The organism is Cellulomonas sp. P1_C4 (genome assembly GCF_056406355.1).
On the sequence record NZ_JBFUAI010000017.1, the window covers coordinates 1 to 57,671 of the forward strand.

General features: G+C 72.2%; 43 protein-coding genes (2 of these 43 only partly in view). 27 read left to right on the forward strand and 16 right to left on the reverse strand.

The genetic code is table 11. The features are described from left to right. Positions 1–259 precede the first annotated feature (259 nt). The 3 genes from AC1DYZ_RS14295 to AC1DYZ_RS14305 all read left to right on the forward strand — a co-directional run bounded on the left by AC1DYZ_RS14295 (position 260) and on the right by AC1DYZ_RS14305 (position 4,128). Positions 260–1,669, forward strand: a complete 1,410-nt coding sequence (locus tag AC1DYZ_RS14295; RefSeq protein ID WP_477065850.1) for an HNH endonuclease signature motif containing protein — start codon at positions 260–262, stop codon at positions 1,667–1,669. A gap of 233 nt (positions 1,670–1,902) precedes the next feature. Further along, positions 1,903–2,865 carry an RNA polymerase sigma factor SigJ gene (gene sigJ / locus AC1DYZ_RS14300; protein ID WP_477065851.1) on the forward strand — a complete coding sequence of 321 codons (963 nt, stop codon included), beginning with the start codon at positions 1,903–1,905 and terminating at the stop codon, positions 2,863–2,865. 87 nt (positions 2,866–2,952) lie between these two features. Beyond that, positions 2,953–4,128, forward strand: a complete 1,176-nt coding sequence (locus AC1DYZ_RS14305) for an NAD(P)/FAD-dependent oxidoreductase (RefSeq protein WP_477065852.1) — start codon at positions 2,953–2,955, stop codon at positions 4,126–4,128. A gap of 4 nt (positions 4,129–4,132) precedes the next feature. On the opposite strand, the gene AC1DYZ_RS14310 is transcribed toward AC1DYZ_RS14305, so the two are convergent. From AC1DYZ_RS14310 to pdhA, 3 genes are read right to left on the reverse strand one after another with little or no spacing between them, the layout of a single operon-like run. Next, positions 4,133–5,530: a dihydrolipoamide acetyltransferase family protein gene (locus AC1DYZ_RS14310; RefSeq protein ID WP_477065853.1), complete on the reverse strand. Its 1,398-nt coding sequence runs from the start codon at positions 5,528–5,530 to the stop codon at positions 4,133–4,135. After that, a complete protein-coding gene (locus tag AC1DYZ_RS14315; protein WP_477065854.1) occupies positions 5,527–6,534 on the reverse strand; it encodes an alpha-ketoacid dehydrogenase subunit beta in 1,008 nt (335 codons plus the stop codon). The genes AC1DYZ_RS14310 and AC1DYZ_RS14315 overlap by 4 nt, the downstream gene beginning before the upstream one ends. After that, positions 6,534–7,655: a pyruvate dehydrogenase (acetyl-transferring) E1 component subunit alpha gene (pdhA, locus tag AC1DYZ_RS14320; RefSeq protein ID WP_477065855.1), complete on the reverse strand. Its 1,122-nt coding sequence runs from the start codon at positions 7,653–7,655 to the stop codon at positions 6,534–6,536. The genes AC1DYZ_RS14315 and pdhA overlap by 1 nt, the downstream gene beginning before the upstream one ends. A gap of 143 nt (positions 7,656–7,798) precedes the next feature. Here pdhA and AC1DYZ_RS14325 point away from each other — a divergent pair, with 143 nt between their 5' ends. From AC1DYZ_RS14325 to recD, 6 genes are all read left to right on the forward strand, one after another. Further along, a complete protein-coding gene (locus AC1DYZ_RS14325) occupies positions 7,799–8,563 on the forward strand; it encodes a CoA transferase subunit A (RefSeq protein ID WP_477065856.1) in 765 nt (254 codons plus the stop codon). After that, positions 8,560–9,222: a CoA transferase subunit B gene (locus AC1DYZ_RS14330; RefSeq protein WP_477065857.1), complete on the forward strand. Its 663-nt coding sequence runs from the start codon at positions 8,560–8,562 to the stop codon at positions 9,220–9,222. The genes AC1DYZ_RS14325 and AC1DYZ_RS14330 overlap by 4 nt, the downstream gene beginning before the upstream one ends. Further along, positions 9,219–10,406, forward strand: a complete 1,188-nt coding sequence (locus tag AC1DYZ_RS14335) for an acetyl-CoA C-acetyltransferase (RefSeq protein ID WP_477065858.1) — start codon at positions 9,219–9,221, stop codon at positions 10,404–10,406. The genes AC1DYZ_RS14330 and AC1DYZ_RS14335 overlap by 4 nt, the downstream gene beginning before the upstream one ends. Positions 10,407–10,477: 71 nt before the next feature. Further along, a complete protein-coding gene (gene recC, locus AC1DYZ_RS14340) occupies positions 10,478–13,816 on the forward strand; it encodes an exodeoxyribonuclease V subunit gamma (protein WP_477065859.1) in 3,339 nt (1,112 codons plus the stop codon). Beyond that, positions 13,813–17,106 carry a UvrD-helicase domain-containing protein gene (locus tag AC1DYZ_RS14345; protein ID WP_477065860.1) on the forward strand — a complete coding sequence of 1,098 codons (3,294 nt, stop codon included), beginning with the start codon at positions 13,813–13,815 and terminating at the stop codon, positions 17,104–17,106. Before recC ends, AC1DYZ_RS14345 begins: the two co-directional genes overlap by 4 nt. Continuing rightward, complete coding sequence (gene recD, locus AC1DYZ_RS14350) at positions 17,103–18,800, forward strand: exodeoxyribonuclease V subunit alpha (RefSeq protein ID WP_477065861.1); 1,698 nt, start codon at positions 17,103–17,105, stop codon at positions 18,798–18,800. Before AC1DYZ_RS14345 ends, recD begins: the two co-directional genes overlap by 4 nt. Before the next feature lies 1 nt (position 18,801). Here recD and AC1DYZ_RS14355 read toward each other — a convergent pair whose 3' ends face one another. After that, complete coding sequence (locus AC1DYZ_RS14355; protein WP_477065862.1) at positions 18,802–19,719, reverse strand: hypothetical protein; 918 nt, start codon at positions 19,717–19,719, stop codon at positions 18,802–18,804. A 388-nt stretch (positions 19,720–20,107) separates the two neighbouring features. On the opposite strand from AC1DYZ_RS14355, the gene AC1DYZ_RS14360 reads away from it, so the two are divergent. The 6 genes from AC1DYZ_RS14360 to AC1DYZ_RS14385 are packed head-to-tail and all read left to right on the forward strand — an operon-like array spanning position 20,108 to position 25,189. Next, positions 20,108–20,638, forward strand: a complete 531-nt coding sequence (locus tag AC1DYZ_RS14360) for an RNA polymerase sigma factor (protein ID WP_477065863.1) — start codon at positions 20,108–20,110, stop codon at positions 20,636–20,638. Then, complete coding sequence (locus AC1DYZ_RS14365) at positions 20,635–21,483, forward strand: zf-HC2 domain-containing protein (RefSeq protein WP_477065864.1); 849 nt, start codon at positions 20,635–20,637, stop codon at positions 21,481–21,483. The genes AC1DYZ_RS14360 and AC1DYZ_RS14365 overlap by 4 nt, the downstream gene beginning before the upstream one ends. After that, positions 21,480–22,367, forward strand: coding sequence for an ATP-binding cassette domain-containing protein (locus AC1DYZ_RS14370; RefSeq protein WP_477065865.1), 888 nt, complete (start codon positions 21,480–21,482; stop codon positions 22,365–22,367). The genes AC1DYZ_RS14365 and AC1DYZ_RS14370 overlap by 4 nt, the downstream gene beginning before the upstream one ends. Next, the gene (locus AC1DYZ_RS14375) at positions 22,358–23,323 is read left to right on the forward strand and encodes a hypothetical protein (RefSeq protein ID WP_477065866.1); all 966 of its coding nucleotides are present in this window, start codon (positions 22,358–22,360) and stop codon (positions 23,321–23,323) included. Before AC1DYZ_RS14370 ends, AC1DYZ_RS14375 begins: the two co-directional genes overlap by 10 nt. Position 23,324: 1 nt before the next feature. After that, positions 23,325–23,918 carry a hypothetical protein gene (locus AC1DYZ_RS14380; protein ID WP_477065867.1) on the forward strand — a complete coding sequence of 198 codons (594 nt, stop codon included), beginning with the start codon at positions 23,325–23,327 and terminating at the stop codon, positions 23,916–23,918. Between the two features lie 11 nt (positions 23,919–23,929). Then, positions 23,930–25,189 carry a low temperature requirement protein A gene (locus AC1DYZ_RS14385; protein WP_477065868.1) on the forward strand — a complete coding sequence of 420 codons (1,260 nt, stop codon included), beginning with the start codon at positions 23,930–23,932 and terminating at the stop codon, positions 25,187–25,189. On the opposite strand, the gene AC1DYZ_RS14390 is transcribed toward AC1DYZ_RS14385, so the two are convergent. From AC1DYZ_RS14390 to AC1DYZ_RS14400, 3 genes are all read right to left on the reverse strand, one after another. Next, positions 25,182–26,600, reverse strand: a complete 1,419-nt coding sequence (locus AC1DYZ_RS14390) for a GH1 family beta-glucosidase (RefSeq protein WP_477065869.1) — start codon at positions 26,598–26,600, stop codon at positions 25,182–25,184. The genes AC1DYZ_RS14385 and AC1DYZ_RS14390 overlap by 8 nt on opposite strands. A 20-nt stretch (positions 26,601–26,620) precedes the next feature. Continuing rightward, entirely contained in the window at positions 26,621–27,877 is a 1,257-nt protein-coding gene (locus AC1DYZ_RS14395; protein WP_477065870.1) for an MFS transporter, read from the reverse strand. A 107-nt stretch (positions 27,878–27,984) separates the two neighbouring features. Next, positions 27,985–29,454 carry an amino acid permease gene (locus tag AC1DYZ_RS14400; protein WP_477065871.1) on the reverse strand — a complete coding sequence of 490 codons (1,470 nt, stop codon included), beginning with the start codon at positions 29,452–29,454 and terminating at the stop codon, positions 27,985–27,987. An 83-nt stretch (positions 29,455–29,537) separates the two neighbouring features. Between AC1DYZ_RS14400 and AC1DYZ_RS14405 the strand changes: the two genes are divergently transcribed. Next, a complete protein-coding gene (locus AC1DYZ_RS14405) occupies positions 29,538–31,238 on the forward strand; it encodes a phospholipase D family protein (protein ID WP_477065872.1) in 1,701 nt (566 codons plus the stop codon). Positions 31,239–31,245: 7 nt separating this feature from the next. On the opposite strand, the gene AC1DYZ_RS14410 is transcribed toward AC1DYZ_RS14405, so the two are convergent. Continuing rightward, entirely contained in the window at positions 31,246–32,142 is an 897-nt protein-coding gene (locus tag AC1DYZ_RS14410; RefSeq protein WP_477065873.1) for an SDR family oxidoreductase, read from the reverse strand. 96 nt (positions 32,143–32,238) lie between these two features. Here AC1DYZ_RS14410 and AC1DYZ_RS14415 point away from each other — a divergent pair, with 96 nt between their 5' ends. Then, positions 32,239–32,703 carry a phage tail protein gene (locus tag AC1DYZ_RS14415; RefSeq protein WP_477065874.1) on the forward strand — a complete coding sequence of 155 codons (465 nt, stop codon included), beginning with the start codon at positions 32,239–32,241 and terminating at the stop codon, positions 32,701–32,703. A gap of 122 nt (positions 32,704–32,825) precedes the next feature. After that, on the forward strand, positions 32,826–33,923 hold the full coding sequence (locus AC1DYZ_RS14420; protein ID WP_477065875.1) for a ScyD/ScyE family protein: 1,098 nt from the start codon (positions 32,826–32,828) through the stop codon (positions 33,921–33,923). Positions 33,924–33,970: 47 nt separating this feature from the next. Here AC1DYZ_RS14420 and AC1DYZ_RS14425 read toward each other — a convergent pair whose 3' ends face one another. Together AC1DYZ_RS14425 and AC1DYZ_RS14430 are read right to left on the reverse strand one after the other, a co-directional pair. Continuing rightward, positions 33,971–35,800 (reverse strand): family 43 glycosylhydrolase, encoded by a 1,830-nt coding sequence (locus tag AC1DYZ_RS14425; RefSeq protein WP_477065876.1) that lies wholly within the window; start codon positions 35,798–35,800, stop codon positions 33,971–33,973. A gap of 129 nt (positions 35,801–35,929) precedes the next feature. After that, on the reverse strand, positions 35,930–40,027 hold the full coding sequence (locus tag AC1DYZ_RS14430; protein WP_477065877.1) for an OmpL47-type beta-barrel domain-containing protein: 4,098 nt from the start codon (positions 40,025–40,027) through the stop codon (positions 35,930–35,932). 664 nt (positions 40,028–40,691) lie between these two features. Between AC1DYZ_RS14430 and AC1DYZ_RS14435 the strand changes: the two genes are divergently transcribed. Genes AC1DYZ_RS14435 through AC1DYZ_RS14450 form a run of 4 tightly spaced genes read left to right on the forward strand, consistent with a single transcriptional unit; the run spans position 40,692 to position 47,059 of the window. Beyond that, entirely contained in the window at positions 40,692–44,981 is a 4,290-nt protein-coding gene (locus AC1DYZ_RS14435) for an nSTAND1 domain-containing NTPase (protein ID WP_477065878.1), read from the forward strand. A gap of 59 nt (positions 44,982–45,040) precedes the next feature. Continuing rightward, the gene (locus tag AC1DYZ_RS14440) at positions 45,041–45,745 is read left to right on the forward strand and encodes a histidine phosphatase family protein (protein ID WP_477065879.1); all 705 of its coding nucleotides are present in this window, start codon (positions 45,041–45,043) and stop codon (positions 45,743–45,745) included. Positions 45,746–45,755: 10 nt separating this feature from the next. Continuing rightward, positions 45,756–46,301, forward strand: coding sequence for a DUF3090 domain-containing protein (locus AC1DYZ_RS14445; protein WP_477065880.1), 546 nt, complete (start codon positions 45,756–45,758; stop codon positions 46,299–46,301). Then, positions 46,298–47,059, forward strand: a complete 762-nt coding sequence (locus tag AC1DYZ_RS14450; RefSeq protein WP_477065881.1) for an SCO1664 family protein — start codon at positions 46,298–46,300, stop codon at positions 47,057–47,059. Before AC1DYZ_RS14445 ends, AC1DYZ_RS14450 begins: the two co-directional genes overlap by 4 nt. A gap of 3 nt (positions 47,060–47,062) precedes the next feature. On the opposite strand, the gene AC1DYZ_RS14455 is transcribed toward AC1DYZ_RS14450, so the two are convergent. The 5 genes from AC1DYZ_RS14455 to AC1DYZ_RS14475 all read right to left on the reverse strand — a co-directional run bounded on the left by AC1DYZ_RS14455 (position 47,063) and on the right by AC1DYZ_RS14475 (position 53,199). Continuing rightward, positions 47,063–49,072: a vWA domain-containing protein gene (locus tag AC1DYZ_RS14455; protein WP_477065882.1), complete on the reverse strand. Its 2,010-nt coding sequence runs from the start codon at positions 49,070–49,072 to the stop codon at positions 47,063–47,065. After that, positions 49,065–50,450, reverse strand: coding sequence for a MoxR family ATPase (locus AC1DYZ_RS14460; protein WP_477065883.1), 1,386 nt, complete (start codon positions 50,448–50,450; stop codon positions 49,065–49,067). Before AC1DYZ_RS14460 ends, AC1DYZ_RS14455 begins: the two co-directional genes overlap by 8 nt. Before the next feature lie 31 nt (positions 50,451–50,481). Further along, positions 50,482–51,642, reverse strand: coding sequence for a class I SAM-dependent methyltransferase (locus AC1DYZ_RS14465; RefSeq protein ID WP_477065884.1), 1,161 nt, complete (start codon positions 51,640–51,642; stop codon positions 50,482–50,484). Positions 51,643–52,021: 379 nt separating this feature from the next. Continuing rightward, positions 52,022–52,585, reverse strand: coding sequence for a hypothetical protein (locus AC1DYZ_RS14470; protein ID WP_477065885.1), 564 nt, complete (start codon positions 52,583–52,585; stop codon positions 52,022–52,024). A 161-nt stretch (positions 52,586–52,746) separates the two neighbouring features. Beyond that, a complete protein-coding gene (locus AC1DYZ_RS14475) occupies positions 52,747–53,199 on the reverse strand; it encodes a MarR family winged helix-turn-helix transcriptional regulator (protein WP_477065886.1) in 453 nt (150 codons plus the stop codon). 62 nt (positions 53,200–53,261) lie between these two features. On the opposite strand from AC1DYZ_RS14475, the gene AC1DYZ_RS14480 reads away from it, so the two are divergent. Next, positions 53,262–53,630: a VOC family protein gene (locus tag AC1DYZ_RS14480; RefSeq protein ID WP_477065887.1), complete on the forward strand. Its 369-nt coding sequence runs from the start codon at positions 53,262–53,264 to the stop codon at positions 53,628–53,630. Between the two features lie 131 nt (positions 53,631–53,761). On the opposite strand, the gene AC1DYZ_RS14485 is transcribed toward AC1DYZ_RS14480, so the two are convergent. Then, the gene (locus AC1DYZ_RS14485) at positions 53,762–54,634 is read right to left on the reverse strand and encodes an alpha/beta hydrolase (protein WP_477065888.1); all 873 of its coding nucleotides are present in this window, start codon (positions 54,632–54,634) and stop codon (positions 53,762–53,764) included. 321 nt (positions 54,635–54,955) lie between these two features. Between AC1DYZ_RS14485 and AC1DYZ_RS14490 the strand changes: the two genes are divergently transcribed. Next, on the forward strand, positions 54,956–55,933 hold the full coding sequence (locus AC1DYZ_RS14490; RefSeq protein ID WP_477065889.1) for a helix-turn-helix domain-containing protein: 978 nt from the start codon (positions 54,956–54,958) through the stop codon (positions 55,931–55,933). Between the two features lie 191 nt (positions 55,934–56,124). After that, positions 56,125–56,319 (forward strand): hypothetical protein, encoded by a 195-nt coding sequence (locus AC1DYZ_RS14495; RefSeq protein ID WP_477065890.1) that lies wholly within the window; start codon positions 56,125–56,127, stop codon positions 56,317–56,319. Positions 56,320–56,636: 317 nt separating this feature from the next. Beyond that, positions 56,637–57,671, forward strand: partial view of a diacylglycerol/lipid kinase family protein gene (locus AC1DYZ_RS14500; RefSeq protein WP_477065891.1) — the 5' portion only. 3 nt of this gene lie beyond the right edge of the window; only the first 1,035 of its 1,038 coding nucleotides appear in the window; it begins with the start codon at positions 56,637–56,639; its stop codon lies beyond the right edge, outside the window. Further along, position 57,671 carries a 1-nt sliver of a phosphatase PAP2 family protein gene (locus AC1DYZ_RS14505; RefSeq protein WP_477065892.1) on the forward strand. The gene runs 683 nt beyond the window's last position, so a 1-nt sliver of its 684-nt coding sequence is all that appears in the window; the start codon is cut by the window's right edge — 1 of its three bases falls inside, at position 57,671; its stop codon lies beyond the right edge, outside the window. The genes AC1DYZ_RS14500 and AC1DYZ_RS14505 overlap by 4 nt, the downstream gene beginning before the upstream one ends.

Sequence of the window (57,671 nt, forward strand, 5' to 3'; positions counted from 1 at the left end):
GGCCCCGGCTGTGGCCGCGGCCCCGGCTGTGGCCGCGGCCCCGGCCTCGGCCTCGGCCTCGGCCTCGGCCTGCATGTCCGCTGCGTTGCCCATCACCGCCGCCGACGTGCCCACCCTGTTGTCAGTCACCGCACCCGATGTGCACGCCCCAATGCCCGGCGCGCCATCCGCGACTTCTCCGACGGCTCCCACCCCCTCCGCGTTGGTGTGGACGGACTCGGGGCACGGCGGGCGCCCCGGTGCGGCACCAGAGGCCACGATGGGTGCGCGTGTGGTCGATCTGGCCGCGGTGGAGGACTTCCCACTACTCGGTGTCGACGTCGCGGACCTGGTGGCGATGCTGGCCGCGGTGCCGGTCGCTGACGTGTCCGGGGCGGCCCTGGTGAACGCGGTGGCTGCCACCCAGCAGGCGATGAACATGCTGCAAGCCCTGCAGGGGTCGTTCGCCCGGGAGCTGGGTGCGCGCACGCCGGATGCGTTGCGGCACGTCCCCGATGAGCTGGCGTGCGCGTTGGTGTGCACGAAGCGGTCGGCGGAGTTTGTGTTCCTGCGCGCCTGGGGTGCCGCCCAGCACCCCGCCCTGGGGGACGCGTGGGCGGCCGGGGCGGTGGAGGCCCGCAAGGTCGACGTGATCCTGGACGAGCTGAGCAAGGCCGGCGCGGACGTACCCACCATCGACCGCGAGCGGGTGGTCGCCGACGCGGTGGATCGCGCGGGTGAGATGACCGCCCCGCAGCTGACCCGACACCWGCGCGCCGCGCTGATCGCGTTGAACCCCGGAGTCGCCGAGAAACGGCGAGTTGCAGAACGCGACCGGCGCGGCGTCGAGCTCGTCCTGGCCCCGGACGCGATGGCCCGCCTGATCGCCTACCTACCCGCCGCCGACGCGACCGCGGCGTTCACCGCGATCGACGCCCTGGCCGGGCACGCCGGGATCGACGGGGACACCCGGAGCGTGGACCAACGCCGTGCGGACGCGTTCAGCGACGTGTTCACCGGCATCCTGGACCGGCAGACCACCCCCGACGGCACCCCGCTGCCGACCCGGCACGGACAACGCGTGGCGCTGCAACTCTCCGTCGCCGCGTCCACCTTGCTCGGCCTGGACGACGCCCCGGGGTTCCTCGGGTCCTACGGTCCGATCCCCGCGCAGGTCGCCCGCGAGCTCGCCCAAGACGCCACCTGGCGACGGGTGTTGACCGACCCGGGCACCGGGCAGGTGTGCTCGGTGGGCACAACCGCGTACCGACCCGGGGCGGATCTGACCCGCACCGTGCAAGCCCGGGACGTAACCTGCACCTTCCCCGGCTGCCGCCAACCCGCCACCAGGTGCGAGATCGACCACCGCATCCCCTACGACCACCACCGACCACCCACCCCGGGCGCGGGCGCACGACCCACCGGGCTCGACGGGCACAACCAGCAGACCGGTCTCGACGGGCACGACCTCCAGACCTGCGAGGCGAACCTGCACGCCTTGTGCAAGCACCACCACCAGGCCAAGACCGAAGGCTGGTGGAACGTCACCTATAACCCGGCCACCGGGGTCTCCACCTGGACCGACCGGCACGGGCTGACCTACGCCCGCCACCCGGTCCCCGTCTACGTCACCCCGCGCGCGCTCGAACACCGACCACCACCACGGCCACTCGGCGACCCACCCTTCTGACGCCGATCCATCCCACCGGGCAATCGCTGCGGCATGACACCGCCCGGATCGGTGGCCGCCGCCGGCGGCCACCGACAAGCCCGAGACAAGGCGACGCGGTGCCCTGCGCTCGATGGACTTCGTCCCCTCGCCGCGCTGACGTCGCCCGCCCGAAACAACACACCAGGAGGCGCCCGGCGCGGTCTTCGGGCCCGTTGTCGGCGCGGGCGTCGTCGTAGTGTCGAGGAGTGAGTGTGCGAGACGTGGACAAGCGGCCGCTGCGGGCCGACGAGCTCGAGGTCTTCGAGAACCTGCGGCCGAGGTTGGAGGCCATCGCCTACCGACTCCTCGGCTCCGCTGCGGAGGCCGAGGACGCCGCTCAGGAGACGTTCCTGCGGTGGGAGGGCGCCGACCGCGAGCAGGTCCGGGTGCCGGCCGCGTGGCTGACCCGGGTGCTGACCAATCTGTGCCTGACGCAGCTGCAGTCCGCGCGGGCGCGGCGCGAGGTCTACGTCGGCGAGTGGCTGCCCGAGCCGCTGCTCGCCGGCGACCCGATGCTCGGCCCGGCGGACACCGTCGAGCAGCGGGACTCCGTCTCGACGGCGGTCCTCGTGCTCATGGAGCGCCTGACTCCGAGCGAGCGTGCGGTCTACGTGCTGCGCGAGGCGTTCTCCTACTCCCACGCCGAGATCGCCGAGCTGTTGGACATCACCGAGGCGAGCAGCCAGCAGATCTACCATCGGGCCAAGCAGCATGTGGCGACGGAGAAGGTCCGCGCCGAGGTCGATGAGGCGGCCGCCCGACAGGTCGTCGAGGAGTTCCTGGCCGCGGCCACGAGCGGGAAGACCGAGCCGCTGCTGCGGGTGCTGACCGCCGACGCGATGGGTGTCGGCGACGGCGGCGGCTACGTCCCGGCGCGCGCGAAGCCGTTCTTCGGCGCCGCGGCGGTCGCGCAGTTCCTGCGCGGGCTGTTCCGGCCCGCCGACGCCAAGCGCGCGCTCATCGGCGGCAGCCCGGACTTCTACGCCTGGACCGCGAATGGCTGCCCGGCGCTGGTGGCGGTGGTCGGCGACCGGCTGATCGGGGTCATGAGCCTGGACGTGACCACCGACGGGATCGCCGCGGTGCTGAGCCAGGTCAACCCGGAGAAGCTCGGCCGCGCCGGGCGGCAGTGGGCGGCGTCGGACCACGGGGAGCCGCTGCTCAGCGGTTGGTGAGTGACCACCGTCACACCGCACACCTGTCAGGGATCGGGTCGTCGTCCAGTTCAGGAGGCGTCACCGATCCACGACAGGGAGCGACTCATGAAGCACCGCATCGTCATCCTCGGCGCCGGGTACGCGGGGGCCTCCGCGGCCGGACGTCTGGCGCGCCGCCTGCACGGCGACGACGTGGAGATCACCCTGGTCAACGCAGAGCCGGACTTCGTCGAGCGGGTCCGCATGCACCAGCTGGCGACCGGGCAGGACCTGCGCCGGCGCCCGCTGGACGACCTGCTGGCCGGCACGGGCGTGGCCTTGAGCGTCGACCGGGTCACCGCCGTCGACGTCGAGAGCAAGACCGTCTTCCTCGCGGGTGCCGACGACCTGCGCTACGACACGCTCGTCTACGCCCTCGGCAGCGCGCGCGACGACCACGGAGTGCCCGGCGTCTTGGAGCACGCCGAAGAGGTCGCCAGCCGGCCGGGGGCGCTCCGCCTGCACGATCGGCTGCGCGCGCTCGCTCCGGGCGACCGCGTGCTCGTGGTCGGGGGCGGACTGACCGGCATCGAGGCGACCAGCGAGATCGCCGGCGCGTTCCCGAGCCTCGACGTGGCGATTGCGGCGCGGGCCGGGTTCGGCGACTGGCTCTCGCCGAAGGGCGAGAAGCACCTGCGCGGCACCTTCGAATGTCTCGGCATCACGGTCCACGAGCACACGGGCGTCGCGAGCGTGGGTCCGACCGCGGTCGTGACCGACGACGGCGCGACGATCCCGGCCGACGTGACCGTCTGGGCAGCCGGCTTCGCGGTCCACCCGATCGCCGCCGCCTCGGCGCTCGCGGTCACGGACCGCGGGCAGATCCTGGTCGACGAGACCATGCGGTCTGTCTCGCACCCGGACGTCTACGCCGTGGGCGACGCCGCACTGGCACACGGTCCGGTGGGCAACTCGTTGCGCATGTCGTGCGCCTCGGGCATCCCGATGTCGTGGCAGGCCGCCGACTCGATCGTCGCGCGCCTGACCGGCGGCAGGCTCCCGCACATGCCGCTGGGCTACGTCCACCAGTGCATCAGCCTGGGCCGGCGCGACGCTGTCATCCAGATGGTCACCTCGGACGACCGCGCCCGGTCCCTCGCCCCCGGCGGCCGCGTCGCCGCCTGGTACAAGGAGCTGGTCTGCGCCGGCGCGGCGCTCATGGTCGCCCACCCCGTGCCGTACCCGGCGCGGCGGCGGCGGACCGCGAAGGAGGGTTCGCTGGTCGCCGCCGCCGCGCAGTAGAGGGTTACACCATCCGCAGGATGGTGCCCGGTCGGGCGAGGATCGCGCCGACGTCTGTGAGGAAGTGGGCCGCCTCGGCGCCGTCGACGAGGCGGTGGTCGAAGGAGACGCTCAGCGTCATCAGGTGGCGCAGCGCGATCTCGTCGTGGAACTCCCAGGGCTGCCGACGGATCGCGCCCATCGCCAGGATGGCGGCCTGACCCGGCACCAGGATCGGTGTGCCGGTGTCGACGCCGAAGACGCCGATGTTGGTGATCGTGATGGTGCCGCCGGCGAGCTCGGCGGGCGTGGTCGTGCCGGCGCGCGCAGCCTCGGTCAACGCACCGATCGCGTCCGCCAGCTCGGGGAGCCGGAGCGCGTCGGCGTCCTTGATGGTCGGCACCAGCAGCCCGCGCGGGGTCGCCGCCGCGATGCCGAGGTTCACGTACGCGGGCTGCACGATCTCGTGGGCGGCCTCGTCCCAGCGCGCGTTGAGCGACGGGTTGCGGCCGACGGCGATCGTCACGGCCTTGGCGACGAGCGTCAGGACGGTGATCCGGTGCCCCTCGAGCGCGCGGTCCGCGCGGAACTGCTCGAGCAGCTCCAGCGTCGGCGTCACGTCGACGGTCAGCGACGTCGACGCGTGCGGGGCGGTGAACGCGCTGGCCACCATCGCCGCGGCGGTCTGCTTGCGCACGCCGGTGATGGGGATCCGGACCTCGCGCGCCCGAGGTTCAGGACTCACCGGCGTCGGTCGGGTKGCGGGGCGGCTCACGGGCCTCGCCTTGGCCTCGGACCTGTCGACGACCGGCGTCAACCCGAGGCCGGAGACCACGTGCAGGACGTCTTCGCGCGTGATCATGCCGTCCTTGCCGGTGCCCTCCATCCGGTTGAGGTCGACGCCGAGGTCGTGCGCGAGCTTGCGGACGGGCGGGAGCACCTTGGGGCCGATGCGACGACCCGCCAGGCCCAGACCCTCGACGTCCGCCGCGGCGTGCGCCGCCATCCACGCCGCCGATCGCGACCGGCGACGCGGCCGAGCCGACGCCTCGACCAGCGGGCCGTAGCCGACCAGCACGGAGGTCCGCTCGGGCGCCGGCACAGCCGACGGCGCCGGGAGCGTCTCCGCGGCCGGCTCGTCGGCCGTCGTCGGCGGCGTACCGGCCGGAGCTGTGTCGGCCGGCTCGTCGACAGTGATCGTCATGAGCGGCGCCCCGACGGGCACGGTCGCCCCGGCCTCGACCAGGAGCTCCGCGACCACCCCGGCGTAGGGCGACGGGAGCTGGACCAGCGCCTTCGCGGTCTCCACCTCGGCGACCACCTGGTTGAGCGCGACGGTGTCCCCGACCGCGACGGTCCACTCGACGAGGTCGGACTCGGTGAGGCCCTCGCCCAGGTCGGGCAGGGTGATCGTCTGGATCATGACGCCCTCCAGCCGGTCAGCGAGTTCTGTCTGCCCATCGCACGGTCGACCGCATCGAGCAGGCGGTCGAGGTCGGGGAGGAAGTGGTCCTCGACCTTCGCGGCGGGGTACGGGGTGTCGAACCCGGTCACACGCACCGGCGCGGACTTCAGGGCGTCGAAGCAGCGGTCGGTGATGCTCGCGACGATCTCCGCGCCCAGGCCGCCGTTGCCCTGGGCCTCGTGCGTGACGACGAGCCGGCCGGTCTTGCGGACCGAGAGCTCGAGCGTGTCGAGGTCGATCGGCGACAGGGAGCGCAGGTCCACCACCTCCACCGACAGGCCGTCGTCCAGCGCGGCGAGCGCGGCGTCGCGCGCGGTCATGACGAGCGGGCCGTAGGTGGCGAGCGTGACGTCGGTGCCCTCGACGACGACGCGGGCGCGGTCGAGCAACGGGACGTCGTCGAACGACTCGTCCACCTCGCCCTTGACCCAGTAGCGCCGCTTCGGCTCGAAGAACACCACGGGGTCGTCGCACGCGATCGCCTGGCGGATCATCGTGTGCGCGTCCTGCGGGTTCGCGCAGGACACCACGCGCAGGCCGGGCGTGTGGGCGAAGTAAGCCTCGGGCGACTCGGAGTGGTGCTCGACCGCGCCGATGCCGCCGCCGTACGGGATGCGGACCGTGATGGGCATGCGGATCGCGCCGCCGGTCCGGTAGTGGATCCGGGCCACCTGCGTGACCAGCTGGTCGACGGCCGGGTAGACGAACCCGTCGAACTGGATCTCCACGACCGGCCGGTACCCCCGGTACGCCAGGCCGACCGCGACGCCCATGATCCCGGCCTCGGCGAGCGGGGTGTCCATGACGCGGTCGGCGCCGAAGTCGCGCTGGAGTCCGTCGGTCACCCGGAACACTCCCCCGAGTGTCCCGATGTCCTCGCCGAGCAGCACCACCGTGGGGTCGTCGTCGAGCGCGTGCCGCAGGCCGGAGTTGAGGGCCGCGGCCAGGGTCATCGTGGTCATCACGTCTCCTCGTCGAACATCGCGAGGTAGGCGGCGTACTGGCTGCGCTGCCGTTCGAGCGCGGGCGTCGGCTCGACGAGGACGTTCTCGAAGACGCTCAGCGGCTCGGGCACCTCGAGCCCGTAGCAGCCCTTGCGCATCTCGGCGGCGAACGTCTCGGCCTTCCGCGTGATGGCGGCGGCGCGCTCGTCGGAAAGCGCCTCTCGCGTGCGCAGCAGCCGCTCGAGCCGCGCGATCGGGTCCTTGGCCGCCCACTCCGCCTTGTCCGACGGGTCGACGTAGCGGGTGGGGTCGTCCGACGTCGTGTGCGGGCCCATCCGGTACGTCACGGCCTCGATGAACGTCGGGCCGTCGCCGCTGCGGGCCCGGTCGAGCGCGACGCGCGTCGCGGCCATGACCGCCAGCACGTCGTTGCCGTCGACGCGGATGGCGGGGATGCCGTAGCCGGCCGCGCGCTCGGCGATCGGGCGCTGCGCCTGCAGGCCGACAGGCTCGGAGATGGCCCACTGGTTGTTCTGGCAGAAGAAGATCACGGGCGCCCGGAACGTCGCCGCGAAGACCATCGCCTCGTGCACGTCGCCCTTGCTGGTGGCACCGTCGCCGAAGTACGCGACGGCGACCGAGTCGACGCCGTCCTTGAGGCACCCGAGCGCGTACCCGGTGGCGTGGAGGGTCTGCGAGCCGATCATCACCTGCGGCGTCGCCATGCCGATGCTGCGCGGGTCCCACCCCGCCAGGGCGGTCCCCCGCCAGACGCGCACGAGGTCGGTCGGCAGGGCGCCGCGGCAGTAGGCGACGCCGTTCTCGCGGTAGCTGCTGAAGACGAAGTCGTCGCTGTGCAACGCGCGGGCCGAGCCGATCTGCGCGGCCTCCTGGCCGAGGAGCGGCGGCCACAGCCCGAGCTGTCCCTGCCGCTGGAGCGCGACTGCCTCGGTGTCGAAGCGGCGCACGACGACCATGTCCTCGTAGAGGTTCAGGAGGTGCTCGTCATCGACGTCGGAGATCCACGGGTCGTAGACCGGGTCTTCACGACGGACGCCGTCCGGCGTCACGAGCTGCACCGCTTCAGCCTGCTGATGAGTGGGCAGGGCACGGCCGGGTGACACATCTGCACGCAACATGTTTCGCTCCGTTTGGTGGCGGAACCGTCGCTCTTGTGAAGCTAGGCCCCATTGCCTGATGTCCTGCCAATGTATGTCCGCGCTTGCCCTAGCGCGAGCCTCGACGCGTCGGCGCACAATGACCTCGTCGACAGGAGGCAGTGATGGACAAGGTCGTCCAGTCCGCCGTCGAGGCGGTAGCCGACATCCCCGACGGGGCGACCCTCGCGGTCGGTGGATTCGGCTTGTGCGGTATCCCGAGCGTGCTGATCCACGCTCTGCTCGACTCCGGCGTCACCGACCTGGAGGTGGTCAGCAACAACTGCGGCGTGGACGACTGGGGGCTCGGCCTGCTGCTGCAGGCGGGTCGCATCCGGCGCATCATCGCCTCGTACGTGGGCGAGAACAAGGAGTTCGCGCGGCAGTACCTGGCCGGCGAGCTCGAGGTGGAGCTCACGCCGCAGGGCACCCTCGCCGAGCGTCTTCGTGCAGGTGGGAGCGGGATCGCCGCGTTCTACACGCGCACCGGGGTGGGGACGCTGGTGGCCTCCGGCGGCTTGCCGTGGCGCTACGACGCGGCCGGGGGTGTGGCCGTCGCCTCCCCTCCCAAGCCGGTCGAGACGTTCACCGTGCGTGGCGTCCCGCACGAGTTCGTCCTGGAGGAAGCGATCACCGCCGACTTCGCCCTGGTGCGCGCGGCTCGCGGCGACCGCCTGGGGAACCTGTCCTTCCACGCCTCCGCCCGCAACTTCAACCCGCTGTGCGCGGCCGCCGGCGCGGTGACGATCGCGGAGGTCGAGCAGCTGGTCCCCGTCGGCGCCCTGGACCCCGATGCGATCCATCTGCCGGGGATCTTCGTCGACCGCGTGGTCGCACTTTCACCCGCCGAGGCGGCCGAGAAGCGGATCGAGCGGAGGACGGTCTCATGACCTTGTCCCGTGAGCAGATGGCCGCGCGGGCCGCGCTGGAGCTGACCGACGGGTCCTACGTGAACCTCGGGATCGGGCTGCCGACGCTGGTGCCGAACTTCGTGCCTCCCGGCGTCGAGCTGGTCCTGCAGTCCGAGAACGGGGTGCTCGGGGTGGGTCCGTACCCGTCCGACTCGGCCGTGGATCCCGATCTCATCAACGCCGGCAAGGAGACGATCACCGTCGCCCCCGGGGCGTCGTACTTCGACTCGGCGACGTCGTTCGCGATGATCCGCGGCGGCAAGGTCGACGTCGCGATCCTCGGGGCCATGCAGGTGTCCGCCAGCGGGGACATCGCCAACTGGATGATCCCCGGGAAGATGGTCAAGGGCATGGGCGGCGCGATGGACCTCGTGCACGGGGCGCGGCGGATCGTGGTGCTCATGGAGCACGTGGCGCGCGACGGGTCGGCGAAGCTCCTGCCGGAGTGCACGCTGCCGCTGACCGGCGTCGGGGTCGTGGATCGGATCATCACGGACCTGGCGGTGCTGGACGTGTCCGCGCAGGGACTGGTGCTGCGGGAGTGCGCCCCGGGGGTGAGCGTCGACGACGTCGTCGCGGCGACTCCCCTGGTGACCTTGGTGATCGGTGACGATGTTCGGGAGATGGTGCTGTCATGAGTACTGATCGTGAGGTCGTGATCCTGTCGTTCGCGCGCACGCCGATGACGCGCCTGAACGGGTCGCTGTCGTCCCTGTCCGCCGCGTCCCTAGGCGCCGTCGCCATCGCCGGCGCCCTCTCGCGGGCCGGGCTCGAGCCGTCCGACGTCGACCAGGTGCTCATGGGCCAGGTCGTCCAGGCGGGCGCCGGCCAGAACCCGGCTCGGCAGGCGGCCGTCAAGGCCGGCATCCCGTGGACGGTGCCGGCGACGACCATCAACAAGGTGTGCCTCAGCGGGCTGACCGCGATCGTCGACGCCGCCCGGATGATCCGGCTGGGCGAGGCGTCGGTGGTGGTCGCCGGCGGCCAGGAGTCGATGAGCCAGGCGCCGCACCTGCTGCCTGGCTCGCGACGCGGGTGGACCTACGGGGACATCCAGGCCGTCGACTCCTTGGCGTTCGACGGCCTCACCGACGCGTTCGACCGCGAGTCGATGGGGTCGTCGACCGAGCGCGGCAACAAGGCGCTGTCGATCCCGCGCGAGGCGCAGGATCTCGTCGCCGTCGAGAGCCACCGGCGTGCCGCCGCTGCCGTCGAGTCGCAGGTCTTTGCCGAGGAGATCGTGCCGGTCGAGGTCCCCCAGCGGCGGGGCGACCCCGTGGTCGTCTCGCTCGACGAGGGGATCCGGCCCGAGACGTCCCTCGAGTCGTTGGCGGCGCTGCGACCGGCGTTCTCCGCCGACGGCACCATCACCGCGGGCAACGCCTCTCCCCTCACCGACGGGGCCGCGGCCGTCGTCGTGGCGAGTCGCGAGCTCGCCGAGGCGCGCGGGCTGACCTGGCTCGCGACGGTCGGCGCCTCGGGACAGGTGGCCGGACCGGACAACTCACTGCACTCGCAGCCGTCGGCGGCGATCTCGGCCGCGCTGTCGCGAGGCGGATGGGACCTGTCGACCGTGGACTTCGTGGAGATCAACGAGGCCTTCGGGTCCGTCGTCGTGCAGTCCCTGGGCGACCTGGCGTACCCGCTCGAGCAGACGAACATCCATGGCGGCGCGATCGCCCTCGGGCACCCGATCGGCGCGTCGGGGGCGCGGCTGGCGGGTCACGCCGCGATGGAGCTGGCGCGGCGGGGGCACGGACGCGCGGCCGTCGCCCTGTGCGGCGGAGGCGGGCAGGGCGAGGCGCTCCTGATCTCACGCTGACGGTTCTGCGGGTTGCGCGGCCGTCCACACCCACGCGGCCGGTCGGCTCGCGCCGTGGCTAGAGTGCCCGTGTGAGCTCGGAGGCTTCGACGACTACGGGCTCCGGCCTGCGTGTGCACGTCGCCGAGCGCACGGACGTCCTCGTCGCCGCCCTCGCTGACGTGCTCGCCAGCACTCCCGCCGACCCCTTCACGCCGGACATCGTCTCGGTGCCGACACGGGGCGTCGAGCGGTGGGTCGCCCAGCGGCTGTCCCACCGGCTCGGCGTCGGCACGGCGCCGGACGGCATCTGCGCGAACGTCCTGTTCCCCTCGCCGCGACGGCTCGTCGGCGAGGTCCTCGCCGGCACCCTCGGCCTCGACGGCGACGACGACCCATGGAGCCGCGACCGGCTCGCGTGGCACGTGCTGGCGACGATCGACGACAACCTCGGCGCGGACTGGCTCGGCACGGTGAGTCGCTACCTCGGCGCGAACGACGACGAGGTCCGCCGCAGCCGCCGTTTCCGGCTGGCGCAGCGCGTGGCGCGACTGTTCGGCACCTACGACGCGCAACGCCCGGCGATGCTGCGGGACTGGGCGGCGGGTCGCGACGAGGACGGCGGCGGGGCCCCGCTGCCGGACGACCTGCGCTGGCAGCCGCACCTCTGGCGCACCGTGCGGGAGTCCGTCGGCGTGCCGGCACCCGCCGAGCGCCTGGGCGAGGCCGTCGCGCAGCTGGTCGCCGACCCGTCGTCGGTGGACCTGCCCGGCCGCCTGTCGCTCTTCGGAGCGACCGCGCTGCCCGACGCGCACCTCCGGGTGCTCGACGCCCTTGCGGCGCACCGCGAGGTCCACCTGTGGCTTCCGCAACCGTCGACGGTGCTCTGGAGTCGCCTGCAGGTCACGCCAGGACCCCGGCGCAGGAGCGCGGCGCCCACCCCGGCGACCCACCCGATGCTCGCCTCGATGGCGAACGACGCCACCGAGCTCGCGACGCGCGTCCTGCAGCTCGCGCCCGAGGTCACCGTCCTCGCGTCCGCGCCGCACCCGCCGACCGCGCTCGGCGCCCTGCAGGCCAGGATCGCCGCCGACCGCGCGGACGGCCCGCGGCACGTCGCCGCGCCCGCCGACAGGTCGGTCCAGGTGCACGCCTGCCACGGCCGCTCACGCCAGGTCGAGGTGCTCCGCGAGGTCGTCGTCGGCCTGCTCGCCGACGACGACACCCTCGAGCCGCGCGACGTCATCGTCATGTGCCCGGACGTCGAGGCGTTCGCGCCGCTGGTCGAGGCCGCGTTCGGTCCGGCGGCGGGCGTCGACGACGGCGCCCCCGAGCACCCGGGCCGCACGCTGCGCGTCCGCATCGCCGACCGTGCACCGCGGAGCGCCAACCCGGTGCTGGCCGTCGTCGCGACCCTGCTGGAGCTCGCCGACTCGCGCGTCGGGGCGTCGGCCGTGGTCGACCTCGCCGGCCAGGCGCCCGTGCGCCGGAGGTTCGGGTTCGACGACGAGGAGCTCGACCGCGTGCGGGCGTGGGCGCTGGAGTCGGGGGTGCGCTGGGGCGAGGACGTGTCCCGGCGCGAGCGCTACCAGCTGGGCGGCCTCGCGCAGGGCACCTGGGCGACCGCGCTCGACCGGCTGCTGCTCGGGGTCGCGATGGCCGAGGAGGACCAGCGCTTCGTCGGCACGGTCCTGCCCGTCGACGACGTCGGCTCGACCGACGTCGACCTGGTCGGGCGGCTGGCGGAGTTCGTCGACCGGCTCACCGCGACGCTCAGCGAGCTCGACGGAGCGCGGCCCGCGACGGACTGGTTCGCCACGCTCGACCGTGCCATCCGCCTGCTCACCGACGTCGCGCCCGCCGACCGCTGGCAGCAGGCCGAGGCCGCCCGGGCGATCGACGCCGTGCGGGCCGCGAGCACCACGCTCCGGCTCGCGGACGTCGTCGCGCTGCTCGAGCCGCACCTGGCGGGCCGCCCGACGCGGTCGGGCTTCCGGACGGGCGCGCTCACCGTGTGCTCGCTCGCGCCGATGCGGGCCGTGCCGCACCGGGTGGTCGCGCTGCTCGGGATGGACGACGCCTCGTTCCCCCGCGGGTCCGGCCGCGACGGCGACGACATCCTGGCGCGCGACCCGCTCGTCGGCGAGCGCGACGCCCGGCAGGAGGACCGGCAGCTCTTCCTCGACGCGGTGACCAGCGCCCGGCAGCACCTCGTCGTCGTGTACTCGGGTGCCGACGAGCGCACCGGCGCGACCCGGCCGCCCGCGGTGCCGGTCGGCGAGCTGCTCGACGCGCTCGACGCGGCGGTCACCTATCCCGAGGGCGCGACCGCGCGGGACCAGGTCGTGCACCACCCGCTGCAGACCGTCGACGAGCGCAACTTCGTGCCGGGGCGGCTCGGGCGGACCGAGCCGTTCTCCTTCGACGTGCTCGACCTGGCCGCGGCGCTGACGAAGCGGACAAGCAGACCGCCGGCGTCCGCACAGAAGCTCGCGCCGCCCGAGAGCGACGTGCTCGACCTCGAGGACCTGGCGTCGACGCTCGAGCATCCCGTCCGCGCGTTCATCCGCCGCCGGCTCGGCGCGACCCTGCCGGGCGACGAGCCTCAGCTCGAGGACCGACTCCCCCTCGAGCTGGACGGCCTGGAGCGGTGGGCCATCGGCGACCGCCTGCTGCAGGCGGCGCTCGACGGCGTCGACCTCGCCGACGCCGCCGCGGCCGAGCGCCGCCGGGGTCACATGCCGCCGGGCACACTCGGCAGCGCGACCCTGCAGTCCGTCCAGACGCAGGTCGAGCCGCTGCTGGCCGCCTCGCACCGGTACCTGACAGAGCCCGCCGTGAGCATCGACGTCACGATCCCGCTGGACGACGGGCGCACGCTCACGGGCACGGTCAACGGGGTGCACGGCGCCGTCCTGGTCCGCACGGTGTTCTCGCGCCTGGGGGCCAAGCACCGCCTGCGCGCCTGGGTCCAGCTGCTGGCGCTCGCGGCCGCGTTCCCCGACCGCGAGTTCTCTGCGGTGACGATCGGCCGCGGCCAGGTCAGCTCGTCGCGCGTCGCCCGGCTCTCGACGCCCGGGCACCCGCGAGCGGCCCTGCAACGCCTGGTCACCATCCATGACGAGGCGATGTGCAGCCCGCTCCCCCTGCCGCTGGCCACGAGCCTCGCGTACGCGCACCCGCGCACCGGCGGTGGCGACGAGGCCGACGCGCTGGCCAGCGCCCGCAAGGAGCTCGGCACCGCGGAGGACGCGACGAACGGCCGCGGCGGCTTCGAGGCCGTCGACGACTACCACCTGCTCGCGTTCGGCGACCCGGTCACGTTCGACCGGCTGCTCGTCGAGAAGGCCACGGGCGCGGAGAGCACGCGGTTCGGCGCGCTGTCCATGGCGCTCTGGGCCGACCTCATCGCGCACGAGGAGGTCGGATGACCGTGCCGTTCGACGTGTGCGGACCGCTGCCCGTGGGCACGGTCGTGCTCGAGGCGAGCGCCGGCACGGGCAAGACCACGACGATCGCGTCGCTGGCTGTCCGGTACGTCGCCGAGGGCGTCGCAAAGCTCCCCGAGCTGATGCTCGTGACGTTCGGCCGGCTCGCCACCTCCGAGCTGCGCGAGCGCGTCCGCGAGCGCCTGGTCGTCGTCGAGCGCGCGCTCCGGAACAACGCCGTCGATCCGACCGATCCGGTGATCGCGCTGCTCGCGAGCACGGACCGCGCCGCACGGGCCCAGCGGCTGACGGAAGCCCTGGCGGAGTTCGACGCGGCGACCATCACCACGACGCACGGCTTCTGCCAGCAGATGCTCGCGTCGCTGGGCACGCTCGGGGACGTCGAGCCCGACGCGCGGCTGGTCCCGGACATCGCCTCGCTCGAGGCCGAGGTGGTCGACGACCTGTACCTGCGCAAGTACGCGTCGAGCCCGAAGCCGACGTTGACGGTGAAGGACGCCCGCACGATCGCGCACGAGGCGATCAGCGACGCCGCCGCGACGCTGGAACCGGCGGACGGTACCGACGCCAGGGCGCGAGACTCCTTCGGCCTCGCGACCGCCGCTCGCCGCGAGCTCGTGCGACGCAAGCGCGCGCTGCGCGTGCTCGACTACGACGACCTGCTGCTCCTGCTGCGCGACGCGCTCACGGACCCGTCCACCGGACCGGCCGCCGCGGAACGCGTCCGCTCCCGCTACCGCATCGTCATGGTCGACGAGTTCCAGGACACCGACCCCGTCCAGTGGGACATCCTGCGCACGGCGTTCCACGGGCACCGGACCCTCGTGCTCATCGGCGACCCGAAGCAGGCGATCTACCGGTTCCGCGGCGCCGACGTCGCGACCTACCTTCGCGCCCGCGCGGTCGCGACGACGCAGACGCTGCACCGCAACTGGCGCGCCGACCCGGCCGTGCTCGACGGCCTCGCCCCGATCCTGTCCGGAACCGCCCTGGGCGACGCCCGCATCGTCGTCCACCCGATCGAGCCCGCCCGGACGGGCCGGCGGCTGCGGGGAGGTCCGGCCGTCCGGCTGCGGCAGGTGACGCGGCCGGCGCTGGGAGCCCCCGGCGACGCGCCGCCGCCCGTCGGCAAGGTCCGCGAGCTCATCTACGCCGACGTCGCCGCCCAGGTGCTGCGCACGCTCGCGGAGGAACAGATCGACGACGACGGCTGGCGCGCCGTCGAGCCCGGCGACATCGCCGTGCTCACGCGCGTCAACCGCGACGCCGTCGCCGTGCAGCGCGCGCTCGCGTCCGCCGGCATCCCGGCCGTCATCTCGATGCTCTCCAGCGTCTTCGCGACGCCGTCCGCCCGCGACTGGCTCGTCCTGCTCTCGGCGCTCGCGCGGCCTGGTGTCGGCGGGTTCGTGTCGGCGGCCGCGCTCACGCCGTTCGTCGGCTGGACGGCGAACGAGCTGGCGGAGGCCTCCGACGAGCGCCGCGACCAGCTCTCGGACCTGCTGCGCACGTGGTCGCGCGTGCTCGACGACCACGGCGTGGCGTCCCTGCTCGAGGCGACCGCCGCCGCCGGCCTGCGAGAACGACTGGTGCGCCTGCCCGACGGCGAGCGTCGGCTCACCGACGTCCGGCACGTCGGCGAGGCCCTGCACGCCGCCGCGACGGACGACGGGCTCGGCGCGGCCGCGCTGCTCGAGTGGCTGCGCGCCCGCGTCGACGAGGCCGGGCAGGACTACGCCGAGGAGCGCAGCCGCCGCCTCGAGACAGACACGGCGGCCGTGCAGGTCATCACCGTGCACGCGAGCAAGGGGCTGCAGTTCCCCGTCGTGCTCGTGCCGTTCCTCTGGGACAAGTTCACGCCGTCGACCCCCGCGACCGTGGGCTACGACCGCGAGGACGTCCGCCTGCTGCACGTCGGCGGCAAGGGCAGCCCGGGGTACGACGAGGCGCGCGCGGCCGGTGCCGCCGCCGACGACGGCGAGGGTCTGCGGCTCGCGTACGTCGCGCTCACGCGCGCCACCAGCCAGGTGGTCGCGTGGTGGGCGCCGTCGGCGAACTCGCCCCGCGGCGCCCTCACCCGGCTCCTGCTCAGCGCGCGCGACGCCGACGGCCACCCGGCCGACCTGGTGAAGACGACGTCCGACGCCCGCACGACGGACGCGCTGCGGGCGCTGACGTCCGACGCGCTCGAGCTGGAGGTGGTGACGTCGGCGGCCGCGATCGTCCCGTGGGCTCCGCCGACGACCCCGGCCGTGGACCTGCGCGCCGCGAGGCTGGGCCGACGACCGGACGTCGCCTGGCGCCGGACCTCGTACTCGGCGCTGACGGCGACGGCCCACGAGACAGGGCGAGTCGGGTCGGAGCCCGAGTCGCCGGGCGTCGAGGACGAGCCGGAGGTCGTCGGCGGCACCACGGACAGCGGCCATGCCGCCGCGCGCGACCTGCCCTCGCCGATGGCCGACCTCCCGTCGGGCACGACCTTCGGCACGTTCGCGCACCGGGTGCTCGAGCTGGTCGACACGAGCGCGCCGGACCTGGCCGCCGAGCTCACCGCACGCTGTGCGGAGGCGAGCACGGGCGTGCTCCTCGCCGCCGACCCCGCCGCGATGGCGTCGGCGCTGCTCCCGTCGCTCCACACCCCGCTCGGTCCCCTGGCCGGCGACCTGACCCTCGCCGCGATCGGCCCGCGGGACCGCCTCGCCGAGCTCGAGTTCGAGCTGCCGCTGGCCGGCGGCGACGCCGGTCCTCGTCGCGGCGCGAAGACGATCCGCGACGTCGCCGGCCTGCTGCGCACCCACCTTCCCGCCGACGACCCGTTCGCCCCCTACGCCGACCGCCTCGACGACGAGTCGCTGGCCACCGCCCGCCTGCGCGGCTACCTCACCGGCTCCATCGACGCCGTCCTGCGGGTGCCCGCGGACGTGCCGGGCGGCCACCGGTACCTCGTCGCCGACTACAAGACCAACCGCCTGGGCACGTTCGACGAGCCCCTGACGCTCTGGCACTACCGCCCCGCGTCGACGCTCGCCGCGATGATGGACGCCCACTACCCGCTGCAGCTCCTGCTGTACTCGGCAGCCCTGCACCGCTACCTGCGCTGGCGCCTGCCGTCCTACGACCCGGCCGAGCACCTCGGCGGGGGCCTCTACCTGTTCCTGCGCGGGATGGCCGGCCCGGCGACGCCGACCGAGACCGGCGTCCCGTTCGGTGTCGTGTCGTGGAGGCCCCCGGCCGCGCTCGTCGTCGCCCTCTCCGACCTGCTGGCGGGCTCATGACCGTCGCCGACGACCCGTACGCCGCGAGCGTCCCGTGGCGCGTGACCGGGCTGCTCGCCGGGTACGGCGAGACCCTCACGGCCGCCGACGTGCACGTCGCGCGACGCCTCGGCGCGATCGGCGGCGAGGACGACGAGCGCGTCCTGCTCGCCGCCGCCCTGGCCGTGGAGGCGCTGCGCAGCGGCTCGGTGTGCGTGACGCTCGACGAGCTTCCGGATGCGCCCGACGGCTGGCACGAGGCGGTCCGCCGCAGCCCGCTCGTCGCCGACGGACCGGACGGCCCCGCCGACCGCCCGCTGCGCTGGGTGGACGGCCGCATCTACCTCGACCGCTACTGGCGCGACGAGCAGGTCGTCCGCAGAGCGATGCACGAGCGCCTCGCCCGACCGGCCGTCGCCGACGCCGTCGCTCTGGACGCGGCCGTCGACCGCCTCTACCCGTCGCCCACCGACGACGCGCAGCGCGAGGCCCTCCGCACGGCCGCGACCTCGCACCTCACGGTCCTCACCGGCGGCCCGGGTACGGGCAAGACCACGACGGTCGCGCGCCTGGTCGCCGCCCTGCAGGCCGCCGCCGGCCCCGGCCTGCGCGTGGCACTCGCGGCCCCGACAGGCAAGGCCGCCGCCCGCCTGCAGGAGTCGGTCAACGCGGAGGTCGCCCAGCTCGGCGCAGAAGACGCCGTCGGCCCGCTGCGGGCGACGACCGTCCACCGCCTGCTCGGCTGGCGCCCGGGCACGACCACCCGCTTCCGGCACGACCGCCTGCGGAGGCTCCCGCACGACGTCGTCGTGATCGACGAGTCCTCGATGGTGTCCCTGTCGCTGATGGCCCGCCTGGTCGAGGCGCTGCGCCCGACGGCCCGCCTCGTGCTCGTCGGCGACCCGGACCAGCTGGCCAGCGTCGAGGCCGGCGCGGTGCTCGGCGACCTCGTCGCGGCGCTCCCCCGCGGCGTCGTCCGGCTCACCCACGCGCACCGCTACGGCCCGGCCCTCGCGGCGCTGGCCGAGGCGGTCCGGCTCGGCGACGCCGACAGCACGCTCGCGCTGCTGCGCTCCGGCGACGAGCACCGCTCCCTGGTCGAGCCGGCCGACGACCGGCTCTCCGCGCACGACGTCGCCGGCCTGCGGGACGACGTCGAGACCAGCGGCCACGCCCTTGTCGAGGCGGCCCGCTCGGGCGACGCCGCCGCGGCACTCCGGGCGCTCGGCACCCACCGGCTCCTGCTCGCCCACCGCGAGGGCCCGTTCGGCGTCGCCCACTGGGCCGCGACGGCAGAGTCGTGGATCGGCGCACACCAGGGCCAGTGGCCGCTCGGCCGCCCACTCCTGGTCACCGAGAACGACCGCGCCAGCGGCCTCTACAACGGCGACACCGGCGTGGTGATCTCCGACGGGCTCGGCGGCGTCGTGGTCGCGTTCGGTGAGCCCGACGACCCCCGCCTGGTCCGCCCCTACCGGCTGCCCGCCGTCCAACCCGTGCACGCGATGACCGTGCATCGCGGCCAGGGCAGCCAGTTCGCGCGCGTGACGCTCCTGCTGCCGCCTGTCGACTCCCCGCTGCTCACCCGCGAGCTGCTCTACACGGCCGTCACCCGCGCCCGCGAGCACGTGCGCGTCATCGGCACCGAGGCCGCCATCCGCGCGGCCGTCGACCGACCCGTCCGACGAGCGAGCGGCCTGCGCGAGCCGCGCTGACCTACGTCGCGTCCTTCGTCGCCAACAGGTCCCCCGCGCTCTTGTCGGCGAACGCTGTGAGCGCCTGCTGGGCGGAGCCGAACAGGACCGCGAGCGCGAGCAGCTGGGGCACACCGTCCGCCTTCGTGGCCGCGACAAGACCTCCGGCCACAAACATCACCCCGACGACCGAGAGCAGCGGACCGATCGCGAGCTTCAGGAGCCCCTGCTGGATCGGCAGCCGGTACGGCAGCCCACCCGAGCGTGCGCGGATCGTCGTCGGGATCGCCGTGATGAACGCACCGAGCGAGCCCGCGAGCATGACGAAGGCAAGGAGCATCCACGGCGTGCCGGTGAAGTCCGCCGGTGCCGGGACCAACCAGATGGCTGGCACGCGCCACTGCACGACGAGCAGTGCCGCGGTGGACGCCATGGTCAGGATCGTGATCCCGAGCATCCCGTTGCGCAGGCGGCGTGCGGCCTCGTGGAACTCGTTGGACGCCTCGTGCGACCTCTCGAGCAGGTCACGCACCCCGCTGCGGAACTCGCCGAGGTCCTTGGGTGCGACGCGCGACCATCGCACCGCCTGGCCGATCGACTGGTCGTCCTTCGGCAGGTACCGCTTCGCGTCCGCGACCATCCCGTCGATGCTGCCCTTGAGGTCCTTCCCCGACCGGTACCTGACGAGGGCTCGCTCCACCCCGTGCAGGGTCTGCCAGACGGCCTCGATCCGGGCGCCCGTCACCCACTCACGAAGCCCCTGCGCGTGCCTGCGGCTCTCCTGGTTGCCACGTCCGATCAGCATCCGGTCGACGTCCAGGAGATCGCTGCGGAGCATGTCGGCGACCTCCTGCGGGATGTCGCCCTTGAGCTCCTCGATCTGCCGCAGCAGCTCGCGACGGCGCGCCTCAGGCTGTGCCTGCCAGGAGGCGAGTCCCATGAACGTGGGCGGCGGCGCTGCCGGCGCACCCCTGGCTCGCCCCGGGCCTGACGCTGTCCTCGGGCCGGGCGGGTAGGTCTGCAGGTCCGCCGAGGTGTGCGTGACCGAGAGCCCGTTCCTGAAGTGGTGCCGGGTATCCGTCGCATTCGACATCGTGAAGTCCCCCACGTCCCGCGTGCCCAGCCGCATGCTCCTGATGTGGTCAGGACCCGCCGGGCGGGCTGTCGGATACATGTCCCGCCGCAGAGCAGGACAAGACGCCTGAGCGAGCGGCCTGCGCGAGCACCGTTGAGCCGACCTGGGCCGCCGGTCTAGCGTGATCGGTGCTGCTCAGCGCACATCTCGATCCCGAGCGAACAGTCCGGGGGGCCGGCGGATACAAGTGGCTGTGGACGACAACCTCGAGCGCACCGACCGTGACCTGCTGGTCGCGATCGTCGAACGCGACCGGGCGGCGCTGCGGGACCTCTACGACCGGCACGCACCATGGCTCCGGCTGCGCCTCGGCCGGCGCTGCGCGGACGGCGGGCTCGTCGAGGAGGTCGTCCAGGACGTCTTCGTCGCCGTCTGGAGAAAGCCCGCCGCGTACACCGGCAGCGGCGTCGTCGAGGCCTGGCTGTGGGGCATCGCCATCCGCCGGCTGCTCGCGTCGCTGCGCCCCCGACGCCCCTTCCCCACCGCCGTCCTGCCCGACGTCAGCCAACCGTCCGCCGAGGACGTGCTGCTGCTGGGCGTGCAGCACGGCGACGTCGGGACTGCGCTGAACAAGCTCTCCCCCGATCTGCGCGCGGTCATGACCGCCGTCGTCCTGGACGGCCTGTCGAGCAGCGAGGCCGCGCGCCTGCTCGGCATCCCGGCGGGAACCGTCCGCACCCGCATGCTCCGCGCCCGCACCCAGCTCCGGGAGGCCCTCTCATGACCTGGCACATCGACCCCGGCCTGCTCACCGCCTACATCGACGACGAGCTCGACTACGCGCGCAACGCCTCGGTCGAGGCGCACCTCACCGGGTGCGGGACGTGCCAGTCCGACCTGCGCCTCGCCGTCTCCGAGGTGCCCGCGCTCGCCGACCGGCACGCGGACTCGTGGGAGCGGCTGACCGACCAGGTCGACCAACCCCGGCTCGCCTGGCTCGAGCGCGCCCTCGTGCGCTGCGGCGTCAGCGAGGCCACGGCCCGGGTCATCGCGGCGTCGGAGCTGACGGCACGAGCGTGGGTCGCGGGCTTCGCGGTCCTGGTCGTCGCGATCCTGTTCTCGATGATCGCCTCCGAGGCGATCGGCGTCGCGACGTTCCTCCTGCTCGTTCCCGTGCTGCCCGTTCCCGCGGTGGCGCTCGCCTACGGCGCCCGGGGCGAACCCGCGTACGAGCTGGCCGTCGTCGCGCCGTACTCGTCGTCCCGGCGGCTCCTGCTCCGCACGCTGACCGCGCTGGCCGTCTCGCTCCCCGTCGCCGCCGTCCTGTCCCTGGCCGTCCCGGAGGTCCAGCCCGTGCTCTGGCTTCTCCCTGCCGTGGCACTGACCTTGCTCACCCTGGCCGCCATCACTTTTGTCCGCCCGCTGTATGCGGCGGCCGGTGTGGCCGCGGCCTGGCTGCTGGTGAACCTGGCGGCCCTGCCGGGTGCGCGAGGAAGCATCGATCGTCTGCTCGACCTGCTCCCCCAGGCCCGGGGTGGTGGCCAGGTGCTCCTGGTGGCCCTCTGTGCCGTGGCCGCAGCCCTGACCGTCGCCCGTCGTGCTCGCTTCGAGAGGATCACCCCCGCATGACTCCGACCATCGCCGTCACCGGCGTCTCCAAGTCCTTCCGCCGTACCCCCGTCCTCGACTCCGTCTCGTTCGAGGCCGGCCCCGGGATCACCGGTGTGCTCGGGCCCAACGGTGCCGGCAAGACGACCCTGCTGAGGATCCTGGCCACCGCGCTCGCGCCGGACTCGGGCTCCATCCGCCTGCTGGGGCACGACGCCTCGACCGCGGAGGGGCGACTGGCCATCCGACGCGGGCTCGGGTACCTGCCCCAGGAGCCGGGTCACTACCGGACGTTCACCGCGTACGACTTCGTCGACTACATCGCGGTGCTCAAGGAGATCACCTCCACCTCGGAGCGACGCCGCGAGGTCCGTCGCGTGCTCGCCGCCGTCGGGCTGGAGGACCAGATGCACAAGCGGATGGGCGCCCTCTCCGGTGGGATGCGCCGCCGGGTGGCGTTCGCCCAGGCACTGCTGGGCAGCCCGGAGCTGCTGGTGCTCGACGAGCCGACGGTCGGTCTGGACCCGGTCCAGCGCTTGCGGTTCCGCGAGGTGGTCAGCGACGCGGCGCGGAACCGGTGCGTCGTCCTGTCGACCCACCTCACCGAGGACATCCAGGCCGTCTGCTCGCGCGTGGTCGTCGTCGACCGCGGCCGGGTCCGCTTCGAGGGCGAACCGTCGGCCCTGGCCGCGCACGCCGCCGGCCGGGTGTGGAGGTCGGACTCTCCCGAGCCACGCGCGGTGCTCTCCTGGGTCACCGCCGACGGGTCGTACCGACACATCGGCGAACCACCCACCGGCGCGACCTTGAGCGCCCCGACGCTCGAGGACGGCTACCTGGTGCTCACCGGACAGGTCCCGGGCGAGGGCCCGATCGAGGAGATCGAGGTGCTGACATGGCACTGACCGCGCAGACCGACGCACCGGTCGACCGGCTGGTCGGCCGGGCCACCGTGACCGCGCTGGCGCGCCTCGAGGCGGGGCGGCTGGTGCGGCACCCCGTGCTGATCCTGGGCGTCCTGCTCCTGCTCGTCCAGGAGACCACCCTGCTGTGGGACGTTCCCGCCAACAGGTGGGCGAACGACGCGTACTCCACGATCGCCACCTGGGGCTTCCTGCTCGGCGCGACGTTCATCGTCGCCAACCTCGCGGCGCTGCGCGACCGTGAGGAGACGACGGCCGAGACGTTCCGGGCAGTCGCACCCACGGAGCGCGACCGGACCGTGGCCCTGATGCTCGCCGGGCTCGTCCCGGTCGTGCTCGCCGCCGTCGTCTCCGTCTACATCGCGGTGCTCGTCGTCCGGGTCGGCGGCCTCCCCGTCGGGGAGGCGCGCGGGACAGGCTTCTTCCGACTGAGCTTCGCCGAGATCGCGGACCCCGTCGCGCGGACGGCGGCGGCCTTCGCCGCGGGCGTCGCGACCGCGAAGATCGCCCGGTCCCGCACGCTCGGCGTGGTGATCGGCGTCCTCGGCTCGTTCTTCCTCGTCGAGGGGTTCTGGCTCTGGGCATGGTTCCCAGCGGTGTTCCTCACGCCCGTCGCTCTCGCACCCCGGATGACCGAGGACCTCGGGACGTTCCCGTCGCGCGAGGTGCTGCAGCAGACGCCTCTTCTCGACCTGCCGGACTCGTACGACCCGAACTTCCACGCCGTCGCGATGGAGGTGGGACGCGTCGGCTGGCACGCGGTCTTCCTGGTCGGGATGACGATGCTCTTCGCCGGCGTGGCCCTCGCGCGCTCGTCGGGGACGCGGTGGCACCCGCTGCGCCTCATCATCGGCGGCGCCGTCGTCGCAGCCCTCGGCTTCGCGATGCAGGTCTGGGCCACCCACCAGTCGTTCGCCTGGTTCCAGGTCGTCGGCTGACGTGGCCGGCACCCTCTCCGCGGCCGTGCGCATGCCCGGCTGGACGTTTGCGCTGGCCCTCGACGCGGTCGCCGCCGTGGGCGGGTACGCCATCGTGCGCTGGGGCCCTCCAGGGGTGGTCGGGCTCGCCCTCACGGCGGCCGCCGTCCTGATCGCCACCGCCACCGCGTCGCTGGCCGATGACGCGGTCGTCGACCTCACCTGCACGTCGCCGCTCACTCTGCGCCGGCGGACGATCGCGCGACTGACCCTCGGCCTGCTGGCCGCCATGGCCGCCGGCGTCGCGGTCTTCGCGGGCCTCATCGGCACGGTTCCCCGCGAGGCACTCGGCGACCCGGTGTCGTCGATGATCCTCGTCGTGGCACTGGGCACCGCCATCGGGGTCGCCGCCGCGAGGATCCGCCCCGACATCCCCGCCGCGATCCCCGCTGCCGTGCTCCTGGTCGCCGGGGAGCTCTGCGCCCAGCAGCTCCCGCTGCCGGCGGGCGGGCTCGTCTTCGACGACTCCTGGACCCGCACGGCCGGGGCGGTCGTCCTGGCCGCCGCGGTGGTGGTGGTGATGACGCGCGATCGAGCCGCGGCCCGCCCCTGGTGAGCAGTGGCACGATGAGTGCCGTGCCGGACGAGAGCCCGCGAGCGTCGGGGCATCGCCTCGCGCGGATGACGGGGCGCGACCCCGGCGCGAGCCACCGGGCCGCCTCCCCGCTGGAGCTCCTCTTCGACCTCACGTTCGTGCTCGCCTTCGGGCAGGCGGCCGACGAGCTGGCCCACCTCGTCGCCGCCGGCCACGCGGCCCCCGCCGTCCTGGGCTTCGTGTTCGCCATCGGCGCCGCCTGCTGGGCCTGGGTCAACTTCTCCTGGTTCGCGTCGGCCTACGACACCGACGACTGGCTGTTCCGGGTCACGACCCTCGTCCAGATGATCGGCGTCGTCGTCTTCGCTCTCGGGCTCCCGGCGATGTTCGAGTCGCTGGAGGTCGGGGGCAGCGTCGAGGGCGGCGTGCTGGTGGCCGGCTACGTGATCATGCGGGTGGCGATGATCGCCCAGTGGCTCCGCGTGGCGGTCCAGGATCCCTCCCGCCGCAGCACCGCCCTCGCCTACGCCGTGCTCGTGGGGATCGCGCAGCTCGCGTGGATCGCGCTGGCGGTCGCCCACCAGTCCGCGCTGGTCTTCTTCGTCTGCGCCGCGCTGCTCTTCGTGCTCGAGGCCGCGAGCCCTGTGATCGCCGAGCGCCGGACGTCGGGCACCCCGTGGAACCCGCGGCACCTTGCCGAGCGCTACGGCCTGCTCGCGATCATCGCGCTCGGCGAGGGGATCTTCGGCACCGTCGCCGCTGTGTCCGGGCTCGTGGACCAGCAGGGCTGGAGCACCGAGGCCGTGCTCGTCGTCGTGGCGGGGGTCGGGATCACGTTCGGCCTCTGGTGGACCTACTTCATCGTGCCATCCGGGGACATCCTCGCCCGGCATCGCGAGCGTTCGACCGTCTGGGGCTACGGCCAGATCGTCATCCTCGGCGCCATCGCGGCCATCGGCGGCGGGCTGCACGTCGCCGCCGAGGTGATCGAGGGGCACGCCGCGATCGGCGTCGCCGGCGCGATCGCCGCCGTGTCGGTGCCGGCGCTGGTGTTCTCCGTGACCCTGTTCGCGCTGAACGTCTACCTGGTGCGCGAGGTCGACGCCGTCATGGCCGGCCTCGTGGCGGGGTGCGTCGCGATCCTGGTCGCCGCGATCGGGCTCGCCGCCGCGGGAGCGCCGATCGGCGTGTGCCTGGTCGTCATGACGCTCGCGCCCGCGGTGGTGGTCGTCGGCTACGAGACCGTCGGGTACCGCCACGAGGCCGCAGCGCTGAAGCGCGCGCTCACGTAGCAGGCGTGGACGCTCGGTTCGACCCCGCGACCTGCGCCGCGATCACCTCGCGGTACCAGTGCCACGAGTCCTTGCGGGTCCGCTCGAGGGTGTCGAAGTCGACGTGCACGAGCCCGAACCGTTCGCGGTAGCCCGCCGCCCACTCGAAGTTGTCGAGCGCCGACCACACGTAGTAGCCGCGCACGTCCACGCCGGCCGCGATCGCGTCGCCGACCGCGCGCAGGTGGGCGTCGAGGAACCGGATGCGGCGCTCGTCGTGCACGGCGCCGTCGTCGGTCCGCACGTCGTGGAACGACGCCCCCGACTCGGTGACGATGACGGGCGGCAGGTTGGGGTAGCGCTCGTGCAGAGTGCCGAGGATGTCGGTGAGGGCGGTCGGCACGATCGACCAACCGAAGTCGGTCCGCTCGACGCCCTCGATCGGCACGGGCGCGAACGGCAGCCCCTCGGGGATGTCGACCTCGAGCACCCCCGCGTAGTCCTGCCCCGCGCGCGGGGCCTCGATCATCGTCGGCTCGTAGTAGTTGACGCCGTACACGTCCAGCGGCGCCGAGATCACCGCGAGGTCGTCCGCGAGCTGCTGCTCGGACATGCCCGTGCCCAGCAGGATCCCCCCGGAGACCTCGTCGGCCGGGTACTCCCCCCGCAGGACGGGGTCCGCGAACGTCCAGTTGGTGAGGACCGAGAAGGCCTCGGCCGCGGCCAGGTCGGCGGGGTCGTCCGTCGCGGGCAGGACGGGGAAGTGCTGGTTCACCACCCCGACGTTCCGCGCCGCCGCGGCCCGGAGCCGTTGCACGGCGAGCCCGTGCCCGAGCAGCTGGTGGTGCGCGGCCGGGAGCGCACCGAGGCCCAGCCCCAGGCCGGGCGCGTGGTCGGTGAGCCCGTACCCGTAGAGCGTGTGCACGCTCATCTCGTTGAGCGTGAACCAGTCGGCGACGCGGTCGCCGAGCCGGGCGACCACGACGTCGACGTAGTCGGCGAACGCGTGCGCGGTGCTGCGCGCCATCCAGCCGCCCTCGTCCTGCAGCGGCTGCGGCAGGTCCCAGTGGAACAGCGTCGGCACGGGCCGGACGCCGCGCGCGAGCAGGGCGTCGACGAGCCGGTCGTAGAAGTCGAGACCCTTCGCGTTGACCTCGCCTGTTCCCGCGGGCACGATGCGCGGCCAGGCGATCGAGAACCGGTAGTCCTGCACCCTGAGGTCCGCGATGTCCCCGACGTCCTCGAGGTAGCGGTGGTAGTGGTCGGTCGCCACCGCGGGGGTGTCACCGCCGGCGATGGTCCCCGGGCGTGCCGCGAAGGAGTCCCAGATGCTGGGGCCCTTGCCGTCCTCGTCGGCCGCCCCCTCGATCTGGGCCGCGGCGGTGGCGACCCCGAAGCGGAAGCCGGCGGGCAGGATCGGGTGGCTGGTCATGGGGGTCCCGTCTGTGGAGGTCATCGGATGCCGCGCAAGCCGGGCACGCACAGCAGCGCCGCGACGCACACCACCGCCGCCACGAGGTAGAGGCCGGTGTAGCCGCCGAGGTGGAGCACGATCGGCGCGGCGACCACCGGCGCGAGCGCCTGGGGCAGCGCGCTCGCGATGTTGCCGATGCCGAGCATCGCGCCGTGGGTCTCGCCGCTCGGCATGCCGGCGGTGAGCACCGCGAGGTCGACGCTGATGTACAGGCCCCACCCGATCCCGACCAGCCCGGCCGCGCCCAGCACCACGGGCAGCTCGGGGACGACTGCCATGAGCACGGAACCGGCGGCGAGCACGATGGTGGCGCCGACGATGAAGGGCACCCGACGCCCCCACCGGTCCGAGAGCGTGCCCGCGACGCCCGCGGTGGCCGCCGCGACGACCACGACCAGCAGCGTGACGACGAGCACCCAGTTGCCGGGGTCGGACTCCCCCACCTCGTCGGAGAGGTAGAAGTACAGGTAGAGCAGCACGAGGGCGTTCACGAAGTTGAGGAGGAACCGGATCGTCCACGCCCAGACGAACAGCCGGGTCGGGCGCAGACCGCGCCAGAAGGCGACCGCCGCGGGCTGCGGCGTGGGCGCGTCGCCCGTCCGCGTCGACGGTTCGCGGTGCACGAGGAGGAACGCGGCGACGAGCGCCGGCACGGCGACGGCGATCGCGTAGTAGCCGAGGCGCCCCTCGCCCGCGACGACGGCGATCGCGGTGCCGAGCACGACGCCGACGGTCTGGGCGATGCCGAACAGCGCCCCGACGAGCCCGCGCTGGTCGGGCGGGACACGGTCGGCGATCGTCGCGGCGAGCGCCGCGAACGGCCCGTTGAGCCCGATCTGGATGGCGACCCAGCCGCCGATCATCACCGGGAGGGTGTCGCCGGAGCCGAGGATGACCAGCCCGACGACGCCGATGGCCGTGCCGGCGACGATGGTGGGGCGGCGGCGCCCCCAGCGTGAGCGGGTGCGGTCGGAGATGCCACCCCACAGGGGGTTCGCGATCATCGAGGCGACCGCGCCGGTCGCGGTCACGATCGCGAGGATCGCCTCCTTGCCGCCGAGCCCGAGGTCCTCGAGCCGGGCTGCCTGCGCCGGCAGCAGGATCTGGATCGGGCCGAACCAGCCGGCCGCGACACCCACGGCCGCCAGCGAGAACGCGACGATCCAGCGCGCCCGGACGCGGACGGTCGGCGTCGTCGGGTCGTCGAGGACGGGGGTCTCGGGTACCGCCGTCACGGTCGTGCAGCACGCATCGTTGCGCTCCTGGGCAGGTTCTGGCCGCGAATTGAACAACCGACCAACTCAGGCGGTGGGCGAAACCCTAGGAGCGCGACCCGGTGGCGTCAAGGAACGGGCTGCTGCTCCGTCTTCGCCAGCCGCGAGCGCCGCATCGAGTACCCGAAGTACACGATGAAGCCCAGCACCAGCCACACCACGAACCGCAACCAGGTCTCGACCGACAGGTTGAGCATCAGGTACAGGCAGATCGCGGCGGACAGCAGCGGCAGCACCGGCATCCACGGCACCCTGAACGAGCGAGGCAGGTCCGGACGTTTGCGGCGCAGGACCAGCACGCCGACGCTGACCAGCACGAACGCGCTCAGGGTGCCGATGTTGACCATCTCCTCGAGCACCCCGACGGGCGTCAGGCCGGCGACCAGCGCGACGATCACCGTCACGGCGGCGGTGATCACGTACGGCGTGCGGAACGTCGGGTGCACCTTGGCCAGTCCGGCGGGCAGCAGGTGATCGCGGCTCATCGCGAAGATCACCCGGCTCCCGCCGATCATGAGGGTGAGCACGACGGTCGTCAGGCCGGCGACGGCGCCCGCGGAGATGACCGTCGCCATCCAGTCCTCGCCGTGCGCGGTGAACGCGTTGGCGAGAGCGGCCTCCGGGTCGAGCTTGTCGTAGCTCACCATCCCGGTCACGACGATGGAGACGGCGCAGTACAGGATCGTGCAGATGATGAGGGATCCGAGGATCCCGATGGGCAGGTCCCGCTGCGGGTTGCGGGTCTCCTCGGCCGTCGTCGCGACGACGTCGAACCCGATGAAGGCGAAGAAGACCAGCGCCGCACCGGCCACGACCCCGCCCCAACCGAACGTGGTGGGCTCCAGCCCGGCGATCGCCTGCAGCAGCGGCTGCGTCAGTCCTGTCGTCGTCTCGGTGGCCTGCGCGGGCGGGATGAACGGGCTGTAGTTCTCCGTGGAGATGAACTGGATGCCGGCGATGATGACGAACAGCACGACGAACAGCTTGAGCGCGACGAGCACGAGGTTGACCCGCAACGACTCCTTGATCCCGATGGTGATGAGCACCCCCAGCACGACGACCAGCAGGATCGACGGGACGTCGACGACACCGCCGTAAGCGATCTGGTCAGGGATCGCGAAGCCGAGATTCTCGAGCAGCACCCCCAGGTACGCGCTCCAGCCCTGCGCGACGACGCTGGCGCCGAGGAACATCTCGAGGATGAGGTCCCACCCGATGATCCAGGCGAAGATCTCGCCGAGGGACGAGTAGCTGAACGTGTACGCCGACCCCGAGACCGGGACGGTCGAGGCGAACTCGGCGTAGCACATTGCCGCGAGCGCGCAGCAGATCGCCGCGATGACGAACGACAGGACGATCCCCGGCCCCGCGACGTCGTGCGCCGCCCGCCCGGTGAGCGTGAAGATGCCGGCGCCGATGACCACCCCGACGCCGAACACGATCAGGTCGAGCGCGCTCAGTGAGCGCTTGAGCTTGAACTCCGGCTCCTCGGCGTCCGCCATGGACAGCTCGACGGGCTTCGTGCGCAGCACGCTCATGACCGGGTCCCCCGACGTCGCCCGAATGATCTGGAAAGTCTGGCGGAACCTGGGAGGTCGCGCACGGTGGGCCGTGCCCGTGCGTGGCCGCGACCCGCCACCTGTGCGAGTTTGGTCCCGTGCACCGCTTCGCACTCCTGGGGCTTCGACCCAGGTCACACCGGCGTCGAACACTGTCCGGGGTCCGCCTGCCGGCGATCGCCGGAGGGCGGAGCGAGCTGGGGTGGTTCCTCACCGGGGAGCAGCGCGGCAACGACGCGACGCGGATCCGGCCGTGGACCGAGGGCAACGCGGTGCGCCCGCTCGTCCACGGCTCCACGTACTTCGCTGGTCTTGCCGACGCGCTGGCGCGGGCGGGCGACGGGGACCTCGTGCTCTTCAGCGACTGGCGCGGGGATCCGGACGAGCGGCTGACGCACGACGGCGAGACCGTCGCACAGGCGCTCGCCTCGGCCGTGCGCCGGGGCGCGCTGGTCAAAGGACTGATCTGGCGCTCGCACCTCGACGGGCTGCGGTTCTCGAACCAGGAGAACCGCAACCTGTCCGAGAGCGTCAACGACGCCGGCGGCGAGGTCCTGCTCGACCAGCGCGTCCGCGCCGTCGGCAGCCACCACCAGAAGTTCGTGGTCATCCGGCACCCGGGGCGCCCGGCGGACGACACGGCCTTCCTCGGCGGGATCGACCTGGCGCACGCCCGGCGGGACGACGCCGACCACCGCGGCGATCCCCAGGGCCAGGCGTTCGCCCACCAGTACGGGCCGCGGCCGCCGTGGCACGACGTCCAGGTCGAGATCCGCGGCCCGGCCGTCCGCGACGTCGAGGACGTCTTCCGCGAGCGGTGGGAGGACCCCGCCGCACTCTCCCGGCTGCCGTGGGAGGTCGTGCCCGACGTGCTGCACCGAGAGGACCGGAAGCCCAGCCGGCTCCCGCCGGCGGCACCCCCACCGCCGGATGCCGGCACCTGCGCCGTCCAGCTGTTGCGCACCTACCCGCACCGCCAACCCGGGTACCCGTTCGCGCCGGACGGCGAACGGAGCGCCGCCCGGGGGTACGCCAAGGCGCTGCGGCGCGCCCGGCGCCTCGTGTACGTCGAGGACCAGTACCTGTGGTCGGCCGATGTGGCCAAGGTCTTCGCTGCCGCCCTGCGCCGCGAGCCCGGGCTGCACCTCATCGCGGTCGTCCCCCGGTATCCCGACCAGGACGGAAAGCTGAGCCTGCCCCCGGTGCGCCTCGGCCACGCGCGGGCCCTGCAGATCGTGCGCGCCGCGGGTGGCGACCGCGTCCAGGTGCTCGACGTCGAGAACCGTGAGGGCACACCCGTCTACGTGCACGCGAAGGTCTGCGTGGTCGACGACGTGTGGGCCACGGTCGGCAGCGACAACCTCAACCGCCGGTCCTGGACCCACGACTCCGAGCTCACGGCGGCGGTCCTCGACCGGCGCCTGGACGGACGCGAGCCCCGCGATCCCGGGGGCCTGGGCGACGGCGCACGAGGCTTCGCCCGCGAGCTGCGGCTCGAGCTGTGGCGCGAGCACCTCGATCGCGACTCCGACGACGGGCTGATCGACCCCGCGGACGCGATCGAGGCCGTGCGGTCGAGCGCGGCCGCCCTGGACGCGTGGTACGCCGGCGGTCGGTCGGGCCCGCGTCCGCCCGGCCGCCTGCGGACGCACACGGTCGGGCCGCTGCCGCTGTGGCAGCGCCTGCTCGCGACCCCCGTCTACCACGCCATCGTGGACCCGGACGGCCGACCGACGCGGCTCCGGGTGCGCCAGGAGCACTGACCGCGCGTCAGGGCACGTTCGCCCCGCCGTTGACGTTGATGACCTCGCCCACCACGAAGCTCGACTCCGGCGAGGCGAGGAACACGTAGGCCGGCGCCTGCTCGACGGGCTGGCTCGTCCGGCCGAGCCAGGACGACTCGCCGAAGCCATTCAGCTTCTCCGTGGGTTGGCCGTCGGAGACCTGCAGCGGCGTCCACACCGGCCCGGGCGCCACGGCGTTCACGCGGATGCCACGGGGCGCGAGGTCGGCCGCGAGCGCCTTCGTGAAGCCGATGATKCCGAACTTGGTCGACGCGTAGTTGATGATCATCGGCGAGGGGTTGTAGCCCTGGACCGAGGTGCTGTTGATGATGGTCGCCCCCGGGCCCAGGTGCGGCAGCGCGTCGCGCGTGATCCAGAACATCGCGTACATGTTCGTCTGGATGGTTCGGTCCAGATCGGCCTCGTCCAGCTGGTCGAACGTCTGGTGGTAGACCTGGTGCGCCGCGTTGTTCACCAGGATGTCGAGTCCCCCGAGGCCCTCCACCGCCCCGGCGACCAGGGAGCGGCAGAACTCGCGGTCGCGGATGTCCCCGGGGAGCAGGACGGCCTTGCGACCTGCCGCGCGGACGTGGGCCGCGATGGCCTCCGCGTCGACCTGCTCCTCCGGCAGGTAGCTGAGGGCCACGTCCGCACCCTCACGCGCGAACGCGATGGCCACCGCTGCGCCGATGCCCGAGTCACCGCCGGTGATGAGCGCCTTGCGGCCGGGCAGACGACCGGTGCCGCGGTAGCTCGTCTCGCCGTGGTCGGCCTGCGGGTCGAGCGCCGCGTCGAGGCCCGGCACCGGCTGCCACGACGCATGCGGCCTGATGTGTGAGTGGCGCTCGACGGGGTTGTCGAACGTGAGCTGGTCGGGCGACATCGTGATCTCCTTCGCGCACGGCTCGGTCCTGCCCCGCGAAGATACCCGGCCCGGTCGATAGTCTCCCGGTGTCAGATCCACGCTGGGAGGGTTCACGTGCCGTACGTCGTCGACTTCACCGATGTCTCCACCACCGGCCTGGAGTCCTCGCCCGTCGCGGACGCTCTCGCCGGCCTGCGAGCCAACGAGGCGCGCTACTTCAAGAACAAGTTCGACCACGTCTTCACCGTCGACCCCGCCGCCGAGGCGGTCGAGACGGTGGACTGGGTGCACGGGATCCTCAAGGACGAGCGCGACCTGGTGATCTCGTCCCGCCCTCTCGAGGCGACGTCCGTCGTGGTCGACGGCACGCGGATGGCCTACGTGTTCTACGAGTCGGGCCTGTCCATCAACGTGATGTACGGCCTCGAGGACGGCAAGAAGCGCGCAGTCGGGTTCAAGCTGTCCGACGGCATGGAGGTTCCCGAGGAGCTCGCGTCACGCTTCAAGTTCGCGAGGCAGAAGTCCAAGCTGGCCGGCACGATCCGCGGCTCTTTCTTCGTGATCAAGGACGAGCACTGAGGCACCGCTGAACCACGCGCGTCAGCCGGCACCTCCTAGCGGGCACAGGGCGCACGCGCGTAACCTCGTTCGCGGTGTTATGGGGGATTTGTCCCGCTTGTTCGTGAAGATGGAGGAGATCAATGAGGATTCCTGCTCTCGTCGTCAGCGCCGCTGCTCTCCTGGTCCTCGGACCAGTCGCCGCCGCCAACGCGGCCCCGCCACCGCCCGGACCCACGACGCTCGCCGAGGGACTCGCCAGTCCGCTCCACGTGTCCGGGGGGCCAGGCAAGGACGTCACGGTCTCGGTCTCGCAGAAGTCCCAGTCCGAGCTCACCACGTTCGACAAGTGGTCGAGCACGACGGTCTACGAGACTACGGGCTGGGACGTCTCGGGCAGCGACTACCGAGGCAGCACCCTCTTCTTCCTGGAGAGCCAGGGAGCGGGTCCGGAGGACACCAGGCCCCTGGCCGGGTCGCTCAAGTCGATCCACGGGCGTGGGACGGTCAGCACCGTCACCGATCAGATCGGCGCCTACGAGACCGCGAACAACGCGGATGGCGGTGTGCACTACGGTCTCTCGGCCGCGGACGTCGCAGCCCACCCCGACTGCGTCGCGCAGCTCTCCACCCTCGGATTCCCCACCAGCTACACCGGTGAGGTCGACTCGCACCCCTACGCGCTGACGGTCGCGGGCAACGTGGCGTACGTCGCCGACGCGGGCATGAACGCCGTGCTCGCCGTGAACCTCACCACCGGCGCGATCCGGACGGTGGCGGTCCTGCCGCCGCGCCCGGCAGTCATCACCGCTGAGGCGGGTGCGGCCTTCGGCCTCGCCGCCTGCGTCGGGCTGACGTACACCTTCGAGCCGGTCCCGACCGACGTCGAGGTGGGACCGGACGGCTGGCTGTACGTGTCGTCGCTCCCGGGTGGACCGGAGGACGCGTCCCTCGGCGCTCGCGGTGCCGTGTTCCGGGTCGCCCCGGCGACCGGGCAGGCGCAGGTCTACGTCGAGAACGTGGTGACGCCGACCGGTCTCGCGTTCGACGGTCGCGGCAACCTGTACATCGCGTCGCTGTTCGGGGACGGCATCTTCAAGGTCCCCGCGGGGTCGCACACCCCCAGCCTCTTCCTCGGTGCGGGCCTTGCGGCCGACGTCGACGTCAGCGGGTCGACGCTCTACGCGACCACGAACGCCCTCGTGGAAGACGGCGGGAAGCTGATCTCCCTCAAGCTGTAGCCACGCAACACCGGCCGGGCCGCCGCGGCGGCCGGCCGGTGTGCGTCCTACGGCAGGAGGAGTCGGACCGCGAGGTTGGTGCGGTCGCTCGCGAGCGCCCACGTGCCGTCGTCGGTCGGCGCGAGCGTCCAGGCGCCGCACTCGGCGCCCTTCCGACCCGCCTCGACCAGCCGCAGGCCACCGGTCCCGCTGTCGGTCAGGCAGGCCGACCGGCCGTCCGCGCTGCTCACCGTGTACGTTGCGGTCCCGGCGACGGGATCGAGGTGCCAGGTCTGGCACCGCCGGTCGTCGCGAGGCTGGAACGCCACCGGGGTGCCGTGCGCCGGTCGCGCGGTGCAGACGTCTGCACCCAGGGTCTCCGTCGCGCTCGTCGGGCTCGCCAGCAGCACGTCGCCGACCGGCTCGAACCGGAACTGCTGGTCGGCACTCCCGGTCGGCGTGCTGATCGCGACGTTGCTGCCCGCCGCCGGGCCGCCCTGGACCGTCCAGACGCGGTGGCCGGGCAGGATGCTCGCGACCGTCGTCCATCCGTCGCCCGCCGACGAGAAGCTCCAGCGCTGGCAGTCGTTGTTCGGGAGGAAGCCGAGCCAGCCCCACTGCGCGACGTTGCCGCCGTCGACGTTCTGGCACGCGCCGACCTCGGCCACGTTGTTGCTGAACCGGTTGAGGATCCGTGTGCCGGACCCTCGGTCGGAGAGCTGCCACTGCTGGCACGCGTTGTCGAGGTCGGTCCAGAGCGCGATGTTCGCGCCCTCGTAGCCGCAGCCCGCGTTCTCGACGACGGCAGTGCCGCCTCGAGCGACCACCTGGACGTATGCGTCGCCGTGGCCGAGGGAGCGGCTCGGGTTGATCGGATCGCTGACCACCGGCCAACCGTCACGACCCCAGGTGAGGGTGCGGACGTTCAGTCGCGGCGCGCCACCGTCGGTCGCGTCGTAGTAGTGATTGACGACGTACCCGGTCTTCCCGTTCTTGTCCATGAGCAGGTCGGCTCCGCCGGCCCCCACGAACTCGTTGTAGCCGCGCATGACCTCGGTGCCACCCTTGCCGCCGAGCAGCGGCACCCCGTCGGCGTCGACGTAGGGGCCGGTGAGCTCCGTCGAGCGGCCGACGATCGTGCGGTAGTCGCTCTCCACGCTGCGGCAGCAGTAGTCCCACGACAGGAACAGGTAGTAGTAGCCGTCGTGCCACGCGATCGTCGAGTTCTCCTCGGCGTTGGGCGGGAAGGCGCGCTGCGCGATCTGGACCGGCTGGGCGCCGTCGACGGCCAGCCCGGTGGCGGCGTCGACCGGCACGAGGTGGATGCCGGAGAAGAACGAGCCGAACGAGAGCCACGTCGCCCCGTCGGCGTCCGTGACGATGTTCGGGTCGATCGCGTTGAAGGTGTCCACGCCCGGCTGCGAGCGGACCACCAGGCCGCGGTCCACCCACTGCGGGTCTGCCAGCGACGGGGAGGTCAGCAGTCCGATGACCGAGTTGTTGGTACCGAACTGCGAGACCGCGTAGTACAGCCGCCACTCGGTCCCCGACCAGCTCAGGTCAGGAGCCCACGCGTCCCGGGGAGCCTGCTCGGCGGAGACGCCCAGCGCCGAGAGCACCCAGGCCGGGAGCTCGGTCATCGCCGGGGCGAGGTCTTCCCAGTGGACCAGGTCGCGGGAGCGCTTGAACGGCAGGTACGTGTCGTCGAACGCCGCGTCCCCCGTGATGGCGACGTAGTACCAGCCCTTCTCCTTGACCATCGTCGGGTCGTGCGCGATGGGGTCGACCGGTCGTTCAGCACTGGCTGGCGGGGCGGCGGTCGCGGGCGATGCCGGACCGGCGAGCCCGACGAGGCTCGCGATCGCGAGCAGGGCGAGCCAGAGGGCGGTGCGCTTCATAGGAATCCTCGTCTTCCACGTCGTTGTGGGTCGGTATGTCTCCATGCTGATCCCTGTTCTACAACGTTGCAAATGGTGTCCGGACTGTGATCGCGTCTCCCCCCGCGCCCGTGCACGGGGGGCCGACGGTCAGCGACGAGGCGCGGCCGGTACGGCGGTGCTCGTCGTCGAGCCCACGTTCCCGACCTTGTCCACCGCCCGGTGCTCGACCACCGCGGCGTCGGGCCCGACCTTGACCTGACCGTGGTACGTCGTCCACGCCCCGGCGCCCAGCCGGTACTCGATCCGCTCCACACCCGAGCCCTGGTCGGTCGCCTCGAGCTTCACGCGGCGCTTCGCCACGTCGAGGGATGCCGAGGTGGTCGGTGCGATCGCGTCGAGCTTGAACGTGGTCGACCGGACCGTGGAGACGTTGCCGGCGGCGTCCGTCGCGCGGACCTGCACGGTGTGCTCGCCGTGCCCGTCCACCTGGACCGAGACCGTCGTCGGGTCGTCGGCCGCCGCCCACGGGCCGCCGTCGACGGACGTCTCGAGCGTGGCGACGGCGCGGTCGTCGGACGCGGTGGCCACGACGGTCGCCGGCGCCTTGCGCCAGCCGTGCGCGGCTCGGGGCGAGACGAGCAGCGAGTCGACGGTCGGTGCCGTCGTGTCCGGCACCGTGTGCATCGTCAGGAACGTCACCGAGTACGGCGGCAGGTCGTACGAGAACGACGACGACAGCCCGTCGATCTCGCGCGTGACCGGCGTGACCGTGTCGGGTGCGGCCTTGGTGTTCGTCGCCCCGGGCGGGGCCACGATCTCCGTGACGGACCCGGTCGGGGCGATCACGGCGTCGGACACCTCGACCTGGGTGCGCTGCGTCGCGGCCGAGACGTTGACCACCTTGGCGACGATGTCGCCGCTGTCCTCGTCGCGCGTGACCACCTGGAAGACGTCGGCGGCCGGCGCGGGGTCGTCGTACGCCATCTGGAGCACGCCGTCGAGGTACAGCTCGATGTGCCGGTCCTGCACGACGACCTTGACCCGGTAGGTCCGGCCGGTCTCGATGCTGGAGCCCTCGACCGCCTTCACCTCGCCGGCGCCGCCGCCCTGGGCCTTCTGCAGGGCCTGGCGGGTGTTGTTCCAGCCGCCGAGGTTCCACCAGAAGTAGTCGGTCGGGCCGCCGGCCGCGAAGCCGACGAGGAAGCCCTCGGAGCCGGCGTCCTTGCGGGCGTCGAGCTCGAGCGTGTAGTTGCTCCAGTCCTGCTCGTACGCACCGGTCGGCACGCTGCGCGCGTCGTTGGTCGTGGTGCTCGACTGGACGTACTCGCCGTTCACCACCGACCAGGACCCGGTCTGCGGCGACCACGCGGAGGCGTCGGCGAAGCTGTCCTCGAACAGCACCCCGCCGCCGGCGTTGTCCGTCACCCGGACGTTGTCGTAGGCCGCCGCGGTGCTCCAGGTGGACAGGAACACGCCGCCGTCCAGCGGCACGGGCTCGACCGACGGGGTGCTCAGCGTGCTGGGCACCACCTGGTCGCCGACGTTGTTCGAGAACAGGTGCTGGACCCAGTAGTTGGCGCTGACCCAGGACTCGTCGTTGTCGAACCAGATCGCGTCCGGCGACCACTGCACGTTCGACTCGTTGGCGAGCAGAGGTGCGTACGACGCGAGCTCCACGAGGTCGCCGTTGCGCTCCAGGCCCGTCATGTAGGCGGCCTCGGTCAGGCCGTTCCACCACGAGTTGCCCTGGGAGGCGTACTCGCCGAGGAACACGTGCGGACCCTCACGGTCGTACGAGTCGTACCGGTCGGTGTTCGAGAGGAACCAGCCCGGGTCGTTGTAGTAGTGCTCGTCGACGAGGTCCACGCCCTGCGCGCGATTGAAGTCCCACAGGGTGTCGAAGCGGGCGCCCGTGTCGTCCGGACCCGAGTTGGAGATGATCTTGATGTCCGGGTAGGCGGCCTCGATCGCGTCCTTGAACTTCGGGAAGTTGGCCTCGAAGGTGGTGCTGTTCTCTTCGTTGCCGAGCCCGATGTACGGCAGCTCGAACKGCTCGGGGTGACCCAGCGCGGCGCGCTTGGCGCCCCACGTCGTCGAGACGTCGCCCGTGGCGAACTCGATGAGGTCGAGCGCGTCCTGCACCCAACCGTCGATCTGGACGGGGTCCGTCATCTCGGGGATGGTGCTGCCGCAGCCGTTCGCGCCGACCGACAGCACGGGCAGCGGGACGGCGCCGACGTCCTCGGCGAGCTCCATGTACTCGAGGTAGCCGATGCCGTACGACTGGTTGTAGCCCCAGAAGTTCCAGTTGGTGGCGCGCTCCTCGACCGGGCCGATGGTCTCCTTCCACTGGTACGTGCGGCGGCGGTCGGTGTAGCCGGACTCCTCGTAGGACTTGAAGGTGCCGACGTTGGTCACGCAGCCGCCGGGGAACCGCAGGAACGACGGGTGCAGGGCGGCGATCTTCTCGGCGAGGTCCTTGCGCAGCACGGACGTGCCGTTGACCGGACCGACCCACGTGTCCTGCGGGAACAGCGACACCTGGTCGAGGTTGACGGTCGAGGGTGCGCCGGCGAGGACGACGAACCGGCCCGCGTCGGTGGTGGCGCTCGCGGTCAGCGCGACCTCGTACTTGCTCCACGTGTCCGAGCCGTCGACGTCGACCGTGCCGGACGCGACCGTCTGCGTGCCGTCGGCGTTCTCGACGGCGAGGGTGATCGTCTGCGCCGTCGTCGTGCGCACCCAGATGCTCGCGTCGTACTTCTCGCCGTCCTGCACCGCGACGCCGGTGTTGAAGCTGGCGTTGCGCAGGCCGTCGCCGGCTGCGGCCGCGACCAGCACGGCTCGCGTGCGGTTGGTGGCGTTGAGCCGGCCGGCGTCGTCGACGACCGTGACCGTGGTGCCCGCGCCGCTCCGGTTCAGGACGTCCCACCCGGTGAGGCCGTTGAACGTGCCATTGTCGGACGTGTTGAACTCGAACGAGCGGTTGCGCACCAGCTCGGCGTACAGGCCGCCGTCGGCCGCGTAGTTGATGTCCTCGTAAAAGATCCCGTACAGGCGGTCGGAGATCTCCGCGTCGGTGCCGTCGCCGTCGATCGTGATCGACGTGCCCTCGGCCACCGTGAACGGCTCGAGCACGAACCCGGCTGCGGCGTCGGGGTCGCCCAGCACGAGCCCGCCGTCGACGATCCCCACGGCCTGCGAGACGTCCGCGAGCGTGAGGTGGAGCTTGCCCCCGCCTGCCTCCGTGATCCGCAGAGCCGTGGGCGTGTCGCCCGCGGCGCCCAGGGCGAGGTGGCCGTCGGCTCGTGCGACGACCGGCCGGTCGCCCGCGACCAGCGTCACCGCGCCGGGCGTGCCCGCGACCTGGCTCGCGTCGAGCACCAAGGTGTCGCCAGGTCGCTGCTCGGCGACGACGATCGCGTCGTCGGCTCCGGTGGTCAGGTACGGGGCCACGCCCGGTGCGCGCAGGGTGAAGGGCCCGTCCGGCACCACGTCCTCACCCGGCGAGGCCACCAGCCGGACGTCGTCGAACACCGCCGGATAGGTCGTGCCGTCCAGCGCCCCGAGCGCGTACAGGCCGACGTGCTCGATCGGGAACGTCACGTCCACCGAGCTCACGTCGACCCACGCGGCCGCGGGCTCGTCCCAGCGCGCCGTCGTCACGGTGCTGCCCGCGCGCGTCAGCCGCAGCGTCTCCCGCGTCGACCCCGGGCGGTCCTCGAAGCCGGCCGCGACGAACGCCGCATTGGTCTCGATGTCGTTCTCGATCGCGACGCCCGACGGCGTGATCCCGCCGACGAACGTGAGGCCGGCGCGCACGTAGTTGTCGAGGTCCTGGTACGCGATGAGACCCGCGCCCTGGAACACCCGCTCGACGGGCGCCTGCACGGTCACGGAGATGGAGAAGTCCCCGTCCGGGATGTCGAGCGTCATGACGTTCCGCGCCGAGTTGTTGCCCTGGTAGGTGTCGCCCTGCAGGGCCGTGAGGGTCAGCGCGCCGGGGTTCGTCGTGAGCGAGCGCGCCGTCGGCTCGTCGTTCAAAGCCGTCCAGCGCGGGCCGAGCGTCGCGGAGTCGAAGCCGTCCGTCCACGCACCCGCAGGCACGGGCGGCGCGGCGGCGCTCGCCTGCGTCGCGGCCGAGATGCCGAGCGGCACGACGAGCGCGGCGGCGAGGACTGCGGCCAGGCCGAGGGAACGAGGTCGGCGGGTCCTGCTGGGCTGTCGCGACGCTGCGACCGGCATGGCTGCCTCCTTGCGCACGTCGATGTGCGCCGTCAGGTTGGTCGGCTCGATGTGAGCGCTAACATTCCAACGTTGTAGAGAGTAGGGGAAATGTCGGGTTAGCGCGAGGGTCGGGGCTGGACCAGGTGCGTGGTCACCTCTCTCAGGGCACCATGACCTCCGCCCGCGCCGCATCCGGGTACGCGTTGCCCGGCCCCAGCGGGTCGACGGCGTCGCTGGTCCCCAGCATCCGCGATCGCGGCCCCACGTGTTCGCGTTCGTGTCGCGCGGCATCTCTCTCGCGAGCCCACCGGGCCGCGACCTCACCGGAGGGTGAGCACGGGATCACCGCCCCGCAGGACACGGCAGTGGACACGTCAGTGGACACGCTCGGTGCGGGCGCCGGTGGGCTCGCACCGATGTTCGGCGCGTTCAGGACGAGGACCGCCGCAACGGCCAGCGCGGCTCCGGCACCGGCCAGTCGCGCGTGCCGTGGTGGGTTCGCCGCAGGAGTCGTCTCCGACTCCGGCTCGAAGTCGAAGGTCAAGAGGGTGGTGACATGAGGACGTCGTGATCGGTTCATGACACGACCGTCGGACCGGGAGGTATGAAGCCGTCGCTCGTCCGGTATACGCCCGGTATACGCGCCATTGACCGGCCCCGACGGCAGTCGCAGACTGCGGATATGGCCGTCCGTGTCTTGGGGCCGATCGAGATCGATGGCGGAGCGCCGTTGAGTCCACGGGCGCGGACGGCGCTCTGCGCGCTGGTGCTGCGGCGTCCTGTGTCCGTCAGCCTCGACGAGCTGGCGGACGCGAGCTGGGGTCCCGAGCCACCGGCCACGTGGCCGAAGCAGCTGCAGGCCACGATCGGGCACATCCGCAGGGCCTTGCCGAAGGATGCGGTCGTCACCTGCCCGGGCGGCTACCGCCTCGACCTGCCGGACGGGGACGTCGACGTGGACGCGTTCGCCGAGGGGGTCGCCCGCGCGCGCGCGTTCGCCGCGTCCGGGGAGCCGGACCGCGCCGTGAGCGCGTACAGCCGCTCGCTGGCGCTCTGGCGGGGAGACCCCTTCGCGGAGCTGCGTGCGTGGGACGGCGCCGCGAGCGAGGTGGCGCGGCTGACGGAGCTGCGGTCCACCTGCGAGGAGGACCTCCTCGAGGCGCAGCTGGCGGCCGGCGAGCACCGCACGGTCGCGAGCGACGCTCGCAAGCTGGTCGAACAGGACCCGCTGCGTGAGCGGCGGTGGGCGATCCTGGCACTGGCGCAGTACCGCAGCGGTCGGCAAGGGGACGCGCTGCTCACCCTGCGGGACGCTCGTCGGCACCTGGTCACCGAGCTCGGAGTCGATCCAGGCGCACAACTCATCGACCTGGAGCAGCAGATCCTCCATCACGACCCGAGGATCGCGGCGATCGAGCCCGCACCTGCGAGCCACCAGGACTGCCCGTACCGGGGGCTGGCCGCGTTCGGTGTGGACGACAGCGAACAGTTCTACGGTCGGGCCGCCGAGATCGACGCGTGCATGAGCCGGCTCCGCGCTCATCCCCTGCTCGTGATCGCGGGCCCGTCCGGAGCGGGCAAGAGCTCGCTGGCGCGGGCCGGCGTAGCCGCGGCACTCCGTCGCCAGGGTGCACCTGCGGTGGTCGTCATGCCCGGGGCGGACCCGGTCGGCGCGCTGTTCGAGGCGATCGGTGGCACACCGACGGCGTCGGCCCTGGTGGTCGACCAGCTGGAAGACCTGTTCGTCGGCGGCTACCGGGAGGACGTCGTCCGCGACTTCTGCCGCCTGCTGGCCGCGGCGACGGACGACCATCTCGTCGTCGTCACGGTGCGGGTCGACCAGATGGCCGGGCTCAGCATCGACCCCCGCCTGGCACAGCTGACCGAGCAAGGGCTGCACCTGGTCCGTCCGCTCACCGACGACCAGCTGCGGGACGTCATCGAGGAGCCGGCGCGGCAGGCCGGCCTACGCCTCGAACGGGGTCTGGTCGAGCTTCTCGTCAGGGAGGCGGGGGACGGAACGGGGTCGCTCCCGTTGCTGTCGCACGCGCTGGTCGAGACGTGGCGCCGACGCGACGGGTCCGTCCTGACGGTCGACGGCTACCAGGCGTCCGGTGGCATCTCGGCCGCCGTCGCGCAGACCGCCGAGCGCGTCTACCAGGGGTACTCGGAGGCGGATCGATCCACCTGTCGGGCGCTCCTGCTGCGGCTGGTGACGCCMTCGGGCGAGGGCGGCGCGATCCACAGTCGCCAACCCATGCGTGCGCTCGGCTTCGACGGTGGCCGAGATCGCGTCATGAGAGACCTCGTCCGGGCGCGTCTCCTGACCGCGGACGAGGGCACGATCGAGATCGCGCACGAGTCGCTGGTACGTGCCTGGCCCCGACTGCGGGCGTGGCTCGACGACGACGCGGCCGGCGTGCGCATCCTGCGGCACCTGAGCGCCGCCGCGAACGGCTGGGACACTCTCGGACGCCCGGACGGAGAGCTGTATCGAGGCACGCGCCTGGACGGGGCACTGGAGTGGCGGGCGACGACGACCCCTGACCTGACCGCCGTCGAGGGCGACTTCCTCGACGCGGCACGGGCACTGCGCGACGCAGATGCGGACTCGCTCGCGCTGCGAGCGGCACGCGACGCCCGGCAGAACCGTCGGCTGCGGACCGCCCTGTCCGGCGTCGTCGCCGTCCTTGTCCTGGCGATCCTTGCGGCGTCGGTGGCGGGCGTGAGCCGGTCGGACGCAGCCCGGGCGCGGGATGCCGCCGAGCTGCAGGTGCTGGTCAACCAGTCCATCGCCTTGCAGGCCACGAACCGTGACGCGGCTGCGCTGTTGGCCGTCGAGGCGTACCACCGGGCACCCGGCGACGCGCACGGACGTTCGGCTCTGCTCAGCACCTTCACCTCCGCCCCGGGGTTCGTGAGCTATCGACGCGTCCCCGGCGCTTCGCGCATCGCGGGTTCGAGCGTCCCGGGGACCGCCACGTCGATCGTCGTCGTCGATGCCCGTGCGCCTCAGCTGGTCAACACCGAGGACGGCTCGGTCATCCGCACGTTCGAGCCGATCGCGACGAGCGACGAGGGGCCGCGCCCGCTCGTGCGGGTCAGTGACGACGGCACACGAGCAGCGATCCAGAAGGGCAGGTCGCTGACCGTCTACGACATCGCCACAGGAGCGCGACTCCTCGGCCCGCTGCCCACAGGCCCCGCGGGTGAGCTCGCCCTCGACCCGCACGGTCAGGTGGTCGTGACGGTCGCGGGCAACGACGGCTCCGTGACGTCGCGACGGGTTCAGGACGGCGTCGTTCTCGGGACGCTGACAGGCACCGGGAAGGCGGGCGCCGCGTTCGACGCGTCGGGGCGACTGGTCGTGGGGTCGGCCGACGGCCCCATCCGGGTGCTCGACCCGAGCACGCTGGTCACGCACCAGACGATCGATGTCCCGACGCCGCCCTCCGAGAGCCATGCCGGTCCGCCGCGCGCGCCGACGCAGTCCTCCATCGCAGGACGCCTCGCCGGTCGCGCCGTCACCGACGAGCACGCCGTGGCGGCCGGGGACGACCTCGTCGTCCTCGTGGGGCCGTTCGCGCTGGTCGCCGTCGTGCCGTCCACCGGCGCGATCCTCTGGACTGCGGACCTCAGTGGGGCCCGTGCCGACTCGTGCTCGTGGTTCACCGTGGCTCTCGAGGCGGGCCTCGTGCTCTGCGGCGACCGGTTCGGAGTCGTGCGGGAACGGTCGCTCACGACCGGGACCGAGAACGGGGTCCGGCTCGACATCCAGCGCGGCGACGTCGGGGATCTCTCTGTGTCGCAAGGGGAGCTCGTGGTGTTCGGTGCGGCGGCGCCCGTGATCACCCGCTGGAGGGTCGACGGGGCCGGACCGGTGACCCGCCTCCTCGCCCGCGGCTCCGTCGCGGCGGCCGGGTACGACCCGGACGGGCGCACGTTCCTGACTGCCCGTCGGCCGGCCGATGCGCGGAGCACTGCCGAGCTGACGTCCTACGCGGTCTGGGACGCGCGCACGGACACCCCGACGCAGACGCTGCCGGACCCCGTCCGCGAGGTCAGCTGGCTCTTCCGGGACGTCGTCGCGGCCTACGTCCCTGGCGAGGACACGCTGCGACCGATCGACGCCCGGACCGGCCAGGAGGTGCCGGGCGGCCTGCGCGTGCCCATCGATGCTGAGCAGATCTGGTCCACGCCGTCGGGCGACCGGGCGTACGTGTCCATGCCCGGCTGGCAGCTATGGATCGGCAGCACCACCACACAGACGTGGGACCAGAACCCGATCGACGGGCGAGGCCAGGTCGTGGTCGACATGTCCGCGACCTCGGACGGTTCGCGGCTGGCGATCGCACTCGAGAACATCACCGGGGACCAAGCCACTTCCCAGTCCCCGGACGTCGTGCCCCATACGCTCGTGCAGATGTACGACGGCCGCACCGGCAGGCCCGTCGGGGAGGCGCGGCCCGACGCTGAGGCGGTCGCCCTGCGGGACGACGGCCTGCTCGCCGTCGCGCTACGCGGCTCGATCGAGCTCGTCGACAGCGCGACGATGCGGACCCTCCGGGAACTGCCGGGCGCGCGCGGTGCCATCTCCAACCTGCAGTTCTCGGCCGACGGCACGATCTTGATCGCCACGGCCGACGACCAGAGCGTCAGCGTCTACGACCCGGACGTGGGCATTCGGCTCGGCGAGCCGATACCGAGCTCCACGCCCCGATACCGGGAGGTGAGCTTGGCCCTCAACACCGCCGGCACCACCCGGCCGTTCGGCACGCAGATCACACACCCAGGCTACCTGCGTCCCGACGGCGAGGCCGTGCTGGTCACCGTCGCCCAAGGTGTCGCCGAGTGGGACCTCGACCCCGCGCACCTCAGCACGGCCGCCTGTGCCGTCGCCGGTCGGAACCTGACCAAGGTCGAGTGGGCGACCTACGCCTCCGCCCTGGGTCCGTACCGCCAGACGTGCTGAACCGGGCCGGGCCGCGAGGTCAGCCGAGCCTTCGCGCCCAGGGTGCCTAGGCTCCAGGCATGGCCACAGTCATCCTCGTCCGGCACGGTCGGAGCACGGCGAACGTCGCGGGGATCCTGACCGGGCGGGCCGCCGGCGTCGATCTCGACGCCGTCGGCCGCAGTCAGGCCGTGCGCGCAGCGGAACGACTCGCCGCCGTCCCTCTGGTCGCGGTGGTCACGAGCCCTCTGGCGCGATGCCGGCAGACGGCGCGGATCATCGCGGAGCACCAGAGCGACCTGCAGCCGCAGCTCGAGGCGGGCATCGTCGAGTGCGACTACGGGCAGTGGCAGGGGCGTCCCCTCAAGGAGCTCGCGCGGGAGCCGCTGTGGTCGGTCGTGCAGACCACGCCGTCCGAGGCCGTGTTTCCGGGCGGCGAGTCGATGGCCGCCATGCAAGCGCGGTCGGTGGCGGCGATCCGGCGCCACGACGCGGCGCTGGAGGCGGAGCACGGCGCCGGCGCGGTGTGGGTGGCGGTCTCGCACGGCGACATCATCAAGTCCGTCCTCGCGGACGCGCTGGGCATGGGTCTCGACCTCTTCCAGCGCATCACCGTCAACCCCGGGTCGCTCTCGATCATCCGGTACGGGACCACCCGCCCCGAGGTGGTCGCCACCAACACCGATTCCGGCGACCTCTCCTGGCTGCGCGCCGCCGGGCCGGTGGGCGACGCGCAGGTCGGGGGTGGCGCCGGTCCCGAGGCGGCCGCACAGGTCGACTCCTAAAATGGGCGACATGCCGGCCCTTGTTCACCTGTTCGACTGGCCCGACCGTGTCGTCGTCGGCACCGTCGGTCGCCCCGGTTCACGATCCTTCTACCTGCAGGTGCGCGACGGTGCTCGCAGCGCCAGCATCGGCCTGGAGAAGGAACAGTCCGCGGTGCTCGCCGAGAAGATCGACGAGATCTTGGATGCGCTCATGGCCGACGAGGGGAACCGGTTCAGCGTCCCCGCCGACACGCCCGCCGAGCTCGTCGACAACGATCCCCTGGACCAGCCCGTCGAGGAGGAGTTCCGCGCCGGGTTGATGCGCCTGGGCTGGGATCCCACGACCGCACAGGTCATCGTCGAGGCGTTCCCGTTGGACGAGACCTCCGACGAGGAGGAGACCGATCCCGAGGACTCGAGCGAGATGCTCCTGGTAAGGATGCCGGTGGGGACCGCGCGGGCGTTCGTTCAGCGCACCCGGCAGGTGGTCCGGTCGGGCCGGCCCGCGTGTCCCCTCTGCGGCGAGCCGGTCGACGACGACGGCCACGTGTGCCGCGTGCCAGAGGAGTCGTGACCGACCTCGTCGGCGGGGAGCTCGAGCTCGTCGGGCGCATCACGGTCGCCTCGAACGCCACCTTCCTCGCGACGGTCGGCGAGGTCCAGGTCGTCTACAAGCCCGTCGMCGGGGAGCGGCCCCTGTGGGACTTCCCGGACGGGACGCTCGCGAACCGCGAGGCGGCGGCGTACCTGGTCTCCGAGGCGTTCGGCTGGGACATCGTGCCGGTCACGTTCCTGCGGGATGGTCCGCTCGGTCCGGGCATGGTGCAGCTCTGGCAGGAGCCCGACGCCGAGCAGGATCCGGTCGACATCGTCCCCGCGCGGGCCGTGCCGCCGGAGGGCTGGCGCGCCGTCTTCCAAGGGATCGACGACGACGACCAGCCGCTCACCCTGATCCACGAGGACTCCCCCGCGCTGCGCCGGATGGCCGTGTTCGACGTCGTCGTGAACAACGCCGACCGCAAGGGCGGCCACATCCTCCCGACGCAGCAGGGTCACCGGTTCGGCGTCGACCACGGCGTCAGCTTCCACGTCGAGCACAAGCTGCGGACGGTCCTGTGGGGGTGGCGGGGCGACGCGCTTCACGAAGACGAGGCGGCGGGCGTGGAACGGGTCCGCACGCAGCTGGACGGCGACCTCGGTCAGCGCTTGTCCGAGCTCCTCAGCGATCGTGAGGTGGCGGCGCTGGCCACCCGCTGCGACCGGTTGCTCCGCAAGGGCGTCTTCCCGGGCCCTCGGGGCGAGATGCCGGCGTTCCCGTGGCCGTTCTTCTGAGCGTCACCACTCGTCGTCGCGACCCCAGCCGCCGAAGGCGCCGTTGCGGCGCGAGCCGAGGTACGAGTCGATGACCGCGGCGCCCAGGTCGTCGGTCTCCGGCGTGACGACGTTGCCGCCCGCCCGACGTGCCATGGCGTCGACGAACCGCGCGAGGCCCGGATCCTCACCGAGGCGGAAGAACGTCGTGCGTGCGCCCAGGCGCGCCGAGCCGTCGAGCTCACGCACCGCCAGGGCGATCGTCACCGGATTCGGCGGGTAGTCGAAGAAGACCTCGCCGTCGGGTTCCAGGTGGGAGGTCGGCTCGCCGTCGGTGACGATGAGCAGCACGGGCTGCGCGTTCGGGTGCTTGCGGAAGTGCCGGTTGGCCAGCAGCAGGGCGTGGTGCAGGTTCGTGCCCTTCTCCCACTGCGCGTCGAGCCCGACCAGCTGCTCGATCTGCATGACCGAGGCGCTGCGCCCGAAGCCGATCAGCTGCAGGTCGTCGCCGCGGAACCGGCTCGTGATCAGGGTGTGCAGCGCCAGCGCGGTGCGCTTCATCGGCACCCAGCGACCGTCCATCGCCATCGAGAACGACGTGTCGACGAGCAGCGCCACGCACGCCTGCGTGCGCGCCTCGGTCTCCTGGACCTCGACGTCCTCGACCAGGATCTTGACCGGACCCGCCGTGCCGGCCTGACGGACCAGCGCGTTGGTGATCGTCCGGGTCACGTCCCACGGCTCGGTGTCCCCGAATGCCCACTCCCGGGTCGATCCCGAGGGCTCGCCGGCGGCCCCGGAGCGGCGCACGTCGTGCCCGCCGGTGCGGCCGGACATCGTGTCGGCGATGGCTCTGAGGACGGATTTTCCCAGCTGGCGCATCGCCTTGGGCGTCAGCGCGAGCTGGCCGTCCGAGCCACGTCGCACCGTCCCGGACTCGCTCAGCGCCTTCTCGAGCCGCTGCAGGGTGCGGGCGTCGACGACCGCGTCTTGTCCGAGCTGGCGCGCGAGCTTCTCCAGGTCGAGGTCGTCCAGCTGAGAGCCCTGGTACGACTGCGCGAGCTGTTCGGCCAGCTCGTCGAGGTCGGCGAGGTCCTGGAACACGCCGGTGCCGTCGCCGAGCCCGAGCCCGTTCTCCCCGTCGAGGCGCTCCGAGCTGCCCCAGTCCTCGCCGGGCCGCAGCGAGCGCAGGCTGTCGTCCAGCTGGCCGAGCTCGTTCATGAGGTCCGACGAGCCGAACGCCTGCTGGGCGAGCGCGTCGAGCTCGTTGCGCTGCTCCTGCGTCATCGAGTTCCGCATGCGTTGCGCTGCGGCGGCCCTCTGCGCGAGGGCGTCGAGAAGCTCGTCGAGGTTCGTCGGGTTCTCCGGGAAGTACTCGCCGTGCTTGGCCATGAAGTCGTCGAACTGCTCCTGCGTGTCGTCGCCGCGCTTGCGGCTGTCGAGCAGGGCGTTGAGGTCGGCCAGCATCTCGCTCAGCGCGGCCCGGTCGTCGTCGGTCGCGTTCTCCAGCGCCTGCTTCATGCCGGCAAAGCGCTGGTCGAGGATCTCGCGACCCAGCAGGTCCTTGATCTTCTCGAACTCCTGCCGCGCCTCGCTGCTGCGCCACTCGTAGCCGTTGAGCTCGTTGACGGCGGCCGCGGGCGAGGCCGGGAGGTTGTCGAGCTGCATCTGCGCCAGCGCGCGGTCGCCCTCGTCCATGTCGACGTCGCGCGCCAGCTGCTTGCGCTCCGCCAGGATCGCGCGATCGAGCAGCTCCTTGACGTCCCGCAGCGTGCCGTCGAGGTTGTTCTCTCGTGTCAGCTCGCGCCGTCGCTCGGCCACCCGCCGCGCCAGCTCGTCGAGGCCGGTCTGGTCCCGTCCGCCGCGCCGCAGGAACTCGCGCATCGCCCGCTCGGGCGAGCGGCCCGCCATGACGTCCTCGCCGATCGCGTCCAGCGCCTCGGCAAGGTCGACCGGCGGCGCGAGCGGGTCCGGCCCGTCGACGTACGGGACGTACCGCGCTCGTTTTGCCAGCCGGCGATTGGCTCTAGCCATAGATCGTCTCGCCGCCCCCCGACTCCTTGCTGATGCGGCGCGCGAGGTACAGCCCCTCCAGCGCGAGCTCGATCGCGGCGGCCCGCTCGCCGTCGTCGGTGGCGTCGAGCCGCGCGCAGATCTCGTCGTACAGCTCCGACTCCCCCAGCGCGGGCAGGCCGGACAGGACGTCGCGGGCCGTGACCTGCTCGCCGGTGGTCACCATGGCCCCGCCCTGGATCGCGTCCACCAGGACGCCGAAGTCGATGCCGCGGAAGTGCGCGCGAACCGTCTCCGCCGTGGCGGTGCGCAGCAGGTGGTCGAGGATCTCGTCCTCGCGACCCTCCTCCCCCGACTCGAACTCGATCTTGCCCGCGAGGACGTCGACCGCGGTCTCCAGGTCGACCGGCCGGGCCACCGCGTGGTCCTCGCCCTGCCGTGCGGCGCGGTGCAGCGCCGAGGCGGCGACGGTCTCCGCGCCCGCGATGGCGAACCGGGCGCTGACCCCGCTGCGCTGGTCGACCGCGCTCGACTCCCGCAGCGCGCGCGTGAAGCGGGCCAGGATCTCGACGAGATGGTCCGGCACGTCCGCGACGAGCGCGGCCTCCTGGCGGATGACCGCGACCTCGTCGGCAAGCTCGGTCGGGTAGTGCGTCCGGATCTCGGCCCCGAACCGGTCCTTCAGCGGCGTGATGATCCGCCCGCGGTTGGTGTAGTCCTCCGGGTTCGCGGTGGCCACCACGAGCACGTCGAGCGGCAGGCGCAGGACGTAGCCGCGGATCTGGATGTCGCGTTCCTCCATCACGTTGAGCATCGCGACCTGGATGCGCTCGGCGAGGTCGGGCAGCTCGTTGATGGCGACGATGCCCCGATGGCCCCGCGGGACGAGGCCGAAGTGGATCGTCTCGGGGTCACCGAGGGCGCGCCCCTCGGCGACCTTCATGGGGTCCACGTCGCCGATGAGATCCGCGACGCTCGTGTCCGGCGTCGCGAGCTTCTCGACGTACCGCTCGTCGCGGTGGCGCCATGTGATCGGAAGGCTGTCGCCCTGATCCGCCGCGCGCCTCTGGCTGGCCGCCGTGATCGGCTCGTACGGGTGCTCCCCCAGCTCGGACCCATCGATCACCGGGGACCACTCGTCGAGCAGGCCGACCAGGGTGCGCAGAAGTCGCGTCTTGCCCTGGCCGCGCTCGCCCAGCAGCACGACGTCGTGTCCGGCGATCAGCGCCCGCTCGAGCTGCGGGACGACGGTGTCGTCGAAGCCGTGGATGCCGGGCCAGGGGTCGCGGCCCTCGCGGAGGGCCGTGAGGAGATTGGTGCGGATCTCTTCGCGCACCGACGTGTGCACATGCCCCGAAGCGCGGAGCTCGCCGACCGTTGCCGCTGTTGGACGCATCATTCGGTCGAGCGTACGTCCGGTTTCTGGCTTATCAACTGCTGCGTTCCCGCGTGGACACGGTGACGGTGAACTTGGGGTCGCGGCCTGCCTGCCGAGTCGGCCCGACGACGCGTTCCAGCGTCGGGCGGTAGCGCAGGTGCGAGTTCCACACCGCCCACAGCTCGCCGCCGGGTTTGAGGACCCGCGCGGATTCGGCGAACAGCGTCTTGGCCACCCCGTCGTGCACCGCGGCGCCGACGTGGAACGGCGGGTTGAGCAGCACGAGGTCGACGCTCGCGTCCGGGACGTCACCTGCGCCGTCCGCACGCTGGACCAGGACCCGCCCCTCCAGACCGTTCGCCACGACCGTCGCCCGGGCGGAGGCAACGGCGGCGGCGGACTCGTCGGTCGCCGTGACGGTCAGCCCTTCGTTCGCCCGCGCCAGGAGGACAGCCAGCACCCCTGTTCCGCAGCCGAGGTCGACGGCCTTTGCGGCGTCCGGCCGCATCGCGTCGAGGTGCCGCAGCAGCGCGCGGGTGCCGATGTCGATCCCCGTCCCAGCGAACGCGCCGCCGTGCGCACACACCGTGATGCCGAGGTCCGAGTGGTCCTGGCGCTCGGGCCACCGCTTCTCAGGCCGATCGGCTTCCGGACGGGGTTGTGACGCGGTGAGGACACGCGACTTCTGCCTCGCCAGGTGCGCCTGCACGCTGGCGAACTGGCGCCCGAGGACGTCGTTCATCGCGGTCGTCATGTGCTTGACCCGGCCGCCCGCCACGACGACCACGTCGGGGTCGGAGTGCTCGGCGATCAGGGCCGCGATCTCGTCGAGCGCGTCGAGCGACCGCGGCAGCTGGAGCAGCACCACGCGGGCACCCGCGACGAGCTCCGGCGTCAGTCCGTGGTTCGTGAACCCGTCGAGGCCGAGCCGCTCGGCGTTCGCCTGGAGCGCCAGCTCGCCGAGCAGCCGGTCCTGGTGCGTGCGCACCCCGGAGAGCCCGTACCGCGCGATCGCGCCGAGCGTCAGCGCGCCGTGGTGGTCGCCGATCACGACGACGTCCGGGCCGCCCGGCGCTTCCAGCGCGGGCGCTCCTTCGTCGAGGATCAGTCGGTCGCTCGCGTCGACCGCGTGCAGGTTCGGCGCCTCGACGTCGGGGTAGCGCCGGAGGTTGGCGAGCACGTCGGTCTCGTCGCGGTCCGCCGCAGCATCCACGCCACCGAGGCTAACGGTCGCCCCGCCCTCGCGACGTGCTCGCGCCGACACATCCCGGCGACCTCGGAGCGATCGGCGAACGCTCCACACGATGGGAGGCGGAGGCTCCCGGCCACCCGCCGTTTGCTCAGTCTCGAACATGCATTCCGCTCACGGTCTTTCGACCTGCGGCCATCGCTTCGCCATGCGGTCGACCAGTTCTTCGCACGAAGTCGCGCGCCGAACCCGTCTCAACTCTCGGGCGCACGTGGACGGCCTGGACCGGTTCGGAACGTGTGAATGCTCCGTCGATATGGCCGAACGATGCGCTCGGACTTCTCGTGGGCGATGTCGATGGGCGCGGACGGCGAGGGCGTCGAAAATCATTGCCGGCGCGTCGTCAAGGCGATGTGACCACCGACCACGCAGCCGCGTACTGCTCGTTCACTGACGGCGGGAGCGTCCCACTCACCCGCAGCAGGGACGCCCCATTGACGTAGTGCCACTCCGTGCCGAAGGCCGGTCCCAGTGACTTGAGGGTGTCCTGGATGTAGTCCGACCGCGCCTGCGCGTCCGCAGGAGCCGCGAACACTTCCACGACAGCGCCCTGGTCGATCCCGTCGCCACCGCCGGCCCGCGGATCGGCGAGGGCTGCGGCCGATGTGTACTGGTTCGGGCGGCCGATCAGATCGTTGGGATCATTTGTCTCGTCGTACACCGTGACCCCGGTGATCTCCGGAATCTGCGCACGGAGTGCGTCAGCGAGGGCTGCAGCGTCTTTGACCGCTGCCTGTGCCGGGGTCGCGGTCGGAGTTGCGGGTGCAGACGGAGTTTCCACTGAGGACTCAGCCGCTGTCGTGGATGGTGACGAATTCGCCTCAGGCTCCGAATCCGATCCGGAACATCCGGTGAGCGCCGCACAAGCGAGCGCACCGGCAGCAACAATCACCATGGCCTTGCGCATCGCAGAGTCCCCCCGATGGAATCACTGACGAGAACGACCCTAATGGTCGAAACCGGATCGGCGCCTGGGCGGTCGAGCGGCGCCCTCGACGCGCGCGGGGATGCCCGATGACGTCGGCGGTTCAACCGTTTCCGAGCTGGGGCCGGTATTGGCGAACTCGCCTACTCACCCTTCGTGTCGTCCCGCAACGAACGGATCATGCTGTGCAGGATGTCGAACGCAGCCGACCGCTGGGCCGCAGTCATGCCGCCGAGCATCTTGAGCTCGACGGAGTGGACGGCGACGGTCGCCTTGGCGAGGCTGCGCCGACCGCGCGGAGTGAGCCGCGTCGGGAGGGCCTTCCCGACGGGTGCCTCGGCCGCCCTGGTCACGTAACCGTCTCGTTCCAGGCTCTGCAGCAGCACGTTCATCGACTGACGCGTCACGAACGCTCCGCGCGCGAGCTCAGAGTTGGACAGCCCCGGACGTTGCGCCAGCAGCTCCAGACAGGCGTAGTGCGTCACCGTCATCCCCAGCGGACGCAGCACCGCCTCCATTGCTTGGCGAAGCGTGCTGGACGCCTCCTTCAGGAGATATCCCAGCGAGGTCTCCAGGTCGACACCATGTTGACTCATGTCAGTATCCTGACATAGGTTCCTGTGTGTCAGAAAGCTGACACGCCACGAAGGAGCTCATCATGCCCGCCACAGGCCCCGACTTCATCTCCCTGCAGACGCGCGACCTCGACGCGTCGCAGGCGTTCTACGAGCAGTACCTCGGCCTGATGCGCTCCGCGGCCGGCCCACCGCACGCCGTCGTCTTCGAGACCAAGCCGATCGCGTTCGCGCTGCGCGACGTCGTTGCCGGCACCGATCTTGCGTCCGTCGCTCAGCCCGGCATCGGAGCCGCGATCTGGCTGCACGCCACCGACGTCCAGGACATCCACGACGCCCTCGTGGCCGACGCCCACCGGATCGTCTCTGCACCGATCGACGGGCCCTTCGGCCGGACATTCACCTTCGCCGACCCTGACGGCTACCACGTCACTCTCCACGACCGCGCGTAGGACGCCGGACGGGGGCGTCGGTCCACGCTTGTCGTCCACGACCCGGGCCGGACACCGTCGGATGCGAAGGCAGACCGCCCCCGACATCGGGAAGCATGGCCGGAACGGTCCGCCCCATGGTGCATGGCGGGCTACGCAGACGTCGGCGGTACGAAGCGCTCGATGAACTCGAGGGAGGCCTGTGCGACTTCTTGCCACCCGTGGTCGATGGTCAGCGAGTGACCTCGACCCGGCATCTCGAGGAACTCCGTGACGGCGCCATTCTTGCTGTGCTTCTTGTAGGCGGCGTGGGAGATGGCGTGCGGGACGGTGTGGTCCTGCTCGCCCGACACGACGAGCAGGGGTCCCCTGCCGGGCGCCTTGTAGTCGACCTTCGCCTCGCTGAACGGGTTGAGGTTGGCTGCGGCGGCCTGGAAGATCGGCACCCCGGACGCGGCCACGTGGAACTCTTCGTACAGCTGCTTGGCCTCGTCCTCGTCGAGGTTGTTGGCCCAGCCATAGAGGAACTCGTCGAATGTCAGCGTCACGGCGCGGCGGGCGTTCGCAGGATTCCCGAGCACCGGCGAGCCTGCCTTGAGCGCAGAAGCCGGCAACGGGAGGACACCCCGACCCGGGGCGGGGTCGATGGTCACCGTCACCGCGGCGACCTCCTCCCCCGCGATCTTCTGCACGATCAGGCCACCGAACGAATGCCCCACGATGGCGGGCTTCCGGGTCAGCTGGCGGACCGCCTCGAGGTAGTGGTCGGTCACGGCTTGCACCATCTTGTGCGCGAAGGCCTCCGGGTTGGCCCGGGCCTCGGCCACGGTGTCGGGGTCGTCCGGCCAGCCAGGAGCAACAGTGGCGTAGCCGGCCTCCTCGAACAGCGCACGCCATCGGTCCCAGCTGCTGGAGAGCAGCCACAACCCGTGGACGAACAGGACCGGTTGGCGGCCCGAGTCGTTCGCGGCCTGGAGCTCGGCGAGCTCACGCTCGGTCAGGGTCTGTCGCGGGGAGTCGCTCATGACGTCATCGCCTTCCTGTCGGTCCTGCGGGTCGATGCCTACCGACGCTAGGTCGCAGCAGCATCGCCAAGTTGGTCCAGGCTGCGCGAACTTGTGCCGTGCGTGCACGCGTCGGCAGACACGCGGACACCTGCAGCGCTGGACCGGCCACGCCCCGGCACCACCGGGCGGACCAGGTATGTGCTGAGCGTGCACGATTCGTTGCCGTTCCTGCGGGCCGACCGCGACGGGCTTGTGCGCGTCAGCGACCGTGACCATGCTGGACGCACGTGGCCCCCCGGCCGCGACATCGACGCCCGCGGGCAGACATGGAGCGCGGGCATGACGACCCTCTGGAGTGCCGCCGAGGCGTCAGGAGTCGATCGCGCTGCGGCAGTCCGCGAAGCCGTCGGCAGCAACGTCGTGCGCGTGGACATCGACCTCCCGGAGGATCCTCGCAACATCGACGTCGAGCTGGCCCTCTCCGCCGCCGGCCCGGTGCAGGTGCTCACGGTGCGGTCGATGGCGACCACGGTCACGCGGAGCCCCAGACTCGCCCACGACGGATCCGAACCGCAGCTGTTCCTCACCCTGCAGCGCACGGGCGGCTCGGCGATGGCGCAGCACGGCCGGCACGTGCATCTGCGCGCCGGCCAGTTCGCCGTCTACACGACGACGAGTCCGTACACGCTGATGTTCGACGGCGGCCTGGACGCGCACTTCTTCCGCATCCCGATCGCCGAGCTCGCTCTGCCCGACTCCGCGATCCGCGAGGTGTCCTCCCGCGCACTCGGAAGCAATGACCCTGTCGCGGCGCTGGCGTCCACCTACCTGGGCCAGCTGGCGCTCAGCCCCGGACTGCGGACCCGAGCAACCGCCGACAGTCTCGCCCAGCCGACGATCGACCTCGTTCGCGCCGCCCTGGTCTCCAGCCTCGGCGACCCGGCCCTCGGCAAGGTGTCCCTCCAGACGACCCTGGAGATGAGGCTCCTGGAGTACCTGCGATCCCACCTCGCCGACAACGACCTGACCCCGGGGAAGGTCGCAGCGGTGCACAACATCTCCGTCCGGCACCTGTACACCGTCCTGGGCCGCGCCGGCGTGAGCTTCGGCGACTGGCTCCGCACCCAACGACTGGAAGCCTGCCGCCGCGAGCTCGCACAGCCGCACGCCCGCACACGCACCATCGGATCGATCGCCCGCCAGTGGGGCTTCCCGGACGCGACCCACTTCAGCAGGCTTTTCCGCGCGTCCTACGGCGTCACGCCGAGAGAATGGCGCGACCTGAAAGCAAGCCAGCGCACCTCCGGGGTTTCCTAGCGCGGCACCGAGCAGACGTTCGGCAGCTCGCTGCCGCCGACCAGTTGGTCGAACATCCGTGACGACCGCCACGGCTGACCACTCGCCGCGATGCCGTTGGGGCGCCGTCCGCGTGGCGCAGCTCGACGCAGGCGCCGACGATGGGATGGACCTGGTCCGCGACGGTCCGGGCACGGCAGGAACGGGCGACCATGAGCGACACACCGCAGGAACCGGACGCAGGGACACCAGAAGGTGGCTACGGGTTTCCGACACTCGAGCAGGAGGTCACCCCGGAGCTGCTCGAACGGAGCGCCGAGTCCGACGGCTCAGGCAAGGATCCCGACGACGGAACAACACCGGTCGAGCCCGTGGAGAATCCATCGGCGGTCGAGCGCACCGACTGAGCCGCGGGTGAGTTCACGACCGAGAACTTCTCTCGGGTGGTGGCGTCAACGACCTGGTGGGCGAGCGATCGCACGAACATTCCATGCGGCGGCCGACCCGGCCGGCGCTAGGGCCCCGGCAGAGGAACGTCGCGGCCCCGCATCAGGATCGAGAGCTCGAGACCGCGGTGCGTGCAGACCTCGGCCAGAGCGGCGGTACGGACGGCGCAGCGGGGGCGCACGCCGCCCGATCAGTTGCTCACCATCCGGGCTCGCCTACCTCGACGTGCCTGGCTATCGTCAGTATCCGAATCGATCGGGCGTCGGGAGGCACCGGCATGTCGCACCCGAGTGCCGGCACCGGCGCCGGCGCGGAGCGCCACCAGCGGCACGCCGCCAACCGTGCGCCCCGGGCGACGCACCCTGTCCTGCTGATGAACCCGAAATCCGGGGGCGGCAAGGCGACCAAGTTCCGGCTCGAGGACCGCTGCCGCGACCTTGGCGTCGAGCCCGTCGTGCTCAGTCCGGGCGACGACCTCCAGGCAATGGCCGAGGCCGCCGTCGCGCGAGGCAGCGACCTGCTCGGCATGGCCGGCGGCGACGGCTCGCAGGCCCTGGTCGCCGCCGTCGCGGCCCGGCACGGCATCCCGTTCGTCGTGGTGCCCGCTGGCACGCGCAACCACTTCGCCCGCGACCTCGGCGTCGGGACGGGTGTCGTCGGCTCCCTGGCGGCGTTCGTCGACGGCGCCGACGTCCGCGTCGACCTGGCCGAGGTCAACGGCCGGGTGTTCGTCAACAACGCGTCGATGGGTGCATACGCCCAGCTGGTCCGCTCGCCGCGATACCGGGAGGCGAAGGTCCGCACCGCCGTCGAGCTGCTGCCCGAGCTGGTCGGCCCGTCGGCTGCGCCCGTCGACCTGCGGTTCACGCTGCCCGGCGGCGGGCTGGCGACAACGGCCCAAGTGCTTCTCGTGTCGAACAACCCCTATGACCTGTCCGGCGCGCCGCGCGGGGCAGGACGTCTGAGGCTCGACGATGGACTGCTGGGCATCGCCTCGCTGCGCGTCGTGAGCGGTGCCGAGGCCCAACAGCTGGCCGCGCTGACCGCGGCCGGGCACAGCGAGCTGTTCCCCGGATGGGACGAGTGGACTGCGACGACGCTCGAGGTGGACTCCGAGCAGCCCATCGCCTTGGGCATCGACGGTGAGGCCGTCACCCTCGATGCCCCGCTGCACTTCGTGACCCGCCAAGGTGCGCTGGTCGTGCGCGTCGCCCGCGAGCGACTCCAGAGCAAGCCGACGCTGCTGTCGAGCGGGAAGCGACCCATGCCGTTCACGGCACTGTCGCGGCTGCTCTCCGGACGGGGCCTGACG

Excerpts from the sequence above, each read along its gene's own strand:
- pdhA (WP_477065855.1), bottom strand. The coding sequence starts at position 7,655 with ATGTTGCGTGCAGATGTGTCACCCGGCCGTGCCCTGCCCACTCATCAG.
- AC1DYZ_RS14390 (WP_477065869.1), bottom strand. The coding sequence starts at position 26,600 with ATGACCAGCCACCCGATCCTGCCCGCCGGCTTCCGCTTCGGGGTCGCC.
- AC1DYZ_RS14355 (WP_477065862.1), bottom strand. The coding sequence starts at position 19,719 with ATGGGACTCGCCTCCTGGCAGGCACAGCCTGAGGCGCGCCGTCGCGAG.
- AC1DYZ_RS14485 (WP_477065888.1), bottom strand. The coding sequence starts at position 54,634 with ATGAGCGACTCCCCGCGACAGACCCTGACCGAGCGTGAGCTCGCCGAG.
- AC1DYZ_RS14490 (WP_477065889.1), top strand. The coding sequence starts at position 54,956 with ATGACGACCCTCTGGAGTGCCGCCGAGGCGTCAGGAGTCGATCGCGCT.
- AC1DYZ_RS14335 (WP_477065858.1), top strand. The coding sequence starts at position 9,219 with ATGAGTACTGATCGTGAGGTCGTGATCCTGTCGTTCGCGCGCACGCCG.
- AC1DYZ_RS14305 (WP_477065852.1), top strand. The coding sequence starts at position 2,953 with ATGAAGCACCGCATCGTCATCCTCGGCGCCGGGTACGCGGGGGCCTCC.
- AC1DYZ_RS14445 (WP_477065880.1), top strand. The coding sequence starts at position 45,756 with ATGCCGGCCCTTGTTCACCTGTTCGACTGGCCCGACCGTGTCGTCGTC.
- AC1DYZ_RS14460 (WP_477065883.1), bottom strand. The coding sequence starts at position 50,450 with ATGATGCGTCCAACAGCGGCAACGGTCGGCGAGCTCCGCGCTTCGGGG.
- AC1DYZ_RS14365 (WP_477065864.1), top strand. The coding sequence starts at position 20,635 with ATGACCTGGCACATCGACCCCGGCCTGCTCACCGCCTACATCGACGAC.
- AC1DYZ_RS14345 (WP_477065860.1), top strand. The coding sequence starts at position 13,813 with ATGACCGTGCCGTTCGACGTGTGCGGACCGCTGCCCGTGGGCACGGTC.
- AC1DYZ_RS14480 (WP_477065887.1), top strand. The coding sequence starts at position 53,262 with ATGCCCGCCACAGGCCCCGACTTCATCTCCCTGCAGACGCGCGACCTC.
- AC1DYZ_RS14375 (WP_477065866.1), top strand. The coding sequence starts at position 22,358 with ATGGCACTGACCGCGCAGACCGACGCACCGGTCGACCGGCTGGTCGGC.
- AC1DYZ_RS14425 (WP_477065876.1), bottom strand. The coding sequence starts at position 35,800 with ATGAAGCGCACCGCCCTCTGGCTCGCCCTGCTCGCGATCGCGAGCCTC.
- AC1DYZ_RS14400 (WP_477065871.1), bottom strand. The coding sequence starts at position 29,454 with ATGAGCGTGCTGCGCACGAAGCCCGTCGAGCTGTCCATGGCGGACGCC.
- AC1DYZ_RS14385 (WP_477065868.1), top strand. The coding sequence starts at position 23,930 with ATGAGTGCCGTGCCGGACGAGAGCCCGCGAGCGTCGGGGCATCGCCTC.
- AC1DYZ_RS14440 (WP_477065879.1), top strand. The coding sequence starts at position 45,041 with ATGGCCACAGTCATCCTCGTCCGGCACGGTCGGAGCACGGCGAACGTC.
- AC1DYZ_RS14330 (WP_477065857.1), top strand. The coding sequence starts at position 8,560 with ATGACCTTGTCCCGTGAGCAGATGGCCGCGCGGGCCGCGCTGGAGCTG.
- AC1DYZ_RS14420 (WP_477065875.1), top strand. The coding sequence starts at position 32,826 with ATGAGGATTCCTGCTCTCGTCGTCAGCGCCGCTGCTCTCCTGGTCCTC.
- AC1DYZ_RS14455 (WP_477065882.1), bottom strand. The coding sequence starts at position 49,072 with ATGGCTAGAGCCAATCGCCGGCTGGCAAAACGAGCGCGGTACGTCCCG.
- AC1DYZ_RS14495 (WP_477065890.1), top strand. The coding sequence starts at position 56,125 with ATGAGCGACACACCGCAGGAACCGGACGCAGGGACACCAGAAGGTGGC.
- AC1DYZ_RS14475 (WP_477065886.1), bottom strand. The coding sequence starts at position 53,199 with ATGAGTCAACATGGTGTCGACCTGGAGACCTCGCTGGGATATCTCCTG.
- AC1DYZ_RS14325 (WP_477065856.1), top strand. The coding sequence starts at position 7,799 with ATGGACAAGGTCGTCCAGTCCGCCGTCGAGGCGGTAGCCGACATCCCC.
- recD (WP_477065861.1), top strand. The coding sequence starts at position 17,103 with ATGACCGTCGCCGACGACCCGTACGCCGCGAGCGTCCCGTGGCGCGTG.
- AC1DYZ_RS14370 (WP_477065865.1), top strand. The coding sequence starts at position 21,480 with ATGACTCCGACCATCGCCGTCACCGGCGTCTCCAAGTCCTTCCGCCGT.
- AC1DYZ_RS14470 (WP_477065885.1), bottom strand. The coding sequence starts at position 52,585 with ATGCGCAAGGCCATGGTGATTGTTGCTGCCGGTGCGCTCGCTTGTGCG.
- AC1DYZ_RS14315 (WP_477065854.1), bottom strand. The coding sequence starts at position 6,534 with ATGACCACGATGACCCTGGCCGCGGCCCTCAACTCCGGCCTGCGGCAC.